Origin of the sequence: Olsenella profusa F0195, from assembly GCF_000468755.1 — a bacterium.
Classification (GTDB): domain Bacteria; phylum Actinomycetota; class Coriobacteriia; order Coriobacteriales; family Atopobiaceae; genus Olsenella_F; species Olsenella_F profusa.
In genome coordinates, this window is the sequence record NZ_AWEZ01000044.1 from 1 (window position 1) to 56170 (window position 56170).

A 56170-nucleotide genomic window follows, 5' to 3' on the forward strand; every position below is an offset into this window, starting at 1 on the left:
TGCGGATGTGACAACGGCCTCGTCGGCGCCGCGCATCGGGAGAGATGACGTGGCGCGGCCCCTTTGCTACCATACCCCCATGGAGACGACCGGCACATACCGCAACCCCTACGAGGGCGGAAGCCCCTCCGACGTCGGCAGGGCGCTCAGGCGCGCGGGCTTCAGGCAGGCGAACGCCCCCTGTCCCACATGAGCATGAACTACGTGGAGGGCCCCGACAACGGCGCGCCGCTCGTGCTCGTCCCCGCCCAGATGGGAATATGGCAGACCTACGAGAAGGTGCTCGCCCCGCTGTCCCGGTCGTTCCACGTGTTCGTGGTCGAGGTCCGCGGCCACGGACGAAGCAGCTGGACGCCGGGGGACTACACCTGGAGCTCGATGAGCGGCGACGTTGCGGAGTTCGTCGAGAGCGTCGTGCGTGAGCCAGCAATCGTCTCCGGCAACTCGTCGGGCGGCATCATAGGCCTGTGGTGCGCCAGCCGCGTCGGGCGCTGGGTGAGGGCGCTGGTTCTTGAGGACGCCCCAGTCTTCTGCGTCGAGATGCCGCGCTTCAAGGAGCGAGACAGGTTCACTTATAAGGGTCTCGAACACCTCGTGGAGGCCATCGGCGACGTCGGCGACCGCGACCTGGCCGACTACCTCAGGGGGCAGGTCATGCCGGTGTCCGATACGCGCGTCAAGGAGATGCCGGACTGGTTCGTGGCGTTCGTCTCGAGGAAGCTCAGGCAGACCGAGGGGCGCCGTCCCGGCAGCCCCGTGGCGCTCGACCAGTGGTACCTCCCGGAGGTTCTGAAGCGGCAGTTCCAGTCGCTCAAGACCTTCGACCCCGACTTCGCGCGGGCCTTCGTCGACAGGCGCGTCTACGAGGACTTCAGCCACGAGGCCGCCCTGCGGCAGGTGCGCGTCCCCCTGCTGGTGATGCACGCGGACTGGCGCCGCTACGAGAGATACGGCCTGGTGGGAGCCATGGACGACGACGATGCGCGCCGCATCATGGAGCTGGTGCCGCATGCGGACTACGTAAGGATACCTGCCAACCACGTCATCCACGCGTTCAAGCCACGCGCGTTCGTGCGAGCAATCGAGGGCTTCGCCGCCGAGCACGGTCTTTGCTGACGGCATGCTGGGCGCAGGTCGGGGCTTGAAGCAAGCAGCCTATCTCGTGCGCACAACGTACGAGATAGCGCTTGTCGGCACCGGGGGCCGCGCCCATCGCGCTGCCGCTTCGATGGCGCGTCGCCCCGCACGGATGCCGAGCGGTGGGAGCACGTGCGCGTGCGCACGCGATACGCTCCCTTGCGGGGGATGCCCCGCGCCCCTGGGAAGCCCGGACGGAGGTCCGGACAAGACGCGCCGCCTCACGACGCCTAGGGGGAACCATGGAGAGAATACGGTAGACGCCTGCACGTGCACGTTGGCGAGGCAGATGTCGAGCGCGCGGACGCGCTAGGCATCACCACGTCCGCGCTCGTGAGGCTGCTCCTGCAGCTGCCGGCGGAGGGCGTGGCGGCGCGGCGTCACGTGGTGCTCGACCTCGCCTGCGCCAACCGGCTCTACCGTGAGCTCAACCAATGGGGCTACCAGCGGAACCAGGCAGCCCACGCCCTGAACCGCATCGCCTACCACCTCAGGCGCGAGGCCATGGACGCATCCGACGTCCTGGAGGAGCTCGCCTCGGTGGGGCGGCAGCTGGAGCGCCTGCACGAGAGGACGGGCGAGCTCGCCGCACCCGTGCGCAAGGTGGCGGAGGCGCGCCTGCTCTTCCTGTAGGTGCTTCTCATGCCGCTGCTCAAGCCCATATCCGGCCACACGTCCTGCAGGGGCGTCTGGCGCTACCTCACCAAGGACGGACGCGCGCTCGCCTCCGACTACCTGAACCTCGACGTTCCCGAGCGCGAGGGCACCGCCTTCGACTGGGCGGCCACCATGGACGACACCCGCTCACGCTGGCGAAACGACACGCCCTGGGGAAGCAGGCCCTGCCGCACCTACAAGCACTACGTGCTCTCGCCAGACCCCAAGGATCATGTGGGCTTAGACGCGCTCCGCGAGCACTTCGGCGACTTCGAGGTAGCCATCGTCTACCACGACGACAACGCCGGGCATATACCTCATGCCCACGTGGTCGTGAACAACACCAACATCGTCACGGGACGGCGCCTCCAGGACCCCGACCCCAAGGAGCTCAAGCACTCCTTGCAGCGCTTGGCCGCCGATCGCGGGCTCTCGGACTTCGACAGCGTTGAGAAGAGGGCGTCCGTGCGCGGTCGCGTGCGACCCAGCACGCTGCAGGCAGAGCACGTGCGCCGTGCGGAGCGAGAAATCGCCAAGAGGGGCGGCTACTCATGAGTGGCGGACATCCGCGCACGCATCCGCGTGGCGCGCTCCGTCACGAGGAGCGAGGACGAGTTCAGGGGGCTCCTCAAGAGCCTGAGCGTGGAGGTCGAGGACAACTCCGCCAAGGCACGTCGCCGCGACTGGGTCTTCTCGCTCGCAGGGCACCCCACCTGGCGCGTCTCGGGCGAGAGCCTGGGGCTCGGCTACGGGCGCGAGTCGCTCATGCGCGGCTTCTCATTGGGGGCGGCGGGGCATCTCGCGGACGCGAGCGAGCGCAGGGTCGCGGAGCTCGCCCGCTCCGCCGTGGAGCTCGGCGACCTCTCGGAGCTCGAAAGGCTCTCCGAGGCGATCTCATGGCTCAAGGGCAACCGCATCCGCACGGCGGCGGACCTCGCCGCCAAAGGCGCGGGTAACCCCGAAATGGTCGCCTATGTGCAGGGCCTCGGCATCCTCAAGGAAGGCGCCACAGAGCGGAACCATACACCAAGACCAGCTAAGCCTTTCCCCCGTGCCCAAGGCGCAAGCGTACAGCGCAGCAACGCCATAGAGCACGCGAGCGAGCACCAGCACGCACGCCAGCGAGACAACGGAAGGGAAAGCCAGCGATGATCGTGAAGACCTACTACCAGGACGGGTGCACGGATACGTTCGACACCGCCAATCTCACCGACGCGAGCATGTATCGCGGAAACGTCATCACCAACTGGTCACTCGACCTCTCAGGCGCCATGCGCGAGGGCGGCATGCTGCTTCTCTCCATGCGCTGGTACCCAGCGCCGGGGCAGGACGCGCCCGCCGAGCCGGAGGGCCTCCCCATAGCCCACAGGCGCGACGGGCTCTGCGTCGTCGTGGCGAACAGCGAGGACGTGCCGCAGCTTTCCATGGTGACGGTGGACGGCGAGCTCGCGCTCCTGCGCGTGGGAGACGGCCTCGTGGACTGCAACCGCCTCGCCTGGGCATCGCGCATCGCCGACGGGCTGCCCACTCAGGCGGTCTCTGCGCATCGCACGCTCAGCGTGCTTGTGAGTGATGGTACGGATGGCATCGACGTGGAAGCCGAAGTATGCCGCCTGATGGGCTTCGATCCTGCAACGTATGCACTTGTGGAAGAAGTATCGGAGATTGCATATACCGATAGAGCGGATATTGATGACAGGCTCGGCGAGGATCCACCTACCTAGAAGTGCGTATAGCATGACATTACAAATGCAATAATTTCTCCTGAAGCAAAGTGCGTCCATCAGGAGTCACCATGCACGTTAACGATGAAGACAGGCCCGAAGTACAGTTTTCTTTCGAGAAATTGCAAGCGCTTCCACCTGGTACGACGGATGATTTAGGTGCCCAAGGGCAAGATGAGCCCATGCATGTCGAGTTCGACAAGAGCGTCGACAAAGCAGAGCGAGAAGACTACATCATCGCTGCGGCTATAGGTGCTTCGACAGGTGTACTCAATATTTTCTGGCAAAAGCAGTTCGATTTGTCCGAAGCCCACACATGGGGCAAGGAGAAAGTAGAGGACTTCGTCTTCAATATCGCGAAGGGCGCGGGGTTCAAGTCGGACGGGAAAGACCTGAAGGACGCGGTCCGTTTCCTTGAGGATACGTTTCCCCTTGCAAGCGACAAACTGACTCCCGAGTTCGGCGGTGGCCTCCAGCATCACCTGAGGGACTTCGCCCATCACCCCTCACCTGTCGGCCTTCTCATGTCGATACTTGCCCAGTTCACGGGCAAGGGCTATGGCACTGATACGAGCGGCGCTTTCGTGATATTCGACCTCCCAGCAGACGCCCTCATAGGGAAGACCTTCCCTGAGAAATTGTTCTACGGAACGATCATCTGGGCGGGGCACTTGGTGAGCGACATGGCTGGATCAAGCGGGACATTGGGCGAGGGCACTGGCATACCTGGCCCGATCCTTTCGTTCTTAAAGGAGCTCTCAGCGCTTCCCGTCTTCAAGAACGAGGGAGCAGACAACGCCTTCTCCAAATGGATCTCGAAGCTGTTCAACGGTACGTTGGTTCGCGATGCGGACGGCAAACCCATTCGCGTCGACTTCAGAACCGAGCTTGGAGTTGCCGATCAGGTGCTCTCGCAGGCGAAATCAGTTATAGCCAACGAGTGCCTCGTCAGGGGCTATTACTTCCTGAGTCGCCTGAAGGACGAGCTCTCGCGTAACGATGTGCGGTCATTAAAAGACCTCGAGAGCATAGATGTGAAGAGGATGATCCCGACCAATGAGCGCTCTCTTGTTCGCATGCTCACTATCTCTAGTTCTGTGTTTGTCCTTACCAACTTGGGAATTGCTGTATGTAAGGCCGCCGTAACGTCCAGGGGCGATGCCAAGAGGTTTGCAGGCGGGATACTTCTCAATCTGAATTTCATCGGAATTGGCCGAATGGCGGTAGCCATCGCAAGCGACTCTAAGTACATCGCCGAGGACTTGAAGGACTATCTCAATAAGCGCGCTGAGGAGATGAATACGTTTACGGAGGACTTCAAGCTGCTCAGGCTGAATGACCGAGAGACGCGCCTTCTGTTCTCTTACCAGGTAATCGCTGTCGAAAAAGATATCGAACTTACTAAGAACAGAGATCAAAGCGCTGCAAAGAGCGACTGGCTTGAAGAGTTCAAGACTGGGCAGGCGGGCCAGATGGGCCGCGATGCGGCAACATACTTCCTCGATGAGGAGAATGCGGCAGAAGAGATGCAGAAAGCTGCCGATGAGGACACCTCCTCGTGGACAACGCTGCTTGCCTTGGAGCTCTTGCTCTTCCAGCCGTACTATCCCTTCGATGACGACTGGAAAGAGCGCCTGAAAGGCGCCAAATACAAGAACGATTATGCGGAGAAGGATTTCCCCAATGCACAAGGCGTCATCGATAAGAAGAAAATCGATGAGGTAAAGAAAGCCTACAAGCGCTTTACGGGTTTGCTTACTGGCACAAGGACCAGGACGGCGATCATTGCAGGGGGCACAGTTGCGGTTGGTATTGCGACAGCGGGCACCGCGTATGTTCTCGCCCCATTCATTGCACCCGCAATTGCCGGAGAAGCGGTTGCAGGGCTATCTGGTGCGGCTCTCACCAGCGCGAGCCTTGCCGCCGTCGGCGGCGGATCGCTTGCCGCGGGCGGCCTGGGAATGGCGGGCGGCACGGCGATAATCACCGGTGGAGGCGCCTTGCTGGGCATGGCCACCACAGGCGGTGCTGCACTTATCAGCGGTCTTGGCGAGCATGCAGAGCAATATGCCCTGAACCAGTGCGCACAGCTCCTCACGGTCTGCCAACAGCTGCCTAGGGACGACAACTCGCCGAGCGCCTTTATACTCCATGTAAAAGACCATATCGAGCGAGTCCGCGACAAATGCCTTGAGAATATCGAAGCTGAGAAGGCGAAGGGCAAAGAGGGCAACAAGAAGTCAATCAAGTCAATGACCAAGGCAGCCAAGTACCTGGAGAGGTGCGCAAAGGAGCTGCAAAAACTAGCGGACAGTACTTCCGAGGCATAAAACAACTATGGATGCGTATATCGGAACTTTAATCGGCGGGTTAATCGGCTTCCTATCCAGCCTGGGCGTTCAAATTGTAATGAGGGCATTCGACCGCAAAGGGAAGCTGGGCTTTTACAACCGTAGAAACTCAGCGTTCTCGCAAGGATGGGGATTCTTCTCTGCAGACGGAAAGATAACACTCGTTGTCCCGCTGGAGCTTGAATGCCAAAACACCAGCAATGTCACCCGTGTCGTTCGAGACGTCTCGCTCTCTCTATGGCGGAACGGAGTCGAAGTGTCACGCATGAGACAGACGCAGGGCATCTATAACGAGCACAAGCGTAATGGAAAGGTTGAATCTAGGGACAGTTTTGCTCTAGGCGATGTGAACGGGTCTTATTCTCTAGTAGTGCCGCCCAGGTCCATAAAGAAGATGAACTGCTTTTTCACATGTAGGAAGGAACAGGACACTCAAGATACTATCTTCGATGAGATTCGAATATCCTGCTACGACGAGCGCGATCACCTGTATCGCTCACAACTAATGGAGTTTGACGGCAATTGGAAAGAACGCTCGATACCGATGGAAGATGCGTGGACAAAAATAAACTTTCAGCGGATACGGTAGCGGCGAATTTCTATACGGCTGCTAGATAGCATCACGGTACGTAACATCAAGGGCCTTCCTACTAAGGAAGGCCCTTGCTTAACGCTCCCGTTCCTCAGCCCGAGACGCTGCACCGGACGCCCTACAACAGGCGTAGGCGGCGAGCGCCGCGAAGCCGGAGAGGAGGCCGGCTATGTAGGCGACGATGCTAGGCCTCCTCTCCCTCGTCCTCCTCGCGGCGGTCTGAGCCGATGCTGCGCGCGATGCCGATGACTGTGGCGGCGCAACACGCAGCAGCCAGGGCGCAGATGCCCGCAATCGGCAGTTCGTCTCCCGTCTGGGGGAGCTTGCCGCCGGGAGTCGGCGCCTCGGGAGTCTCGGGTGGCACGAGCCTCACGGCCTGCCCCTCGTCGTTCACGTTGGCGTGCGACGCGACCTCCTGGCCTTCCAAGGTAAGCGACTCGAAGGCCACGACCGCGTGCCCTGAGAGCTCCGCACCATTGAAGGTGAAGGCGACCTCCTGCGTGCCGTCCGCCGCATCGGGCACGAAGGCCACGGTGGAGGTGACGGCCCTGCCGTCCGAGCGGACGGGCTCGCCGGTCTCCTTGTCCACGAGTGTGCCGGTGAGCGTGTACTCCCTGCCGGGCGTGAGCCCCGTGTAGGAGACGGTGTCCACGATGGTCACCGAGTCGTCGGCAACGGCCTCGTGGTCACCGTCGTCCGCATCGGTCGCCTCGGTGCGCACGCCAGGCGCGGGAGGCGTCTCCGTGGGCGGAGCGTCGTTGGTGAGCGTGCCCAGGTCCACGGTCACGCTGTCGCGGTAGACCGAGACGTCGAAGGCCGGAATGAGCGCACGGTCCGCATTGGCGTCGCAGCGCTGCTCCTCCACGGTGTAGGTGTCGTAGGGCAGGGCTCCTTCGCGTCGTCGGAGTCGGATGCGCCGAATCGCATGCCGGAACGTGCCATGCCGCCGTTGGTGTCCTGCGTGTACGGGTTCCAACTCGCCGCCGTGGAGGCCTGGCCGTTGCCGTCGGTCACGATCACATGGCTCTCGCCCGTGGTCTTGCTGGTCACCTTGAACGGCACGCCGGCGAGTCGCTGCTGGGTGCCGTCCGCCACCTTCACGAGCTCCAGGCCGCCGCGCAGCACCTGCTATATTCGCTAACGTAGGAAGTCGACGGAACGCTCAACAAGTTTTCGACAGTTCGCCCATGGGCATGCTGACCACCCGCGAGGGGCCCACCAGGGGCCCAGCCAACAGGACTACCAGAGGAACCAGGCCACCCATGCCGCAGGCCGCATCTCCCAATCACCTTGGTTGAGCGTGAGACGATGAGCGCCGCAGACGTCCCCAACGAGCCCGCCTCCACAGGAAGGCAGCCGGCGCATCTGCGCAACGCAACAACGACGCTCACGGCACCTGTGTGCAAGGCCGCCGGGTCGTGCAGCCTCTTGCTGCAGGAGCCGGCCGCCCCGCTCATCAAGCCCATATCCGGTCATATGTCCCGCTGCGCATGTAGGTAATTCACCAAGGCCACCGCGCGTTCGGCCGCGAAGCCCGGGCGGCCTTCCAAGGTGCTCAGACGCCAACGGCCCTACAATGACGTCAATGCAAATCAAAGCGTTACAGAATGGACGGTGACCATGGACCAGCCGGAGTCTACCCCACAACTGCGCCAGCCTCAGTCTCAGTATCCGCAACAGGACCAGGCACCCCATCAGCAGGGTCAGCTCGGCAAGACGTCATGTCGGGCGCCATACCAGCAGTCTGCCGGATGCGCTCCGTCACAACGGCCATTCCAACATCCAGTCACCCCGCCAGCGACCAAGTCCCAACGTGCCCCCATCCAATGGGGAATGCTGGCGCTGGGTATCGTCATGCTCGTCCTCGCATGCTGCAGCATCTACTTCTTCGTTGATACCTACAATACCGAGATGCGGCTCAACGGCATGCATGAGTCGGGGTCGTCCTACCTCGCCGTCAGCATAGGCTACATGTTCGGTCTGATGTTTGCTGCCTTCTCCTTTCCCGCCATCGGGTCTCTCACGTTGTTTCACCGCATCACACCAGTCCGCGTCATCGTCAACGCCGTGTTCGCCGCACCCATGCTGATGTTGGCCTTCTCCATGCTCGGCATAGCCGTTTCCGCCATCGCGTCGTCCAGCATCATGGGTCCCCTGCCAGTCCTGGAAAGCATTGAGTTCCTTGTCTTCGTTGTAATCCCTTTCGTTTACACCGTTTGCCTGGTGGCATGCGGGATGCGCCTGAGGCGTGAGCAAATGGCGAGGTGCCGCGCGCACGACCCCTCGCCCGCGGCGTAGGCGTGGGCATCTCGAGGCCCCGGGGAGCATTTGGGCCCCAAATGCATGGCGCACCTGCCGCCTCCGGGCCGTGGAGGGCCTATATGCCGCCAACTTCCTCGGCCGATGTGCCCGAGATTGAGCGGATGGCGCCCGAGTGGGCCAATTCTTCCACCAAAACCCCTCGGGTCGGCAGGGGCCGCCACGCACTTGGGGCCCAAACGCTCCCCGGGGCCGCCGGGATGGACGCAACGGCGCCCGCCGCCGCGTCGTCGCCGACGACACCGTCAGTCATGGCCATCCACGCAAAGGCCCAGGCCTCGAAAAAAATCCCTGGCCCGCACGGCAGGCCAGGGATCGCAAACGCATGGTCGCGGGGGCAGGATTTGAACCTACGACCTCCGGGTTATGAGCCCGGCGAGCTACCAGACTGCTCCACCCCGCACTGTCTGGGCGCATCATCTGCGCAAGGAGTAACTATACGCACCGAACCCCCCTCTGTCAAAGGCATGCGGTGGTACAACCGAGTCTCCATAAATCCCTCCCCCCTGTACGCGCACATGTGATAGCCCCTCAGGACATTTCATGGGCATCGCGGCCGCATCTGTGCGATAATGAGAACGATTTCATGTAGTTTCACCAGCAAATATAGGAATCTATTTAGCGCAGCCGATGAACGGGAGTATGGAACATGGACATCACCACGGTGGCAAAGCTCGCTGGCGTCTCCCGCGCCACCGTCTCGCGATATCTCAACAACGGCTATGTCTCCGCCGAGAAGCGCCGTGCCATCGCCCGCGTCATCAAGGAGACGGGCTACACCCCCTCCCGCCAGGCAAAGCAGTTGCGCACGGGCAAGTCCAACCTGGTGGGTGTCGTCATCCCCAAGATCAACTCCGCCTCGATCTCGCGCATCGTCGCCGGCATCACCGCGGTGCTCAACGACTCCCAGTACCAGATGCTCCTTGCCAACACCGACAACAACGAGCACCTCGAGGTGGACTACCTCAAGCTCTTTGCGGAGAAGAGCCATGTCGATGGCGTCATCCTGGTGGGGACCGTCATCACCCCCGCGCACGAGCGCGCCATGTCAGGCCTACAGGTGCCGCTCGTCGTCCTTGGCCAGGAGGTGGAGGGGCACTCGTGCGTCTTCCACGACGATTACGGCTCCCAGCGCAAGATCGTGGAGCTCGTGCTGCGGCACTCCCGGCGCCCCGCCTTCATCGGGGTGACCGAACGCGACATCGCCGCAGGCCACATGCGTCATACGGCCTTTCTGGACGCATGCCGTGAGCATGGCCTTGACGTGCCCGCCTGCGCGCAGGCCACCACCGGCTTCACCATCGAGTCCGGCTACCTCGCCTGCGAGCAGCTGCTAGACGCCTACCCCCAGGCGGACGCCATTGTCTGCGCCAGTGACACCATCGCATTCGGCGCCATGGCCTGCCTGCGCGAGTACGGCCGCGACATCCCCGAGGACGTGCAGGTGACCGGCGTCGGCGACTCCGAGTATGCCGTCGTGGTCACGCCCACGCTCACCACCATCCACCACCACTACAAGACCTCCGGCATGGAGGGGGCGCGCCTGCTGATGGATGCCATCCGGCATGAGGTCCGCGTGGTTCGCAAGGTACGCCTAGCCTCCGAGGTGCTTGCGCGCGGCACGGTGAGCTAGATCCGCTCCCCAAGTGGCAAGCCCTCAGCTGGGTGACCCGCAGCCTCATCCCCTCCCTTCCTCGCAGACCCGTGCAAGAACAGGGAGAAGATTTGTAGTGTGAGAACGATTACATAAGAGTATGATGGTCTCAAACGTGTCTGAGATGTGGCCGATCTCAGCGCATATGAGAACGTTTTCACACGTATGTACGAGCAAGGAGGGTCCAATGGCACTTGACTACTCACAAGCCGCGAAAGAGATCCTGGAGGCGGTGGGAGGCCCAGGCAACATCGTCTCGGCAGCTCACTGTGCCACCCGCCTGCGGCTCGTCATCGCCGATGACGAGAAGGTCGATCAGGCCAAGGTCGATGATGCCCTCGGCGCAAAGGGCAACTTCCAGGCATCCGGTCAGCTGCAGGTGATCTACGGAACCGGCACCGTCGACAAGGTGTACGAGGAGTTCTGCAAGCAGGGCAACATCTCCGCGGCAAGCAAGGCCGAGGCCAAGGAGGCCGCCGCCCAGCAGCAGAACGGCTTCATGCGCGCCATCAAGGTGCTCTCCGACGTGTTCGTGCCCATCATCCCCGCCATCGTTGCATCCGGCATGCTCATGGGCATCATGAGCGCCATCCAGTTCATGGGCACCCCCGCCCCTGATGGCGCCGGTCTCTTTGTGCTCGACACCACCAACGTGTGGTGGAAGATCGCTGGGCTCATCAATGCCTGCGCCCTTGCCAACCTGCAGATCCTGCTCGGCTTCTCAGCGGCGACCGTCTTCGGCGGCAACCCCTATCTCGGCGCGTCGCTCGGTGCCCTGCTCATCAGCTCCGACTTCATCAATGCCAACCAAGTCGCCAATATCCTGGCTGGCAAGGTTCCCGACATCACTTCCATTCCCGTGCTCGACGTCATCCCCGGCGTCTACAGCATCCAGTGGATCGGCTACCAGGGCCACGTCATCCCCATCCTCGTGGGCGTCTGGATCCTCTGCTTCTTCGAGAAGCGCCTGCACAAGGTCGTCCCCGAGATGTTCGACCTCTTCGTGACGCCGCTCGTCTCCGTGTCCCTGGCCGCCTACATCACCATCCTGTTCATCGGCCCCATCTTCGTGTGGCTCGAGAACAACATCCTCGGCCTTCTGCAGTTCCTGCTCAGCGTGCCCTTCGGCATCGGCGCCATCGTGATCGGCCTCATCTACAGCCCGTCGGTGGTCACCGGCCTGCACCAGATGTACACCGCCATCGACATCGGCATGCTCTCCAACCTGGGCGTCACCTACTGGCTGCCCATCGCATCGGCCGCTAACATCGCGCAGGGCGGCGCCTGCCTGGCCGTGGCGCTCAGGACGCGCTCCGAGAAGACCAAGGCCCTCGCCGTGCCCTCCGGCATCTCCTGCCTGCTGGGCATCACCGAGCCGGCCATCTTCGGCGTCAACCTGCCCAGGCTCAAGCCCTTCGTCTGTGGCATGATCGGTGCCGCCGTGGGCGCGTTCATCTGCTCCGTCACGCAGCTCGCCGCCACGGGCACCGGCGTCACGGGCATCTTTGGCCTGCTGCTCTGCATCGCCCAGCCCGTCCAGTACATCATCATGTTCGCTGCCGCCTTCGGCGTGGCCTTCGGCCTCACGAGCGCCATCTACAAGGATGACGCCGATCCCACCAAGCCCAAGCTGGAGCAGAAGCCCGACGTGGAGAAGAACATGGCCACCACCCAGGCAGCCGCCAAGCAGACCGCGGCCGTTGCCGAGCATGTCGCCGGCTCCAGCCAGGGCGTCGTTCCCGAGACCGCCGCTGGCGTCGTGGTCTCCCCCATGGCTGGCACGGCCGTCCCCATGACCTCCGTGAATGACCCCGTCTTCGCCTCCGAGGCGATGGGCAAGGGCGCCGCGGTCGAGCCCACCGAGGGCAAGGTCCTCTCGCCCGTCGATGGCCAGGTGACCATGGTTGCCGAGACCGGTCACGCCATCGGCCTGCTCTCAAGCGACAACGCCGAGGTGCTCATCCACATCGGCATCGACACCGTCAACCTCAAGGGTGCGCCGTTCACCGCACACTGCAAGGCCGGCGACACGGTCAAGAGGGGACAGCTCCTGATGGACGTCGACCTCGGCGCCATCGAGGCTGCCAACCTGCCCACGACCACCATGGTCATCATCACCAACACCGATGACTTCACGTCCATCGTTGGCAAGACGGGCGAGGTCAAGGCTGGCGACGAGCTCATCGACATTCAGAAGTAGCGCCTCGGTCCAGCATGTGTTCGTCAGGTTCTTCGAGGAACCTTCGGCGGGGGCGGCTGCAGGGCGGTCGTCCCCGCCTCGCGTGTGTGACCGTGCATGACAGTGACCTTGGCGGCACGACCGCCAGAAGGGAGTTCCCATGTTCTCCGTTACCGCCCTCGGCGAGCTGCTCATCGACTTCACCGATGCGGGCACATCCGCGGCAGGCCAGAAGCTCTTCGAACGCAATCCTGGCGGCGCGCCCGCCAACGTGCTCGTTGCCTTGGAGCGCCTGGGCATGTCGACCGCCTTCATCGGCAAGGTGGGCCAGGACATGCATGGCGAGTTCCTGAGGGCGACGCTCGTGGCCAACGACGTCAACTGTGATGGCCTGGTCATGGACCCCAACCACTTCACCACCCTCGCCTTCGTGGCCCTCACCGAGGACGGCGAGCGCACCTTCTCGTTTGCCCGCAAGCCCGGCGCAGACACGCAGCTCACGCCGGAGGAGCTCAACCGCGACGTCATCGAGGACAGCCGCGTGTTCCACGTGGGTTCCCTTTCGCTCACGGATGAGCCCGCACGCAGCGCCACCGTCGCCGCGCTCGACATGGCCAAGGCCGCCGGGGCCGTCATGTCCTATGATCCCAACTATCGCGACACCCTCTGGACGAGCCCCGCGGCTGCCTCGGAGCAGATGCGCTCCATCGTGCACTACATGGACCTCGTCAAGATCAGCACCGAGGAGTGCGAGCTGCTCACGGGCCGTGCGGACCCCGAGGGGGCCACCGCGGAGCTGCTGCGGCAGGGCGTGAGCGTGGCCTGCGTGACGCTGGACGCCGAGGGTGCCCTCGTTGCCACGCGCGAGGGCACGGCGACGGTCCCCAGCTTCAGGGTCGACGCCGTGGACACCACGGGTGCCGGTGACTCCTTCTGGGGTGGCTTCCTCTGCGCCTTCGTGGACGGCAAGCTGGAGCCCTCAGACGTCACGCTCGAGGACGCCAAGGACCTTGCGCGCTTCGGTAACGCCGTCGCGTCGCTCTGCGTTCGCCAGCGTGGCGCCATCCCCGCCATGCCCACGCTGGCAGAGGTGGAGAAGGTCCTGTCATAGCGCAGGGCGCAGATGCGCGTCGTGATTCCATCACATGCCAGAGGAGGCACCATGGCGGTCAGCCGTACCACAGATCCCAAGCACAATTGGCGCCTGAGATTCCACCTCCAGACCGAGACGGGTGACATCACCGATCCCAACGGTCTCTGCCAGTTGGACGGCACCTACCACTTCTTCCACCAGCATCGCAGGCTGTGGCCCGATGCGGCGCATGGCTGGGGGCACTGGACCACGCGCGACTTCCGTACCTGGGAATGGCTGGGTACCCCCATCATGCCCAGCTGTGACTTGGACAAGAACGGCTCCTATTCCGGCTCCTCCGTGGTATCCGACGGCATGATGTGGTGCTACTACACCGGCAATCAGCTGCTTGAGGGTGACCACGACCACGACTGGGCGGGTCGCCTTGCCAACGAGATCGTCGTGGTGGGCGACGGCAAGAGCTTTGGGCCCAAGCACCTCGTGCTGGGAAACGATGGCTATCCCTCCTACTGCAGCTGCCACGTGCGCGATCCCAAGGTGTGGAAGCAGGATGGCATATGGCACATGCTGCTGGGTGCCCGCGTGAGGGGCGACCGGGGCGCCGTCCTGCTCTACCGCAGCGCGGATGGCACCTCCTGGGAGATGGAGGGGTCGGCCACCAACCGTGGCGAGCATGCCTATGGCTACATGTGGGAGTGCCCCAACCTGGCCCGCCTGGACGGTCACGAGCTGCTGTTCGTGTGCCCCCAGGGCGTGCCCAAGCAGCCACTCGGCATGCAGAACATCCACAACAGCGGCTACTTCCCGCTGGAGGGCAGGCTCGTGGACCTGCTCTCCGGCGATCCTGGCCTCATGCAGGCGGAGACCCCCTACTCCTGCATCGACGAGCGCACCTTCGTCGAGCTGGACTATGGCTTCGACTTCTACGCACCCCAGCTCTTTGAGGACGAGCGGGGCCGCACCATCCTCGTGAGCTGGGCCAGCCTCCCTGACATCGAGACGCAGTACGACAACCCCACGCGCGAGTGGACCCACACGCTCACCCTCCCACGCGAGCTCACGCTCAACGCGGCCGGTCGCGTGTGCCAGTGGCCCGTCGCCGAAACGGACGCCCTTCGTGGCCAGGAGATCGTCCTCACCCAGGACGTCGCGGGCTTCACGGGCACGGTGGGCACGTCGCCCTACGACGTGTTCGACCTCGGCGGGGCCGTCGGCGCACGCTTCGCGGGCACGGCGGACGTCACGATTGACGCCATACAGCCCGGCGCCGCCACGCTACGCCTCAATGACGACCTCGAGTTCGTGGCCCTGGATGGCATGGCGGAGCTCGCCTTCACCAGCCCCGCGGGCTTTGGCCGCACCGTGCGCAGGCTGCCGCTCTCTGCGCTGTCCGCAGGACGCATCGAGAGCCTGCGCGTGCTCGTGGACACCTCCATCGTCGAGATCTACGTCAATGGCGGCGAAGTCACGCTCACCACGCGCTGGTACCCCGAGGACATCGACGATCTTCGTGTGACCTCCACCTTCCATGGCACGCACCACGCGTGGGAGATGGGCTCCTACGCCTTTGTCGTAAACTCATAGCCGCAGGGCTGCGCACGACGTGCCCACGACCCCAGCGCCACCCGCATGCGGGGACGGCGACTTTCCCGTACCCGCCAAGACGGCCAGGTCTATCCATTCACACGCAGATGGGACACCATGGAAACCAGTACCTTGATCACGGTCGTGGGGTCACTTGCCCTCGGCTACGCGTGTGGGAACTTCCTGACGGCAGATCTCGTGGCGCGCGGATACGCCCACAGGCCCGTCTGCGAGCTGGGCGATGGCAACCCCGGCATGGCAAACGTAGGGCACGAGCTGGGAATGCGCGCCGCCGCACTCGTGCTGGCGGGGGACATCCTCAAGACCGTCGTGGCATGGGCAACTGCACGCGCCCTCCTTTCCGAAACGCCCGGGCTTGCGGGCGTCATCGCTGGCTTGGGCGTCACGCTTGGGCACAATTACCCCTGCTGGCGGCGCTTCCGTGGCGGCAAGGGAGTGACCACCACCTGCTCTGCCATCATACTCGCCACCCCCCTGGCGGGCATGGTCGCGAGCCTCGTCGGGCTGGCCGTGGTGCTTTTCTCGGGCTACCTGTGTCTGGGGGCCGTTGCCATCACCTGGGCCTACTGGATACTCACCGCCCTCCTACGGGGCCCCGTCAGCATAGAGTCCGTCGTGGCGCTCGTTCTGACGCTGCTGATGATGCGTGCGCACTGGCCCGCTCTCGCGGGCATCCGCGCGGGCACCACGCACAAGGCGCGTCTCGCCCGCGCGCTGCGCTCCAGGCTGGGCATCAGGGGTCACACGCGTCGCTAGCCGTTCTCCAGCGCGTCAAAGCGGTCGATGCCAATGAGGATCTGCTCCACGTCGAGTGTGCCCCACAGCGTCACGTGGCGACCGCTTGCGAGGTGGATGCGCAGGTTCTGATAGCCCATGGGGAGGTTGGCACGCGCCCAGCGGATGGATGCGATGTCGCGGTAGCGGATGGTGCGCATGGGGCCGATGATGGGCGTCACACACATGCGATCGTCATAGGTGACAACCTGATAGCGGCGACAGAGTAGCCAGATGAGGAAGCTCACGACGATGTAGGTGGAGAAGAACCCCACGAGCACGGAGGAACTCGCAGAGAACACATTGATCACGCAGAGCCAGTCGAGCAGGATGCCCAGCACGCCCATGAGGATCATGGCGATGACCAGGGAGTGCGTAAGGGTGTTGGAGACGCGGTACGTGTCGTGATGGCTATGATGGCGTTCGGATATGCCGCTCGTCCACACCCACTCGAACAGCGAAGAGACCGCTGGCAGGAGGGCCATGCCCACCAGAAGGGATGCCATGCTCATGGGAGGACGCCCACCTTCTCGACCAGAGAGGAACCCTCACGCAGAGCCATCGTCATTCACCCTTCTCGCATCGTTGTGAGCCTGCATGGGGCAGGCCACTGACATCTCAGCCGCTGGTACCACTGCCCTCATCGTAGGACGCGCTCCCGCAGGGGGGTGGACGCCGGCGCCGTACGGAGGTACTTTGCCCGTACGCGGCACGGTCTTGGGGCCAGGAGGTTGGTTTGGCGCCGCGAGCGTGGCACCGTGCACGGACCCCTGGGCACGAGGCTACTCCAGCAGGTGCGTGCGCACGGCCTCGACATACCGCTTTGCAACACCACAGGCGGCAAGGTAGCGCTCGAAGGTGCCATAGCGCCGCAGCACGCAATCGACCACAAGACCCATGCCCTCTGCCAGGCTACCCAGGTCAAAGAGGGACGTGGGGATGTCCCCGAGCGCATCCGCGCCCTCATGTCGACCGTCGAGTAGGGCGTCCACCCGCTCCCCCGATGCAAACGAGAGCAGGTAGTCGCGCAGGATCTGGCGTCGACTCGCGCCGCAGGTGCCCAGGATCAGCATCGCAAGCACGCCCGTGCGATCCATGCCCGCGGCGCAGTGAAAGAGGAGGCAGTCACGCTCACGCGCCTTGGCCATGAAGGCGAACGCCGTACGCACCCCCACGGCGTTATGCAGCATGGAGAGGTATCCGCTGGCAAAGAAGTTGTCCGTGTCCAGAGAGAGGTCGATGCCACCATCGTTCTCGCGTGCCTCACCCGTAGCGCGCGCGTCCTTGTCACGGAGGTTGTAGGCATGGAGGGGGACACGGGCGGACCGGATGCCCCACCGGTGCGCAAGGCGGTCGGGCGCTATGCGTGCCTCCTCGTTGCTGCGCAGGTCAAGCACCATGCTCACACCGTAGTCCGCGAGCGTGCGTACGTCATGGCGCGAGAGCTCCGACGTGCTTCCCGATCGCACGAAGCGCCGGTCGCGCGTCATGCCCCCCGGGGTCTGGATGCCCCCCAGGTCACGCGCGTTGATATCATCCTTGAGGCCCTGGAGCCCCAGCTGAGAGGGCAAGTATACATGCGCCATCTGCCAGACTCCTCTCCGGGCACCGCCGCGCCCCTGCGACGGCGCCCCTCATGGCTGATGCCATCCGCCTACCTCACGCCAGCCTTCTGCTTGGCACGCTCGATGGTGGCCAGCTGCTCGGGCGAGAGGCGGATGCCATGCACGTGGGCGCCGGCCTCGCGCTCGTTGACCTCGGTGTCACCAAAGGTGCCGTGACGGCGCGTCTCATCCACGTAGGGTGCGACCACGTGCGTGGTGGGATCGTCGGGGTTCTCGATCGTGAAGGCACCACCCTCGCGGTAGTTCTCCTTGGCCACCGAGATCATGAGCTTGATGCGGTTGAGCTGGTTGACCTCGGAGGCGCCGGGGTCGTAGTCCACAGCCACGATGTTGCTCTCGGGGTGCATCTGGCGCAGGCGCTTGATCACCGACTTGCCCACCACGTGGTTGGGCAGGCAGGCGAACGGCGAGGCGCACACGATGTTGGGTGTGCCGTGCTCGATGAGGTCCACCATCTCGGCCGTGAGCAGCCAGCCCTCGCCCATGGTGTTGCAGAGCGAGAGGATCCGCTTGGCCTTGTCGGCCAGCTCGAAGATGTCCTCGTAGGGCTGGAAGCGCTTGGACTTGGCCAGCATCCTGTCGAGCGGGCTGCGCAGGGCGTTGATCATCTGGATGCCTGCGTTGTGCGTGAGGCGGCTCGTCGCCTTGGTGCCCAGCTCGCCCGCGGTGTTGATGGCGTTGGACATGCCAAAGAGGAAGAAGTCCACCAGGCCCGGCACGTCGGCCTCGCAGCCCTCGCCCTCGATGACCTCGACCACCTGGTTGTTGGCGGTGGGGTGAAACTTGACCAGGATCTCGCCGACCACGCCCACACGCGGCTTGCTGCGGTCGTTCGTGAGCGGCAGGGCGTCAAAGCGCTCGATGGTGTCCTGGCAGAGCTGGTAGAAGCTCTTGCGGTCAGTGCGCGGGATGAGCGTCTTGGCACGGCTCATGAGCGAGCGGTACAGGCGGTTTGCGGAGCCCCGCTCGGTCTCGTACGGGCGCGTACGGTACAGCAGCTGCATGATGAGGTCGCCATAGAGCAGCGCATACACGGCCCTCACGATGAGGCTGGGCTTGAACAGGTTGAAGCCGGGAGCCTTCTCATCCAGGCCGCTGGCAGCCGTGAGGGAGATCACGGGGATGTCCGGATGACCGGAGTCCTTGAGCGCCTTGCGGATGAGGGCGATGTAGTTGGTGGCCCGGCAGCCACCGCCGGTCTGCGTGATCATGACGGCCGTGCGGCTGAGGTCATACCTGCCGGAGAGCACCGCCTCCATGATCTGGCCCGTGACCAGGATGGACGGGTAGCAGATGTCGTTGTTGACATACTTGAGGCCCGTGTCCACAGCCTTGTGGTCCACGGAGGGCAGGAGCACCACGTTGTAGCCCTCGGCATGCAGCAGCTCCTCCACGATCTCGAAGTGGATGGGCGCCATCTGCGGCGCAAGGATGGTGTAGCCCTGGGCCTGCATGTCCTTGGTGTAGTTGTGCTTCTCGAAGGCGGCGCTCTTGGCCTCGCGGTACACCGGGGTATGGCGCGAGAGGTCGGTCTGGCGGGCATGCTCGAGCGAGCCATCGGCCATGTGTACGCCCACGGGCGCCACCTCACTGACGATGCCGGCCGCCGTCTCGCGTTCCAGCTCGGCCTGCCGCTCCTTGAGGGCAGCCATGAGCGAGCGCACGCGGATGCGGGCGGCGCCTAGGTTGGACACCTCGTCGATCTTGAGCACGGTGTAGATCTTGCCGGAGGCCTCGAGGATCTCCTGCACCTGGTCGGTCGTGAGGGCGTCGAGCCCGCAGCCAAAGCTCTGCAGCTGGATGAGGTCGAGGTCGTTGCGGGTGGCCACGAAGCGGGCGGCGCGATACAGGCGGCTGTGGTACATCCACTGGTCCACGACGCGGATGGGACGCTCGGGCAGCATCTTGTGCGCCACGGAGTCCTCCGTGAGCACGGCGAGGCCAAAGCCGTGGAGCATCTCGGGGATGGCGTGGTTGATCTCGCCGTCATTGTGGTAGGGACGCCCCGCCAGCACGATGCCGTGGGCACCGTTGTCCTCGATCCACTCGAGGGTCTCGTCGCCCTTGCGGTGCATGGCATCCTTGAAGGCGAGGTCCTCCTCCCAGGCGGCGTTGACGGCCTCGTCGATCTCCCTGCGCGTGATGGGCTTGCCGCGGAAACGGCCCCTGCCCGCCTTGGCGTCCTCGGCGCGCTGCACGGCCACGACCTCGTACAGGCGACGCTTGAGCTGCCTCTTGTTGTCGTAGGGGATGAACGGGTCGAGGTACTCCACGTCGGGTGCCGAGAGCTCGTCCACGTTGAGCTCGAGCGACTGTGGGTAGCTCATCACGATGGGGCAGTTGTAGTGGTTGGTGGCCGAGTCATCCTCCTGGCGCTCCCAGCGGATGCAAGGCATCCAGATGAAGTCCGGGTCCTTCTCGAGCAGGTTCATGATGTGCCCATGGCTGAGCTTGGCCGGGTAGCACACCGACTCGGACGGCATGGACTCGATGCCCGCCTCGTACGTCGCCTTGGTGGTGCGGTCGGACAGGATGACCGAGAAGCCCAGCTTGGTGAAGAACGTGTGCCAGAAGGGATAGTTCTCGTACATGTTGAGGGCGCGCGGGATGCCCACGGTGCCACGGGGCGCCTTGTCGGCAGGCAGGCTCTCGCGGTCGAAGAGCAGGCGGTTCTTGAACTCGAAGAGGTTGGGTGCCTTGGACTGCTCGCGCTTGGGCTTGCCGGAGCCCTTCTCGCAGCGGTTGCCCGTGATGAAGCGACGACCGTTGCCAAAGCTGTTGATGGTGAGCTGGCAGTTGTTGGCGCAGCGCCCGCAGTGCGACTGCGTGCGCCTGACCTTGAGGTTGTCGATCTCCTCGCGGGAGAGCAGCTCGGAGGTGCCTGAGGCGCCCGCACGGTCGCGGGCGAGCAGGGCCGCGCCATAGGCGCCCATGACGCCGGCGATGTCCGGACGGATGACGTCGCGGCCGGTCAAGAGCTCGAAGGCGCGCAGCGTGGCGTCGCTCATGAACGTGCCTCCCTGCACGACGACATACGTGCCGATCTGGTCGTAGTCGCGCAGCTTGATGACCTTGAACAGCGCGTTCTTGATGACGGAATACGAGAGGCCCGCGGCTACGTCGCCGATGGTCGCCCCCTCCTTCTGGGCCTGCTTGACGCGGGAGTTCATGAACACGGTGCAGCGGCTGCCCAGGTCGATGGGACTCTCGCCACGCACGGCCGCCTGCGCGAACTCCTGTACGGTCATGCCCATTGAGTCGGCGAAGTTGGCGATGAAGGAGCCGCAGCCGGCGGAGCAGGCCTCGTTGAGCATGATGTGCTCGATGACACCGCCCCTCACCTGCAGGCACTTCATGTCCTGTCCACCGATGTCCAGGATGAACTCCACGTCGGGCACGAAGGCCTTGGCACCCCGCAGGTGGGCCACGGTCTCGATCTCGCCGGAGTCGGCGCGCAGGGCCTCGATGAGGATGCCCTCGCCGTAGCCGGTGGTGGTCACGTGGCCGATGGTGCAGCCCTCGGGCAGGTGGTCGTAGATGTCGTCCATGATCCTGCGCGCGGTGCCCAGGATGTCGCCGTTGTTGTTGTCGTACCAGGTGTAGAGGAGCTGCCCCGACTTCCCCACCACGGCGGCCTTCATCGTGGTGGAGCCAGCGTCGATGCCGATGAACACGCGGCCGTGGTAGGCCTCGAGCTGCCCCTTGGGAACCACCTGCCGATCGTGGCGACGCTTGAACTCCTGATAGTCCTCCTCGGTGGCAAAGAGCGCGTCGAGACGCGCGACCTCGGAGCCCTGGGTGTCCTTGAGGTTGGAGAGCGCATCGATGACCTGCTGGAACGTGACGTGCCTGTCGGACTCGCCGGCAAGGGCGGCCCCGGTGGCCACGAAGAGGTGGGCGTTCTCGGGGATCACGCGATGCTCCTCGTCGAGCTTGAGCGTCTCGTAGAAGCGGTGGCGCAGCTCGGAGAGGTACTGGAGCGGGCCACCGAGGAAGGCCACGTAGCCACGGATGGGATGGCCGCAGGCAAGGCCGGAGACCGTCTGGTTGGCCACGGCCTGGAAGATGGAGGCCGCCACGTCTGCGGGGGCGGCACCCTCGTTGAGCAAGGGCTGCACGTCCGACTTGGCGAACACGCCACAGCGTGACGCGATGGGATAGATGTGCGTGGCCTCCTTTGCCAGTTCGTTGAGGCCGGAGGCGTCCGTCTTCATGAGGGAGGCCATCTGGTCGATGAAGGCGCCCGTGCCGCCGGCACAGGTGCCGTTCATGCGCTGCTCGATGCCACGGTCGAAGTAGATGATCTTGGCGTCCTCGCCACCCAGCTCGATGGCGCAGTCCGTCTGGGGGATGAGCGTCTCCACGGCGCGCTTGGAGGCGATGACCTCCTGCACGAACTCGAGGTCGAGCCACTTGGCAAGCAGCATGCCGCCCGAGCCCGTGATGGAGACGCGCATGGACGGGTCGCCGATGACCGACTGGGCACGGCGGAAGAGCTCGCAGGCCGTGGCCTTGACATCGGTGTGGTGGCGCTCGTAGCTGGCATACACGAGGTGGTTGCCCTCATCGATGACGGCAAGCTTGACGGTGGTGGAGCCCACGTCGATGCCCAGGCGCAGCCGGGCGTGGGAGAGGTCCACCGTATGGGCCGGGTAGAGCTCCGCGCCAATCTGCCTGAGCTCGATGGGACGGCCCACTGCGGCCTGTGCCCGGTTGGACGATGCGTGGTTAGTCATCGGTGCTCTCCCCCTTGGTCGCATGCGTGGCGGGCTCGAGCAGCCCAAGCGCGATGCTCGGAATGTCAAAGTGCATGGTGCGGCCATACAGGTCGCCAGGGCGCACGAACATGAGCGATGTCATGATGCGCGCCATCATGGAGACCGACTCGTGCATGCCGCTGGTGAGCCAGCGCACCAGCACGCTGACCTCGGCGCCAATGGCAAACGTCAGGTAGTAGTCGAAGATGGGACCCAAAAGGTCCAGATTGAGGCCCTCCGCCGCGCGCGTGGCCACCACGTCGCGCACCATACGCTCGATGCGGCCCACGAACGCCGGGTCGCCCCCCTCGCCCAGAAGCGCGGAGAGATAGTCGCCATGTCTCTTGAAGTACGCGAGCAGCTCCTTGGAGCCGGGGCAGGGCGCAAAGTCATCCAGCGCCTCCTGGAGCACGTCCAGGTTGACGACGGTGATGTTGCCCACGAGCCCCTTGAGGTCGCGGATGGTGTCCTCCTCGATCTGGTTCACGAGATCGGCGATGTCGCGGAAGTGCGAATAGAACGTGCGGCGCGTCACGCCGGCACGGTCCGTGACGGCCGTGACGGTCACCTGCGAGAGGTCACCCGTCTCCTTGATCTCGGCCGCAAGGGCGTCGCGCAGGGCACGACGCGTGCGCAGGGTGCGCCGGTCGGTGGTGGCACGCGTCCCGCCCGGAGGCGTAGGCTTTTCCATAAGAGCAGGTCGCATATGATGGTGCTCCCATTTCTTCTCACTGTGTGCAGTACGTTACAGCATGAGTAGTATTGCACAATGTGCGCAAGAACACATGCCACATGCCTCCCCGCACGGAAGCGACACAGTTGCACACCGGACGACCGGCATGCATGCCTAGGTGTGCGTGGGCAGCTCACCGGCCCTCATCAGCGGCGACGACCCCTACGCACCGTCTCGGACATGAGCGCGTGGCAGGGGGCACGGGAGAGACCATGACCATCCTCCATGCGTTCACCGACGTCGCGCCGGGGCAGACCATACGTCTCATCACCATGGTAGACCCCAGCCCGGCAATCCATCAAGCTCACCGTGGGGCTCACCGCTCCCGAACAGGGCACCATGCCTATCGAGGACGTCTTCACAGGCAGCTTGCAGGGGATGCGCGCCTTCTCGCTGGACTGCTGGGCGCTGGATGACTGCGATCTCACCTGTGTCCTCGCCCAACAAGATCCGTCGACAGCGCCACGACCTCAAGCACGTGCTTGCGACCATCGACGCCTACGAGCGAGCGGGGGGCCACGAGGCGGTGCGTCGTTTCGTGGAGGAGCAGACCGCCAGTCAGACGCAGACGAGACGCTCAGGATGGCCGCCGACGCGCGACAGGTGATGCCCGGCGTCACCCTCAAGTTTCCCGAGGGCACCAGGCACATCCACGTGCGGCGCGGTGACATCGCCCACGTGTACCGCCTATGGCAGCAGTGGGGCTTCCAACTTGCTAAGGCGTGCGGCTAGCGTGACCGCGCCCTTGCGTCGTCGAGTCGTTCGCAAATTATCAGGCTTCGCTCATGTCTGTAGATGCATCAACGATATATCTACCTGCAGGTCTATAAAACCGCTACGCTAAAAAATGCGAACGACTAGGGGGCACACTGCCGCGATCGTCATGGCCGGGAGATGACTCGATGCCGAGCCGCTCGTGTCACCCATGGCATGACCTCAGGGCATGGCGATACTCCTCATCAGCCTGGTCACGCTGACGCTCGAGATCCCTCCGCTCGCGCGCAAGCTCGCCATGGCATTCGCCAAGCCGCATGGTCGCCTCGCCCTGCGCGCACGCGAGCTCCTCTGCGGCAAAGGCAGCCTGACGCGCGACGCACGGCACCGTACCGAGCATGTCATCGACCATGGCACGGCAGCGGCCAACATCCCATAGGAACCCCTCTTCCACCTGATCGAGACGTCGCTCGCGCACCCTCAGCGCATCCTCACGGCACTCGAGGCTCTCACACTGCCTGTGATAACGGCGCACCGCCTCGTCTTCCAGACGCCACAGCCCATACATGGAACCCCCAGCAAATCTAACCGCTTTCTCTGAAGATTGTTTATATAATACGGTAAAGAAGAGCAAGCCCTTACGTCAAAGAGGGTCCCATGGCAGGCGTAGAGATTCGTTCCAACCTCGCGGCGGTGGGCGAGCAGGCGTCAACGCTTGAGGCCACCGTCTCTGCCTGCAGCGAGATCTCCTTCCAGCAGCTGGCAGGGGCGACGAGCGGCATCGCCGGCAGCGACGCTCACGACCAGGTCGCATCATCCTTCGCGGCCAACCTGAGGGCATGGAATGGGCTCGTCCGTACCGACGCCGCGGCGATTCGCTTGGCGGGATCGTCCCTCGCGAGTGCTGACGACGGGGCCGCTCGCGCGCTGTCTGCACACGAGAGAGGGGGTGTACATGAGGGTTGAGAAGGCTCGGCTGCTTGAGCTGCTTCACGCCGAGAACGAGCAAATCGAGGGTGCGCTGCCCGCCTACCAACGACAGGCCACGGCCCTGCAGGCAACGCTCGACGATGCCTCGCTGAACGGCAAGTCGTACGATACGCTACGCGAGCGTATCCAGGAGACGCATGCGCCGCGCGCGAGGGCGCAGCTCGCCTCCCTCAAGGCGCTCGCGGATGGCAATGGGCGCAATGCGGACGCGGTATCCACACTCCCCGAGACCTCACCCGGCGTCGCCGACACCGCCGAGGCACAACAACGGATCGACGAGCTCGAGCGCATGAACGCGGATCTCCAGAGCCAGCTCGAGGCGGCGCAGGGAACGGACGCCGAGAATGTGATTGCCAGCCCCTGTCAGCGGGCCATGGGCGCGAATGCCTCCATGATCGCAGCCCTGCACGACGCCATTGCGCAGATAGAGGCATACGCCGCCGCTTCAGCTGGCTTCTACCAGGACGCCCAGGATGAGGTTGAGGGGCTCTCCCAGGTGGGCATAGGTACGTATCATATGGCCGAGCAGTCCGAGATGCTTGTCGATGACGCGTACGTAGAGCAGAGGCTCGGCGTATCGAAGCAGGACTTCGTCAAGATGCAGATGGAGCAGTACGGTTTCGACGAGGAGACGGCCGAGACCATGTGGGAGATATACAAGGCCCTCTACAGGAAGTACCCCAAGGCAAGCCAGGAGCAGATCGACTGGATGTGGCTGAGGATCATGTCGCAGCCAGACTACAATGGCTTTTCGTGGCGCAACGTCTGCGGAAACCCCATCGGTGCAGACGGGCAGAGGTTCTATGAGGACTACAACGCGGACGACAACGAGTACGTAATCAAGTACCTGGGCATCGATGCAGAGGCGTGGGCCAAGCTCAAGTTCGCAATCGCAATGCAGCACTTTGTCTCCAGTAACTATGGAAAGAAGAAACTAACTGATCTCGATGACCCCGACAGGAAACGCATCGAGCAGCTCTACAAAGAGGCCTATGGGAAGGATGATTTCGAAAATCGCTTTGGCGACTATATACAACGGTATGGCGACGATGCCAATAACGGCCATGCTTATGCCGATTTCTCCCACCAGTGTGTCACCGCAGCAACTATGTACAGGGACGACATGCAGGCTGACATGGGCTTCTCAGAAGGCGCCGACGAGCGCAAGGCCTTTGCGGGATGGATGGGCGACTGCGTGCTAGTGAGCGAAAAGGGCCACACCACCCTCGGCCCCGATGACTACAAGGCAGACCTCGATGCCGATAGCATATCTCGCAGGGCCCGCGGGGAGGGAAAATCCTATCAACAGGCAGCCAAGGAATACTACGGCGACATAGCCTCGGGAGCCACGAACCGCGCCGACGAATTCACGGGCAATCACGGCGGCTACGACAACGTGGTCAACCAGGTATTCATGACCCTGGCCTACCCCGACGATCTCGCAACCCTCTTCAAGGAGCAGGTCGTGCTGCGAGTCGAAACTAACCCATATAGTGATTCATCACGCATGCAACAGCTCGAATCCCTCGGCACGGAGGAGAAAGAGCAGAAAATCGGTGAGGACTACCAAGTACGGGATACCAAGGTCTTCCTCGACGGGCTCAAGAATCACCAGAACGAGATTCCCCGGGAGCCCGAGCAGTGACCCGCCGCGGGCGCATCCTCGTCGCGCTGGCCGCCGTCGCCCTGGCGGCCTACGCGGCCCTGGGCGCGGCGGCGACCGTGCACCACGAGCGGTCGATACGCAACGTCTTCGACGAGATGGCGCTCGAGGGCCCCATGACGAAGCCGCAACTCCCGTTCCCCTGGATCCGGGGGACCATGGGCTTCCCGCCCGACTTCAGGTGGGAGCCCGGCACCGGGGACAAGTGGGTGCCCGAGCCCGAGGTGAGGTCGGAGACCTTCGCCTACGCGGGCGACCTCGGCAGGCCCTGGGACGGGATGGAGTGCCCCCATGCTACCTTTCCGGTCAGCGGCGCCTTCGTCAGCGTCAGGAGCGACGGCATCGTCACGGGGGGTTGCAACACGGAAGACGGCATGACGGAGGGTGGGCTGGCCTTCACGGCACGCTTCTACTGGTCCTATGACCCCGCAACCCGCACGCTCTCGTGGGAGCAGTACCTCACGACCTATGAGCCCGACAAGATAGACCGCAGCAAGAGCTCGGAGTACAACGGGCAGTTCTACCACAGCCTCGCCCGCGAGGAGTGGCTCGCCGCCACCGGCGTGGACGGCGCCAGGCTCGACGCGTGGGCCGACCGCGCCCTCGGGCTCGGCATCAGGGGCTGGCTCTCGCAGAACGCCGGGCGCACGCGCTTCTCCGCGGCCGACCTCGGCGACTTCAACCTCGCGGAGGACAACAGGGAGCGCCTGCAGGCCTTCCTCGACTCGCTGGGGGACGAGGGGCCCGAGCAGTGACCCGCCGACGTCGCGCCCTCCTCGCGGCGATCGCCGTCGCCCTGGCGGCCTACGCGGCCCTGGGGGCGGCGGCGACCGTGCGCCACGAGCGGTCGATACGCAACGTCTTCGACGAGATGGCGCTCGAGGGCCCCATGGCGAAGCCGCAACTCCCGTTCCCCTGGATCCGGGGGACCATGGGCTTCCCGGAGGAGCTCAGGTACACGCCCGACCCGAGCTACGACAAGTGGAGCGCGCCGCCCATCACCGACATGCATTACACCTACACGGGCGACCTCGGCGAGCCCTGGGACGGGATGGAGTACACCAGCGGCAGCATGGGCGGCGGGAACAGTTATGCGTCCATCGCCGTGTGGGACGACGGCAGGGTCGAGGCGGAGTGCGGCACGGGGGACAGCATGACTGAAGGTGGGCTGGCCTTCACGGCACGCTTCTACTGGTCCTACGATCCCGTGACCCGTACGCTCTCGTGGGGGCAGCACCTCACGACCTGGGAGCCCAACAAGGTCGATCGTCACTACGGCTGGGACTACAACAAGCAGTTCTACCACAGCCTCGCCCGCGAGGAGTGGCTGGCGGCCACCGGCGTGGACGGCGCCAGGCTCGACGCGTGGGTGGACCGCACCCTCGGCCTCGGCATACGCGGGTGGCTCGCCCAGAACGCCGGGCGCACGCGCTTCTCCGCGGCCGACCTGGGGGACCTCAACCTCGCGGGCGACGACGTCGGGCGCCTGCGGTCCCTCCTCGGCTCGCTGGGGGAGGCGCAGTGATCCGCCGCGGGCGCGCCCTCCTCGCGGCGATCGCCGTCGCCCTGGCGGCCTACGCGGCCCTGGGCGCGGCGGCGACCGTGCGCCACGAGCGGTCGATCCACAACGTCTTCGACGAGATGGCGCTCGAGGGCCCCATGGCGAAGCCGCAACTCCCGTTCCCCTGGATCCGGGGGACCATGTCCTTCCCGCCGGAGCTCAGGTACGCGCCCGACCCGAGCTACGACAAGTGGAGCGCGCCGCCCATCACCGACATGCAGTACACCTACACGGGCGACCTCGGCGAGCCCTGGGACGGGATGGAGCGCTCCAGCGGCGATCGCAGCTACGCGTCCATTGATATCATGGATGACGGCGTGACGGCGAGGTGCAGCACGAGAGACGGCGTGACGGCCGACGGCCTCGCCTTCTCGGCGGAGTTCAGCTGGTCCTACGACCCCGCGACCCACACGCTCTCATGGGAGCAGTACTTCGTCACCTGGGAGCCCGCCAAGGAGGATGACTCCCGTGGCTGGGACTACAACAGGCAGTTCTACCACAGCCTCGCCCGCGAGGAGTGGCTGGCGGCCACCGGCGTGGACGGCGCCAGGCTCGACGCGTGGGTGGACCGCACCCTCGGCCTCGGCATACGCGGGTGGCTCGCCCAGAACGCCGGGCGCACGCGCTTCTCCGCGGCCGACCTCGGCGACTTCAACCTCGCGGGCGACGACGTCGGGCGCCTGCGGTCCCTCCTCGGCTCGCTGGGAGAGACGATATAGCAGCCACCCCGCTCCCGAGCCATGCATGGTGAGCAACACGGCACCTACTCGGGAGACCCGTCTCCGGGGTGCCTCCGCCTCAGGCGAGCACGTCGGCGAACTCGGGATGCCTGGCAAACCACCGCTGAGCGTAGCTGCAGCTCAGCTGGGCGCGCAGCCCCCGTTCGCGCAGCCTGTTCGCCAGCTCGAGCGTCAGCCTGTCCGCGATGCCCTGCCCGCGCCCCGCAGGCTCGACAAAGGTGTGCGTCACGTCCACCACACCGGGCCTCATCTGTTCGAACTCAACATATCCCAACTGCGTCCCCTCGTCACCCACGCAGACGATCCGCCTGTCCGTCGTCTCAAACCTCATGCCCAGTTCCTCCTACCATCTCACTCGCCCAACAGCTCGATGAGGTCCTCGCGCCTGAGGCTGGCCAGGCTCAGGCCGCCGCCCTCGCCCACCACCTGGTTAGCGAGGCCACTCTTGGCCTCCTGCAGCGCCAGTATGCGCTCCTCGATCGTGTCATGGGCGATGACCTTGTACACCGTCACGTCGCGCACCTGACCGATGCGATGGGCGCGATCCATGTCCTGGTTCTGTGCGGCCACGTTCCACCATGTTCTCGGGCAGGTCGGCGAGCACGTCCGTCTTGAGGCGGCGAAGGATGAAGGGGCCCACCGCACTCCGCAGGTGCGTCGCCACGTCGTGGTCGCCCACCGCGATGGGCTGATCATAGCGCTCATGGAAGCGCTCGTAGCCACCCAGCAGTCCCGGCATCAGGAAGTCGAAGATGTTCCAGAGCTCGGAGAGGCGATTCTCGATGGACGTGCCCGTGAGCGCCAGACGGTGCCGGGCGTCCAACGCCTTCACGGCACGGGCGGCCAGCGTTTCGTGATTCTTGATGCACTGCACCTCGTCGAGCGCCACGAGCCACAACGGACGTCCCGCCCATCTGCGCACGTCATGCCTAAACAGGTCATACGAGGTCACATAGACCTCATGGCGCTCGCCGCGAACCTGCCGTCGCTGCGCGGTGGTGCCCGTCACCACGGCAACGTCCAGCTCGGGTGCGAACTTCCCAAACTCCGCCTGCCAGTTGTACACCAGCGAGGCGGGGCGCGCAGCTCGTCCTGTAGCAGGTCATCCGCCAAGATCGAGAGGTCGATGAGGCCGGCATGCAGCGAGACCCCCACCCGCATACGGAGCGTGGAGGCGTGCGACAGGCGCGCAAACGCGTCGGTGGCATACACCGTGCCCATGCGCGCGAACTCCGCCGTGCCCTCAAACACCAGCCGCGCGATCGCATCCGCATCACGCTGCGAGATCACGGCACGCCGCGTGGAGGACGTGCTCCTCGCCAACGGGGCATAGCGCTCCACCAGCCGGCGTGCCGCAGATTCGGCGCGTAGGTCACGCATGGGATCGATCGCCCCACACCTCGCGCGCAAGCACGTGCCACGACCACTCGCCGTAGGAGGCCACCTCGTCAATGGTGATGCGCGTCTGGTAGAAGTCCTCGTCCACTCGAGGAGTCCACATGGACAGAGAGACGTGTGAGGGATCCGTCGTAGGCGATGCGCCGACTCCAGATGCGTCCCTCGCGCCATGCGATGACCTGGCCACGACCCAGCACCGCCGGCCGCGTGGCGCGCTCGAGTGCCATCTCGCTGATCATGGGAGCTCGCCTCACCTTCGACGCCTTCGCTGGGCCTGCGCCGCTCGTTTCCGTAAGGGACAGTATATCGCGCCACTTGGGATGCAAGACACGCCGTGTGTGCCGTTCGCCCACTAGCACAAATATCGGCAAGTGGGCGCCCCCTAGCCTGCTAAGTGGCATAAAATGAGGGTTGCTGGTGGCATGAATCAGCAACACCGTAAACGCGCGCCCACGGAAAGGGACCTGGGTGCCAAGAACAGTGGTGGAGAGGAGAATCATGCAGTATTCCGCAGAAGTGGAGAAGATGTGCCCCGTCGCCAAGGGCGCATACCACGGACCTGCACCCATTCCCGAGGAGGGCAAGTGGGTCCAGGCGAAGGAGATCTCTGACATCTCCGGCTACACGCATGGCGTGGGCTGGTGCGCTCCCCAGCAGGGCGCCTGCAAGCTCAGCCTCAACGTCAAGCAGGGCGTGATCGAGGAGTGCCTCGTCGAGACCATCGGCTGCTCGGGCATGACCCACTCCGCCGCCATGGCCGCCGAGATCCTCCCCGGCAAGACCATCCTCGAGGCCCTCAACACCGACCTCGTGTGCGATGCCATCAACGTCGCCATGCGCGAGCTCTTCCTGCAGATCGTGTACGGCCGCACCCAGACCGCGTTCTCCGAGGACGGCCTGCCTGTGGGCACCGGCCTCGACGACCTCGGCAAGGGCCTGCGCTCCATGGTGGGCACCACCTATGGCACCAAGGCCAAGGGCGCCCGCTACCTCGAGCTCACGCAGGGCTACATCACCCACCTCGCCCTCAACGACAAGGACGAGATCATCGGCTTCGAGTTCCTCAACCTGGGCAAGTTCACCGACGCCATCAAGAAGGGCGTCGACCCCAAGGAGGCCCTCGGGGACGCCATGGGCAAGTATGGCCAGTGGGACAATCCCGCCAAGGTCATCGATCCCCGTACCGAGTAGAGAAAGGAGCTGATACGAGTGGCAGTTACGTTCGAAGGCTATGAGCGCCGCATCGACAAGATCAACAAGGCCTGTGAGCAGTACGGCATCGCCGATCTCGAGGATGCCCTCAAGATCTGCACCGATCTCGGCTTCAACCCGTACGACATCACCACGGGCATCCAGTCCATCGCGTTCGAGAACGCAAAGTGGGCCTACACCCTGGGCTGCGCCATCGCAGTGAAGAAGGGCTGCAAGACCGCATCCGAGGCCGCAGCCGCCATCGGCGAGGGCCTGCAGGCCTTCTGCGTCCCCGGCTCCGTCGCCGAGGACCGCAAGGTGGGTCTGGGCCACGGCAACCTGGGCGCCATGCTGCTGGGCGAGGACACCGAGTGCTTCGCGTTTTTGGCCGGCCACGAGTCCTTCGCCGCCGCAGAGGGCGCCATCGGCATCGCCAACAACGCCAACAAGGCCCGCAAGAAGCCCCTGCGCGTCATCCTGAACGGACTCGGCAAGGACGCCGCCCAGATCATCGCCCGCATCAACGGCTTCACCTATGTGAAGACGCAGTTCGACTACTTCACGAGCGAGCTCAAGGTCGTGGAGACCATCCCGTACTCCGACGGCCCGCGCGCCAAGGTCAACTGCTACGGCGCCGATGACGTCCGCGAGGGCGTGGCCATCATGTGGCACGAGAACGTGGACATCTCCATCACCGGCAACTCCACCAACCCCACGCGCTTCCAGCACCCCGTGGCGGGCACCTACTTCAAGGAGCGCGTCCTGGCTGGCAAGAAGTACTTTTCCGTGGCCTCCGGTGGTGGCACCGGCCGCACCCTGCACCCGGACAACATGGCCGCCGGCCCCGCCTCCTACGGCATGACCGACACCATGGGCCGCATGCACTCCAGCGCCCAGTTCGCAGGCTCCTCCTCCGTCCCCGCGCACGTGGACATGATGGGCCTCATCGGCATGGGCAACAACCCCATGGTCGGCTGCACCGTCGCATGCGCCGTCGCCGTGGAGGAGGCCCTGGACAGGTAGGCCTTCGTAGCCAAAGCACGCATGCACCGGGCCGTCACCCACAGGTGGCGGCCCGGTTTTGTCGTTCATAGCGGTGATGACTTACTAGCGCCCAAGAACCTGCTAAGTGGCTTTTCCACAGGGCACCTATCTGCAATCTGCTGATCAGCCACTCACCTCCAGTTTATTACCGTTTAAGATTACACTCTTTACATCATATTATTTATCTATAACTTTAAATTAAGGTTACTTTCTGATGAAAGAAGTCCATCATGTTGTCATTAAAAAGATTTCTGCGTAGCGCCTCGGTAGCTGCGGTCACGGGTGCCCTCTTAATGACACCGGTTTCTGCCTTTGCCGCAACGCCATCCACAGATCAAACAACTGTGCAAGAGCATGGCACCGTAGTGGACTTGGTAGTGCCAGGCAGGCATGTCCAATACCCCTCTGAAGGTGGCACATGGGAGTATGGGTTCTGGAATGCCATGTTCCGTTCGTACTACACAGTGGGACGCTGCCACGGTAGCACTGCCATCGCAAACGGCCGTACAATGAGGAGTATTGACACAGCGGCTGGACGCAGGTCAATTGCCGAGATACATGGGCTCAATGGTCCCATGACATCAGCTCAATACTACTATCGGGTCTGCTAGCAGCTCCACCCATCCTACCAGCACGAGGGCCAGGACAAAGACCCTGGCCCTCGTTAATGTGTCAGGAGAGCATCCATGCGTAAGCTATTCGTCCTCTCCGCATTCCTTGCAGCGGCGATTTCCACGTTCGTGGTATTTCAAACCATGCAGACCATCCAATATGACTATCCTCTTGGAACGGACGATAGCTTCGAACTGTTGGTCGGCGAATCGACCGTCCCAAAGGATCAGCTGATAGATGGTCTCATACAGGCTGTCAACAAACGTGGGGGGTGCCTCGTCAAGCCCTCCACCTCAGCAGAGACATATGGATCTCAGAGGGATCTCATCTATTTCTCATCAGTTCAGCCATCGAGTTCATCGCCCGTCATCGGAAGTGACGGCTCCATCAGCTGGCTGACACCCGGCATGGGCGGCAAGCTCCTGCCTGCCCACACCATGGGAGATTCACCTCTGGCGGGAACATACATGCTCAAGTCCGATCAATCCCTGCATGAGGCACTCGACCAATGGGCCAACGAAAATGGTGTGACGATAACCTGGTATGGGCAGAAGCCTCTACGAGACGAAGTGCTTTCCATCGTCGTTAGCGGGGGTATGATCATACCGTGGCTCAGCACGCAACTACTCGTACTGACGCTTGCGATGACGTGGATCACTTTGCGGTTGCACACACGGGCCATACAGCTGCTGGGTGGTGTAACCAGCGCCCAAATCCATCGGGAGACGCTTGGTATACTTGCCAGGTTGTTGGCCATAGGAGGAACCCTCGGGATAGCGCTGTCAGGAGTACTCGTCACTGTGGTACTGGGGCCTGCCAATGTCCTTCTTGTCTTGCCCCCCACGACAATCCTATGCCTGTTGAGCTTCGCATGTCTACTTGTGCTGACCTACCTCCTGTCGGTCATGGTAGGAACGGGCATGGAGTCCTTGCGGTTCCGTCGACCCGTAGTAGGCAAGATTCTCCCACTCTGTCGCACCATCTCGGCGGTTGCGCTTGTCCTGTCTATGCAAACGATCCCGCCTGCCATAAGTCTTGCGCAAAGAGCCTGGAAGAGCTATACGCAGAGCAGCATAGCCAGGTGCTTTGGTGACACTATCGCTGTCTCCCTGAACAACTTTGACTATCTGGATACCGAGGAAGGCGCGCAGGAGGCACAGCGCGTCATGCATGGTCTTTCCCAAAAGGGCTGCATCGTCACGTCGCTTGTCATCGATTCTGAATTCGAAATCAGTAATGATGAACGCGGTGGATACTCACAACTTGTCATTGTCGATCCAAGCTATCTGCACCTCATAGGCATCACGTTACCAACGGAGTCAGGAGAGTCCGTGCTTACAGAGGTTTCCTTCGATTCCTTGCCAAGCGCGACCAAGGACTTGCTGCAAGAAAGCCTTTCATTGTGGATGGGGGGAGAAATGGCTTTTAAGGAGACATTCTCCTTCTACGAGTATCACGGTGACGGTCTCATAGCGTTAGGACAAAACGCAAGCTACAACAGCGCCTTTACGACCTGCAAAAACCCACTGGTAATCGTCATGAACGTACCCGTCGATAAGATGAGCATGACCGGCTTTGTCGTGCCCTTCATCTCCACGGGCAACATTATGTTCACTGACCCCGAAAGCACAAAGGAGGCATTTGCTGCCTCGCCAATCTATCCATATATAGCATCCTTTGATCGTGTGGCCGATGTCACCCTCACGACTAGCCAAGACCTTCTGGCCAATGTCCTTCTATACCTTGCCATCACGTCCGTATCGCTACTGTCTATCTGTGCGTGCGCCCTGCAGTGCGCAAGTTCGTGGGCCATCGCACATGAGGAAGAGGTATTTCTCGCACACACAGCTGGACTTGGGTATCGAGGCATCTATGCACCCCGCATGAGAAGTGACCTTGCCTTTTCCATGATTCCGTTAGTGATAGGTGCAGGTATATGTATCTTCGTCTCGCCATACAGTACTCCTTTGGTCGTCATGCTTGGAGCCATCGTCGTTGAGACATGCTTCGCGCTTTTCTCCACGCTTACCTACACCATTGCCTGTCGCAAGACCTTTACGGCACATATACTAAGGGAGGGTTAAATGTCTACAGTCTCCTGTACGAATCTTGGAATAGAGTTGGCAAAGCGCACCATATTCCAAGGAGTGTCTCTTACCTGCGGGCCAGGGAGCGTCACCACCCTCACGGGACCCAGCGGCTGTGGAAAGAGCACGCTGCTCAATGCACTTGGCCTGCTCCTGGTACCCTCACAGGGTGATGTGCTCGTCGACGGAGAGAGCACCAAGCTCTGGGGTGATAAGAGGCGGGTGCAATACTGGCACGACCATGCAGCCTTCATCTACCAGAATTTTGGCACGGTCGAGGATGAGACGCTCTCATTCAATATCGTGTTAAACAAGGCCAAGCAGCGGACATACTCCCATCAGGTCAATGCAGCGCTCAAGCATGTCGGACTCGGTGGCCGAGCAAAGGAGTTAGCCTCTGTGCTGTCAGGTGGTGAGAAGCAACGGCTCGGCTTTGCACGTGCCATGTTCAAGCATGCCGATGTACTCTACGCCGACGAGCCGACAGCATCACTCGACAGGGCAAACAGACAGATGGTCATAGATCTCCTGCGGCAGAGGGCTAGCCAAGGCATGACAGTCATCGTCGCGACTCACGATGATGCCCTGGCCAGCATCGCAGATGCAAACTTCACGCTCCCCTACCGCCATGAGGGCCAACATTTCGCATGAGCGAGTGTGAGCCCCCTCAAGCTAGGCTCACAGAAGGGCAGATGGTTTTGAAACTTTCAACTCAGACAGTCTGTTTTTCCATTCATGGGATTCCAGTGGTGGGTAACCTGAAGACAGGTAGTGTCATCGGTCTCACGGCAGAGGGGCGGGATACGTGCGCGCTCATGGCGAAACGCAATGTACCCTATGAGGAGCTACCATTGAGCTGCAAAGAGCTTGCGGAGCACCTTAGGGATGGAGGATACCTTGAGGAAGGCGCCGCCACGGCCTCGGAGATTCCGCCCATCCAGTCGGCCTACCTCCATGTCACACAGCGCTGCAACCTCTCCTGCAGATTCTGTTACTCAAAGAGGTCGGACAGGAATGTCCTACCTGACCCTCCCTTGGAAGGGCTCTATGCCGCAATTGACTTTCTCGCCACACTCGGCGTGAGACACCTCGTCATCTCTGGCGGAGAACCCTTCCTTAGACCTGGTCTCCAAGAGATTGTCAGTCATGCGAAGTCATCAAATATTAAGAACGTCATCATCCTAACGAACGGGCTCTTGATCAACCCATCGGTTGTACGGCCACTGGCCAAGCTGGTTGATTGTATAGCTGTTGCCTTCGATGGCATCTCCGCAGAGTCAGAGGCATTCCTCCGGAACAGACAACACTTCTCATCCCTTGCCCAGGCGATACGAACAATCCAGCAGGAGGACATAGAGGCACGGATCCTGCCAACCATACATGGGAGAAACGTCGATGACATAGAGCACTACGAAAGGCTCGCTAAGGAGCTGGGGGCAACAGTAAGCTACAGCCTGCTCCTCGCCTCCCCTCAAGACGGCGGCGCATTCATGCTATCTGACGCCCAACTTGCCCGACTTGGAGAGCTCTCTTCACAAGGCGCATTTTCCTACAGCAGCGACGCATACACATCGGAAGCCGTAGCTCTCTCCGTCCGGCATTTCTGTGGCGCCGGCACGAGAACCCTAAGCATCGCTGCAGACGGCAGTATCTATCCCTGCCACATGCTGCATGACGAACGTTTCTGCATGGGCAATGCCTTCACCGATACACCGGAGAGCGTCATGGGGGGCAAGGTTGCACAAGACTTCCGCCAGCTTGATGTGCGGCACCTTGGCCGATGCAAAACATGTGAGACAAAATATCTCTGTGGCGGCGGTTGTCGTGCACGAGCGCTCCTGCACGAAAAGAGTATCATCGGGCATGACCCATACTGTAGGCTCTACCACACCTATTACCGATGTCTGGGAAGACAGTTGGCAAGCTATCTTGGAAAGGAAGACAAAGATGCTGTTTGAATCAATGAACTGTGCGTGCTGTCTCCACATAGGCAGGTTTCATATTGGCTATTAGGAGATGCATTGGCTACGGAAATCGAGAGAGAATATCATAGAGCACGGTGCGTAGTACATGTAAGTACGATTGTGATGTATGCTGTGGCGCTCCTTGAGCTTGTTATTCTCGTTCTTTTCTTATGCGCATTTCTAGAGGTGGGGGTATCCGAGCAGATGCCCCTAGCATGTTGGCTTGGTCATTTTGTCTACTCTATCGTTTCTATCATGATGGCATTCTGTCTCGTTGGTTTTCTACGCCATTTCTATCGAGACCCTCTCCCCTTTGGAGCACGTCAGTCACAGCGCTTGATTGTGGCAGGTTTCCTGCTCATTGTCACGATCGTGTTAGGAGGGCTTCTGCCAAATATAGGGGAGATTCCTGTTTCGAATAATGTCATTCCCATCTTCGTCTCAACAGAAAGGGGCGGCATTGAGCTGAATGCTGTCATCCTCGCTGTCTTCCTCTTTTGTCTCGCATACTTGGTACGGTATGGGAATGCCCTCAAAGAGGACTCTGACTCCATACTGTAATGGCAGTATCTTCTCATTCCAATCATGCGAGGGGGCGGGAGCGTGCCTATAGTCATGCGACTTGATCGAGTCATGGCAGAACGTAAGATTACATCGACAGAACTTGCCGAACGAATTGGTACTTCAACGGTCAACCTGTCCAACATCAAGAATGGGAAAATACGTGGCGTGCGTTTCTCCACACTCGAGGCCCTCTGCCAGGTGCTTAACTGCAAACCGGGCGATCTCATCGATTATCTCACCCCCGAGGAGGATGCTGCCGAACATGAACTAGGAGAGATTCGCGAATGGAACTACGGCAAGCGAACTAGTCGAGAGACATAGCTGCAAAGTTATCGACTCTCACACATACACATGAATCCAATCATCTGGCGTCATCTTTTTCTCGGATACTTTCCTCGGTGCCAATGCCGTATAGTGGACACAGCAATTTGCCCTCCCCCCTCACGGAGGAACACCATGGCCGACTACGTTCTCACCTGCTGCTCCACCTGTGACCTTACTCCTGTCCACCTCGATCGGCTGGGAATCAGGTACGTCTACTTCAACTATGAGCTCGACGGCGAGCAGTGTAAGGACGACTTCGGCCGTACCCACACCCAGCACGAGCTGTACCGGCGGATGCGTGCGGGGGCGACCGTACGCACGTCGCAGGTGAGTGCGGGCGAGTACCTGGACCTCTGGCGCTCCCTGCTCAAGGCAGGCAAGGACGTGCTGCATGTCGCCCTGTCCTCGGGCATCTCGGGAACGTACGGCTCGGCGTGCACGGCACGTGACGCCATCCGCCAGGAGTTTCCCGAACGCAGGATCGAGGTCATCGACTCGCTCTGCGCGTCATCGGGCCTGGGCCTGCTGCTGGACACGCTGGCTGGCCTGCGCAACGACGGTATGAGCATGGACAGGCTCGTTGCCTGGGCAGAGGCTCACAAGGCCGAGGTGAACCACTGGTTCTTCTCCAGCGACCTCACCTTCTTCGTGCGCGGCGGGCGCATCTCGCGTGCGGCGGGAGCCATGGGTGGGCTCCTCAGGATCTGCCCCGTCATGGAGATGGATGACGAGGGGGCCCTGCAAGTGCGCGAGAAGGTGCGTACCAAGCTGCGCGCCCAGCGGCGCATGGTCCGCAAGATGCATGAGCTTGCACAGGGTGGGGATGGGTATGCGCGCAAGGTCTTCATCAGCCATTCCGACTGCCTGAGAGACGCTCGGGGCGTCGGGGATCGCATCGAGCGGGAGTTTCCTCACCTGGACGGCCACGTGCACTACTTTGACATCGGCACCACCATCGGCTGTCACACCGGACCAGGCACCGTGGCCCTCTTCTTCTGGGGAACGCGGCGGTAGCCTAACCCCATCTCGAAGAACTGCTGGTAGCGGTCGAGGACACCGGGCTCATGGAGGCTCGAGCGGAACGCGACCGTGCCTGGGGCGTCGGATTCGTTGAGCATGCCGTCTTTGGCCAGAAGGCTTCCCACCCGGCGTGCGGTGCCGTCTCCCCCATCGAAGAACGGCACGTCACCAAGCACGTCCGCGATCTGGTGCCGCACGAAGGGATAGTGCGTGCATCCCAGCACGACGGAATCCACACCCCCACGATACCGGCCGACCAGGTTCTCGATCAGCTCGTGCAGGTCGGCCCCGTCAAGCTCGCCCTGCTCGATGCGCTGGGCCAAGCCCTCGCAGGGCGCCTCGATGATCTCCGAGTCGCTTCCGTACGTGTGGGCCAGATGCTGGAACTTGTCCATGCGCAGGGTGACGGGGGTGGCCATCACGAGGATGCGGCGATGCGGGTCGTGCTCCGTGGCCGGCTTGAGTGCCGGCTCCACGCCCACGATGGGGAGGCTGGGCAGCTCGTCCCTGAGCGCGGCGGCCGCAACGCTCGTCGCGGTGTTGCATGCGATCACGATGGCCTTGGCTCCCTCGTCCACCAGGTCACCAACGATCTGGCGCGCATAGCCCAGGATCTGCTCGGGGGTCTTCTCGCCATAGGGGTTGTGGGCGGAGTCGCCAAAGAAGACGAAGTCCTCGTGTGGAAGCTGACGCACGAGGTGATGCAGCACGCTGATGCCGCCCAGACCGGAGTCGAAGACCCCAATGAACCCGCCCTTGTCCGCCATCGCCTCTCCCTGGTCGTTGCCGCCATCCACTATACGGCGTTTCCCCGGCAGCCATTGTGAGTCGTATGCATTTCTGAGGGAGTCGTTCGCACTTTTCTGGAGTGGCATGTTGCGGTACCCCAGGTAGATAGCTTATTGTTATAGCAGCAAGCGCCCATTGCACCCGAAAAAGTGCGAACGACCCGAAACCGTTAGCTTACGCGACCGGCGTCCATGGAGAACGTCTGGTCCGCCACGGCCATGGTGCTCGCCCGGTGGCTCACGAGCAGCACGGTGCGCGCCCCTCGCTGCCCGTCCAGGCTCCGCAGGATGACGCCCTCGTTGAGCGAGTCCAGGCTGCTCGTGGGCTCGTCCAGGATGAGGAAGGGCGCATCGTGCAGGAACGCCCGTGCCAGGCCCAGCCGCTGCCTCTCGCCACCCGAGAGCGTGTCGCCCAGCTCCCCCACCTCGGTGTCATAGCCCTGGGGCAGGCCCATGATGAAGTCATGCACCGAGGCGGCATGACACGCCGCCTCGATCTGCCCCTGCGTGGCGTCCGGACGGGCGATCAGCAGGTTGTCCCTGATGGTGTCATGGAAGAGGTACGTGTCCTGCTCCACGAGCGCCTCGAGGTCGCGCAGGTTGCCCGTACGCACGGTGTCGATGCGCTGCCCGCTGATGGCGAGCTGCCCCTTGTCCACGTCCCAGAAGCGCATGAGCAGGCGGCAGAACGTGGACTTGCCCGAGCCGCTCCTGCCTGTGATGCCCACGATGCTCCCCTGCGGGATGTCCAGCGTCACGTCGTCCAGCACGCGCCCATCGTCGTATGAGAAGCCCACGCCGCGGGCGGTCGCACCGCCAAAGGCGATGTCCTCACCCTCCGTGACCTCCTCCACCACGGGCTCCTCGTCCAGGATGTCCAGCACGCGGCCCGCGGAGGCCAGCGTCCCCTGCAGCGTGGAGCCCAGGTTGGCCAGGGCGACCACCGGCCCAAACGAGCTGAGCGTAGCCACCGTGGACACCACCACGGCCGATGCGCCCACGGCGCCCCCACGCCACAGCAGCACGCCCACGACAAGCTCTGCCAGGGAGCAGGCCGTGATGGCCGCACCGGCGGCCATGGAGCCCGTCGTGGCGGCATCGCGGAGGTCGCGCTGCGTCTCCACAAGCTCCCGCGAGCGTGCGTCCAGCGTGCCCAACCGCGCCGCACCCGCATCAAACTGCAGCACCTCGGCAAGGCCTCGCAGACCGTCCAGCACGAACGTGGAGAGGCCCGCCGCCTGCTCGCGCGATGCCCTGCCGCCATCGCCCGAGAGCCACGAGACGAGCACGGGCACCACCACGCCCACCACGAGGTAGCCGACAAGCGCCACAAGCGCCAGCTGCCAGGAGATGGTCCCCAGGAGGGCCACCATGAGGGCACTCATGAGCACGGCGATGCAGATGGGCGAGATGGTGTGCGCAAAGAACACCTCGAGGAGCTCGATGTCCGCAGTGACCATCGAGACCAGGCTGCCGCGGTCGGCTCCCGCGAGCTTGGCGGGCGCAAGGCGCCTGAGACTGGCGAAGACCTCGCTGCGGATGTGGGCCAGCAGCTTGAAGGCGATGTAGTGGTTGCAGCTCTGCTCCACGTAGTGCAGGACGCCACGGGCGATGGCCAGTGCGCAGAGGATGCCCACGCAGGCGCCCACGGAGAGCAGCGGTGCGCCGCTCACGAGCGAGACGGCCTCCCCCGCCGCAAGCACGGGCAGGAAGGTCGCACAGGCAAAGCCCGCCACGCCACACGCCACGGAGATGACCATGAACCCCGCGAGCGGCTTGGTGAGACCCAGCATACGCCACATGATGCGCGCGTCATGCCTCTTCGTCATGGGTGCCCTCCTCGGAAGTCGACGCGATGACGAGCGTGTCGTCCGCATCCGGCGCCACGGGACGCGGAACGAAGTGCTCGAGCGCCTGCTGCGCCTCCCACAGGCCGCGGTAGACGTCGCAGTTGTCCAGCAGCTCCTCGTGCATGCCGGTACCCACCAGGCGGCCCCGATCCAGCACGTAGACCCTGTCGGCGTCCGTCACGTTGGCCAGGCGGTGGCTGATGAGGATGACGGCCTTGTAGCGCGCGATGGCGCGCACCGCCGCCATGATGGCCTCCTCGCTCTCCACATCGATGTTGCTCGTGGCCTCGTCCAGCACGTAGACGGGCGAGTCGTGCATGAGCGCGCGAGCCAGCGCCAAGCGCTGCCGCTGCCCACCGGAGAGGTTGGCGGCCCGCTCGTCCAGGCGCGTGCCAAGCCCCTCCTGCGTGCGCAGGAAGCCTGCCAGCGAGACGGCCTCCAGCACCTGCCACATCTGCTCGTCGCTCGCCATTGGATCACCCATGAGCAGGTTGTCGCGGACGGTGCCCGCGAAGAGGTAGCTTGCCGTGGGCACGATGGTCACGTAGTGGGCGAGGGCCGTGCGATCGAAGTCGGTGATGGGGCGCCCACCCAACAGGACCGCACCCTCAAAGCCATGGGCCAGGCCCGCGAGCAGCGATGCGATGGTGGACTTCCCCGAGCCCGACTTACCCACGAGGGCCGTGATCCCCACGAGCGGCACGTCCAGCGACACGTCGTGCAGCACCTCGCGGCTGTCGTCCCACGAGAAGCTCACATGCCGCATGAGCAGGTGGTCTCCGGCATGCGGCCGCGCCGTTCCCGAGGGCGCGGGCTCCTCGAGATCCAGCAGGGCAAAGATCCTGTCCGAGGCCGCCATGCCGTTCATGGCAACGTGGAAGTACGACCCCAGCGTACGCATGGGACGGAAGAAGTCCGCGGAGAGCAGCACCACCACGAGGGCGGCAAAGAGATCGATGGATCCGCCGGCGAGCAGGGCCAGGGCCACGCCGATGCCCACGGCCGCACCGCCCAGCGCCACGACGTCCATCACGATGATGGAGTTGAGCTGCATGCGCAGCACCTTCATGGTGACCACGCGGAAGCGCTCGGCCTCCTCGTCCATGGCCTCATGGCGCCGTGCGTCGGCCTGGTAGATCTTGAGCGTCGTGAGGCCCTGCAGGTTCTCGAGGAAGGAATCGCCCAACGTGGTGTACTCGTCCCAGTACGAGGAGAGGGTACGCTTGGCCACCTTCTGCACCGCCATGATGACGAGCGGGATGAGCGGCACGAACGCCAGCAGCACGAGCGCCGCGGGCCATGCCGCAGGCACGAGGGCCAGGATGGCCACGAACAGCGTCAGCGGGGCCACAAGCGCATGGAACAGCTGCGGCAGGTACTGGCCGAAGTAGGTCTCCAGCTGCTCGCACCCCTCCACGGAGAGCTGCACGACCTCGGCCGTGGCAACCTGCTTGGTGTAGTCGGGCCCCAGGCGCAGGAGCTTCTCGTAGATCCGGTGGCGCAGCTCGCGCTTGACGTCCGCCGATGCCGCGAAGCCCTCGCGCGAGGCGGCGCGCGTGGAGAGCACCTTTGCCACGAGGGCGATGGCGCCAACCACAAGCACGCGCACGAGGTTCACCGCATGGGTGGTGCTTATGTCACTTGCGCCCACAACGGCGAAAAGCGCCGAGGCCACCACCCACACCAGCAGGACGTCCGAGAGCAGGCCCACCCACTGCGCAGCCACCGTGAGCATCACGTGGCGCAGGGCGCCGGGCACCAGGTCAAACAGTCGTTTCCTCAGCATAGGGCCTCCAGCGGGGGAGCCGCGCCGCCAGGACGGATGGCCGTGCACGGCCTGCAGGCGAATCCCCCGTACGTGTTCGAACCCCTCAAGCATACCTAAAACGGCTTCGGCGCACCTGAATGAAGGAATGGGGCTTTCGCTGCTTTGCCGGCTTTGATGGGACGTGGACATGCGCATACTGGATACGTTGTCCTCTAGGGCATCGTCCCCCAGGGCATCGCGCACCCGCACAACCGACCATCAGAGGAGGCCCCATGGGCAACGAGGGCAAGAAGGTCAAGGTCCACTACACCGGCACGCTGGACGATGGCACCACGTTCGACTCGTCGCGGGACCGTGGCGAGCCGCTGGAGTTCACCTGCATGGCCGGCCAGATGATCAAGGGCTTTGACGCCGCCGTGCGCGACATGGCCGTGGGCGACAAGGTGACCGTGCACCTGGAGCCCAGCGAGGCCTATGGCGAGCGCCGCGGGGAGCTCGTGCAGGAGTTCCCCATGAGCCGCGTGCCGCAGGAGATGCGCGGCGTCACGGTCGGCGACAAGCTCATGCTGCGGTCCTCCCAGGGTCAGCCCGTGCCCGTGAGGGTGGCAAGGGTCACGCCCAAGGAGCTCTACCTGGACATGAACCACGAGATGGCCGGCAAGGCACTCAACTTCGAGATCGAGCTGCTCGAGGTGGAGGGGTAGCCAACGTGCTTTTGGAAGGGCAGGGTGGCATGGCGGTCTCGTCATACAAGGCGAAGCAGCTCATCGTCATGAGGCGCGACCTCAGGATGCGCAAGGGCAAGATCGCCGCCCAGGCGGGCCATGCCTGCGTGGAGGCCGTGCTCATGGCGCTGGTGCACGAGGGGCGCTGTGGCGAGCTGTGCGTGGACGCGGGTGGCCGGGTGTACCTGGACGATCCCCGCAAGCGCCACACGGCGCTCTACGACTGGTTCGACGCGGGCGTAGCCAAGGTGTGCGTGTACGTCGACTCGGAGGAGGAGCTGCTCGACATCGCGAACCAGGGTCGCGAGCGGGGCTTTCTCGTCTCGCTCGTCCGCGATGCTGGCCTCACGGAGTTCCATGGGGAGCCCACCTACACCTGCCTGGCCTTCGAGCCGCTGCGCGCCGAGGACATCGACCCCATCACCGGCGACCTCCCCCTGTACTAGGAACGCCAGAACCAAGAGAGCCCGGATGGACGAGTCGTTCGCAATCCTCTCCCCCACCACTGCGAGTCGTATGCAAATTATCGGGCTCTAACTGTACATATGAATCTATCAATAACTTATCTACCAGCACTTTTATAAAATCAGAGTCGTGCGTATTTGCATACGACTCCAAACGCGCGAGCGAGAAAATGCGAACGACTCAGGTGGGGCTCACATGGGGCCCAAGCTCAGGCGGAGAGGGACCCCACCAGACGGTTCAGCTCGTCCTCTTGGCCCATGCCCGTGAGGAACGCCACCCCATTGAAGGTGGGCACATCGTACTCCTCGTCGGGCTTGACCACGGAGACGAACGCGTCGGCGCCATCGAGCGCACCGGGCAGGCTCTCCAGCGCGACGGCATCCACCTGTGCGGACACGCCACGGTCATCCAGAAGCCTCTGGAGCTTGCTCGCCACGGCGTGCGAGGTTGCGATACCAGCGCCACACGCGACGACGACTCTCGCTGCCATACCACCCTCCATCCAGCGAACCACACGAACGTCTTGGAGTATACCCGGCCTCCCGACCAGGCCGACCACCTCGCACGGAATGGAAACAGGCCGTCAGGCGCCCGCACACGGCGGCGCCCGTCCCCTACGATGCCATGGCCTGGCCCGTGGGCGTGGAGCGCACCGCAAGGTCCGCCACCGCGTCCGGCGAGGTGGTCACCTTGTAGGTGATGGTGCGCGTCTCCTGGGGGTAGGTGTTCACCTGGCTCGACCACGCATCGAATCCGTAGAGCGAGGGCAGGTGCCACACCCCGAACGCCGGCGAGTCCACACGAACATCGCTGATGGTCCCGCCCGCGGGCGCCACCAGGATCAGCACGGAGACCATGTCGCCCGTGGAGCGCTTGTACTGCATGTTGCCCCCCGTGATATACGTGGGGGCGCTGGCGACGATCTGGTCGGTGATCGTGTTCTCCAGTGTGGTGGTCACCTCGTAGGTCGTGGAGCCGTCCGCGTTCCTGGTCGCCGTGCCAACCGTCGTACGCAGGTCGAGGTACCAGGCAAGCTTCGCCCATGTGACATCGTTCACGTAGACGCCCAGCACGGGCTTGGTGGCGTCGGTCGAGAGGCCGCCCGAGGCGCCCACCGCGACAAGGGCCTGCTCCTCGTCCTCGTTGGCCATCCACACCTGCAGGCGCCCGTCGGCGGCGGACTGGCCGAGGGTGTCCATGAGGTCGGTCGCCTTGGCGGCGCCCAGGTTGCTCATGATGGAGGTGAAGGCCGTTGCCGCGGCGTCGGCAAAGAGGGAGTCCTCCGTCGCGTTCTGGTTGCCATAGCGCAGGTAGACGTTGTTCTCCAGCTCCCGCGCCGCATTGTCGCCCGTAAGGGTCGTGCCGTCCGCCACCGTCACGGGACCGGTCAGGGCCAGCAGGCGCTGCAGGAAGACGGGGTCGATCCCTATCACGCCATCGACGGCCTGGTGATGCATCTGCTGCCAGGCGGTGGCAAGCAGCGTGGCCGTACGAGGAAAGTTGGGCGTGAGCGTGGCGGCATCGGCACGCGAGCCGATGGAGGAGCCAAAGGTGCCGATCTCCTCATCGGTGGCACCCAGCGAGAGGCCCTCCTTGCCCGCCAGGGACGCGAAGTCCCCCAACCTCATGACACCATCGCTCACCGTCAGCGTGCCCACCGACCCAGGGAAGCCACCCGACGCACGCAGCTCCGCGTTGTTCTGGGCCACCACGAGATAGGTGCGCGTCTGCCCGTTGGCACCGAGCATCTGCGGGAGGTAGGGCAGGATGGCCTGGACGGAGTCCAGGCGAGCCTTGGCGGCGTCAACCTTGGTACGCAGCTTGGCAATCGCGGCGTCAAGCTGCGAGAGATGCGCCGGGGGCAGGGCGTCGATGGTGCTGGTGGCGCGGTCCAGCACGGGCGACGCATCCGCCATCACCGTACCGAGGCCCTGCAGGGCATCCACGTTGATGGCGCCGTTTGAGAAGAGGCTCTTGAGGTCGAGCGCATCCGCATGCTGGGAGAGCGGCATGATGGCATTGTCCGAGACGTCCACGAGCGTGTCGGCCAGAGCGCGCACGGAGCGAACGTCATCGCCATACCCCGGGATGGCAGCGGCCACGCTCCACGCGGGAGACTGCACCTCGCCTTGGATCTCGTGGGCGGCGGAGCCGATACGGGAGGCCAAGGGGGCGATCTGGTCCGTGTCGCCACTGGACGCGGCAGAGGCGAGGCCATCGACTGCGGTCAGGACGGCGTCGGCGTCCGTACGCACCTTCTGCGCGGAGCGCACGAGGGCAAACGCCTCAAGTCCCACGAGCGCCAGCAGCACGACCACGATGCCGGCGACGGTGATGGCGATGGTGCGCCGCCTGCGCGGGCCGTGGCCATGGCGACCCGACGAGGGGGACGCCGCGCCACGTCGGGGCATGTAGACGCGCCTGGAGTCTGGATGCCCCTCCTGCGAGGCAGGTGCCTCCCCCTGGTCCACCTTGAAGTGCGTGCTGCCTGACCGCGCCATGCCAAACTCCCGTCCTGTCCTGGACCACTGGAGGCCAATGCCACGGATAAGTCTCGCACACGACGGCTCGGCATGCCATCAGGAAGCTACGACCTACAGCCAAACTGTGTAGGGCCGCCCCCTACTGCCCCTGCTTGGCGTACTTGGCCTCGGTGGCCTCCTTGGCCGGGCGCCACCAGGACTCGTGCGTGCGGTACCACTCTATCGTCTGGCCCAACCCCTCAGGGAAGTCCGTGTGGACGGGCTGCCAGCCCAGCTCGCGCTCGAGCTTGGTGGGGTCGATGGCGTAGCGGCGATCGTGGCCGGGACGGTCGCGCACCCAGTCGAAGGCATCGGCGGGCTGGCCCATCACGTCGAGGATGGCCCGCAGCACGTCGATGTTGGAGCGCTCGCCGTTGGCGCCGATGAGATAGGTCTCGCCGAGGCGGCCCTTGGTGAGGATGTCCCACACGGCACGCGAGTGATCCTCGGTGTGGATCCAGTCGCGCACGTTCCTGCCGTCGCCGTAGAGCTTGGGGCGGATGCCGCAGAGCACGTTGGTCACCTGGCGCGGGATGAACTTCTCCACGTGCTGGTAGGGACCGTAGTTGTTGGAGCAGTTGGAGATCGTGGCACGCACGCCGTACGTGCGGTGCCATGCGCGCACGAGCAGGTCGCTCGAGGCCTTGGTGGAGCTGTACGGGGAGGACGGCCTGTAGGGGTCGTCCGGCTCAAAGCGCCGCGGCTCGTCGAGGGCGAGGTCGCCGTAGACCTCGTCGGTTGACACGTGGTGATAGCGCACGTCATGCCTTCGCGCCGCCTCGAGCAGGCGGTAGGTGCCCACCACGTTGGTCTGCACGAATGGGTCGGGGTTGGCGATGGAGTTGTCGTTGTGGCTCTCTGCCGCATAGTGCACGATGGCATCGTGACCCGGCACGAGGCGGTCGAGCAGCGCGGCGTCACAGATGTCGCCCACCACGAGCTCCACCTGGCCCTCGGGGAGCCCAGCGATGTTCTCGGGGTTGCCGGCATACGTGAGCTTGTCGAGGACCGTCACATGGACCTCGGGGTGGTTGGCTGCCACCCAGCGCACGAAGTTGCTGCCGATGAAGCCGCAGCCACCGGTGACGATGATGCTTGTGGGCTCGAAGCTGTCGGGCATGAGGTGGCCTCCAAGGTCCGGGTGGGGTATCTCGTCAAGCGGGCGTCAGCCCAGGTCGCGCGGCAGGCTGCGCACATAGTCGACCAGCTCGTCCTCCCAGTCGCGCGGCGAGAAGCCCGCCCGCGCCAGCTTGTCGAGCGAGAGGGCCGAGTGCGCGGGGCGCGGGGCTATGGGGCCCTCCGCACCGGCATAGTAGGCCGCCGTGGAGACCGGCACGACCGCGCTGCCGTTACCGTTGCGCAGCTCGAACACGCGCGCGGCGATCTCGTGCCAGCTCCTCACGGCACCGGTGCCCGTAAGGTCGTAGGTCCCATAGGGCACATGGGTGTCCAGCAGGTGGAGGATGCCCGCCGCAAGCTGGTCGGTGAAGGTGAGGCGGCCCAGCTGGTCGTCGACGACGGTCACCTGCGAGAGCTCGTCCGCCGGGTCAGCCACACGATCGGAGAGCTTAGCCATCGTCTTGGCAAAGTTGTGGCCCTCGCCGATGACCCAGCTCGACCGCACCACGTAGTGAGCGGGACAGCCCGCCACCGCAAGGTCGCCGGCGGCCTTCGACTGCCCGTAGACCGACAGCGGCGAGAGAAGCTCCCCCTCGTCGTGCTCCACGCGCGTGCCGTCGAACACGTAGTCGCTCGACACGTGCACGAGCGTGATGCCGTGCTCCGCGCAGCTGCGCGCCATGAGCGCGGGACCCGTGGCGTTGGCCGCCCAGCACGCGCGGCGGCCCCCGGTCGTCTCGGCCCTGTCCACCGCCGTGTAGGCTCCGCAGTTGATGACCGTGCCGTAGAGGCCCCAGTCGTACTGGGCGTAGTCCTCGGACTTGGAGAGGTCGAAGGTATCGATGTCGCAGAAGTCGAACGTGTCGGCGTCGCCGCGCTCTGCGACCAGCGCGCGCACGGCATGGCCCAGCTGGCCGTTGCAGCCGGTCACGAGCGTGCGCTTGGGTGCCACCGGCACGATGTCCCTCAACAGGGGGTGGTGCCTGTCCGCCTCAGACAGCTCGCAGCGATCCAGCGGGATGGGCCACTCGATGGCGAGCGCGGGATCGGCCAGGCTCACGAAGGTGTAGGTCCTCTTGAGCTTGGCCGACCAGTGGGCGTCCACCAGGTAGGCGTAGGTCGTGTCGTCCTCAAGCGCCTGGAAGGAGTTGCCCACACCCCGCGGCGCGAAGATGGCGCGCGAAGGGTCGAGCGTGCAGGTGAACACCTTGCCAAACGTGGCGCTCCCCTGGCGCAGGTCCACCCAGGCACCAAAGACGGACCCCGTGATCACCGAGATGAACTTGTTCCATGGCTCGGCGTGGATGCCGCGCGTCACGCCGCGCTTGGTGTTATAGGAGACGTTGTTCTGCACCACGCGCAGGTCAGGGATACCCAGGGCGACCATCTTGGCGCGCTGCCAGTTCTCCTTGAACCAGCCGCGGCTGTCACCGTGCACGGAGAGCTCGACCATCTTGAGCCCCTCGATGCCCGTCTCGGTGACGCGCAGGTCCTTCTCGAAATCCATCAGGCGCTATCCCCTCGTCCTAGTCATCGTAGTGGCGGTCGGGGGCTATCTTGCCCTCGGCGACCATCAGCAGATGCTTGCCGTAGTCGCTCTTGCCGTAGCGCTCGGCGCATGCCAGGAGCCGCTCGCGGCTGATCCAGCCGTTCTCGTAGGCAATCTCCTCGGGGACGGAGACGGGCAGATCCTGCGCCGTCTCCACGGTGCGCACGAACTCGGAGGCATCGGACAGCGATGCCATGGTGCCGGTATCCAGCCAGGCATAGCCACGGCCCAGCGTTATGACGTCGAGCAAGCCGTCCTCGAGGTACATGCGGTTGAGGTCCGTGATCTCGTACTCGCCACGCGCGGAGGGTCTTACCTGCGCAGCCAGGTCGCATACGCGCGCGTCGTAGAAGTAGAGGCCCGTAACGGCGTAGTTGCTCTTGGGATGGGCGGGCTTCTCCTCGATGGAGACGACGTTGTAGGCGTCGTCGAACTCGACGACGCCAAAGCGCTCCGGGTCATCCACGCGGTAGCCGAAGACAGTCGCGCGGCCCACCTGCGCGGAGGAGGCGGCGCGGCGCAGGTGACGCGTGAGGCCGTTGCCATAGAAGATGTTATCGCCGAGGACGAGCGCGCAGGGCTCTCTCCCCACGAACGCGCGGCCGATCACGAACGCCTGGGCGAGGCCGTTGGGCTCGGGCTGCTCCGCATACGAGAGGGCAATGCCAAAGTCGGAGCCGTCGCCCAGCAGGCGCTCGAAGTTGGGAAGGTCGCGTGGCGTGGAGATGACCAGGATGTCCCTGATGCCTGACAGCATGAGCGTGGAGAGCGGGTAGTAGATCATCGGCTTGTCGTAGATGGGCAGGAGCTGCTTTGAGGTAACCGAGGTCAGGGGCTGCAGACGCGTGCCCGAACCGCCGGCGAGGATGATGCCCTTCATGCGATAGCGCCCCCATATCGTGCGTCATGAATCCATGCCCATCCACTATAGCAACTGGCGTGCCATCGCGCCGAGGGAGTCGAGCAGGGCGGCGGAGGGCGTGAGGTTGGTCACCCGAGGGATGCGCGGAGGCACGAGACGAACGCGGATGCCCCAAGCAGGGTGAGATCCCATTGCCTTCACCTCAGTGGCAGAGTGGTCCCGTCCGCTCATCGTTTTTTGCTAGAGAACAGCCAGCCCCCGTCAGCATCGGACTTCAACGACTGACATACGATGTCTCCGACCGAAAGGCTAAGGGCCGGTATCGAGTTTGGCTCACTGCGCCGTTCCATACGGGTTGCCGGTGCGAGCGTTGTTGAACGCATGATACTTGCGAATCACATAGTTGATGGACCAGGTGGCAAAAATGATCGGTTGAAGAAACTCTCCCAGATTATTGGAAGTGGGATCCTCATAACAGAAGCCGTTCCTTGCGCATTCGCCCTTGCGAAGATTAATGAAGGGGACCCCTTGCAGGCTGTGATTGACGCCGTCAACATAGGGTACGACACAGACACCGTGGCAACCATCACAGGAGCCTTGGTTGGAGCCTTTGTCAATCTTGATGACGAGAGATTCAAGGAGCTATTTGTGAAGGTGCAGGACGTCAATGGCTTTGATCTGGTTGGGCTCGCGTCCTCCCTTGCTAGGGTTGCTCATCGGCGCCAATAGATTCAAACGGGCTGTATGGAGTCAGGCGCTGGCAAGCTTTCGGCTGCCAGCGCTCCTCACCGTTCCGATGGCATGGGCATACTTTACTGCGGTCGTTGAAGTGCCGGGCTGCCCACCGTCATTAAGGAGTATCGCGGGAATTCGTGCGATCAATGACCTGTCAAACGAGAGGGACAGGCAGGTCGAGACTGTCTTCTGGCTTGCGCCCGAGCCGTTCCCCGCAGAGCACGCCATCACAAAGTTCACTGTCATACAACACAGAATCCTGGAGACCCCCTGCAGACCTGTCTTGCTGTCGTTATCGGTCGATGCGCTTTTAAACCAGCTTGGATATGAATGACGGCCCCGATGGCGAGACCCTCCGCTACGATGGCCTCTGCCAGGAAGACCATCGGGGACGGAGGGTCCCATGAGGGAGATCGTACGACGGACGCTCGAGGGGATGGACGCTGGGGAGAGGGCCGAGGCGGCCGAGGAGCCGAGGCGGCTGATCGCCGCCGGCCGCGCCGAGGACGCGGCAGGCCGCGAGGCGGAACGCTGCCCGAGGTGCCCGCGCCCGTCGGCCGTGCGGCGCGGGCGCGACGGGCGCGGGCGCCAGAGGTGGCCGTGCCGGGGATGCGGCCGCTCGTTCACGGCCTCGACGCTCGGGCCGGTCTCGTGGTCGAGGCCGCGGCCCGAGGCGTGGGAGGAGTTCGCCCGCCGCATGGCCGGTGGCGTGCCCCCGCGCGTCGTCTGCGAGCGCTGCGGGGTGAGCGTGCCCACCGCCTGGCTCATGCGCGTGCGCGCCTGCGAGGCGATGGCGGCCGACCTTGGGCCCTTCCGCTGCGGCGAGGGGATGGAGGCGCAGGCGGGCGGCATGATGGTCCCCGAGTCGCTGTCGGGGGGCGGCGCCTTCGAGATGCCGAGGGAGCCCCGCCGCGCCGGCGGGCAGGCCGCGGGCGGCGTGTCCGACGAGCGGGTCTGCGTGCTCGCCGGCGAGAACTCGCTCGGCGACGTGTTCGCCGAGGTCTGCTGCCGCGGGCGCGCCACCAAGGCACGGGTCCGGGAGATGCCCGAGGGGCGCCTGGCCGACGGCTCGGTCCTCGTCACCGACGCCCACCGGGCCCACGCGGGAACAGGGGACGCTCTCGGCGTCGACGCGGAGCACCCCGCCTACCGCTCCGGTGGCGAGGCGAACGCGCGCCTCTCCGGCGCGAACGCCCTGCACTCTCGCCTCGCGGGCTTCCTGCTGCGCATGAGCGGCGTCCCGACCAGGCGCCTGCGCCACTGCCTCTCGTGGTTCTGCTGGCCCGGGCGGGCGCGGCGGCGCGGCGGCGACGCCAGCGCCGCGATCCGCGACCTCAACCTCTCGACCCCCTACCACACGTCCCGGCGGGCGCCCTTCAAGGGGCCCCGCTACGACATGGGGTATTGGGAGGCGCGCAATGCTGTCTGATTGCCATATCCAGGCTGGTTTAAAAGCGCATGCGCAGAAAAGTGGAACGCCGGGAAGCGAGAAGGAAAGAGCGACTGGACTGATGAAGAGGTGACGCAGTGGAGAAGGGACAACTGCTTCACCTGGCATGAGTGTGCCGACATGAAGACGATGAACCTCGTCTCGCGAGACATCCATGAATACTTCAGGCACTCGGGCGGAGTGGCAGAATGCCAGAAGCGAGAAGGAATCGGCGGAAACGAGGAGTTCGATGGGTAGCATAACCAAGGAAATCTGAGGCAGGGAGCTCAAGCTCGAGATTTATCCCGAGGGCGGCAAAGCCCCCACGGACGCACAATCGTTAGCTCTAGAGCGCATCCTTGCGACATGGGATGCGGTAGAGTGTGCCGCCCCAGCACTAAGGGAGTATTGCGCCAAGAACGACGATGACAAAGACGCGGGCAGGATCTTCCACTATGTCATGCCCCGCTACCTCTTCCTACCAAGGATGCAGAAGGAGCGCACGGTGGCGTTGATGTGCGACTGCCGATTTGAACCAGAGCACGGCCTTGCACTTGTCTTCGAAAACGAGAAGCTAAAAGAGGTTGGCACGCAGGACATAATCTTGTGAGAGACATATCGATGTGCAGCCCGGACATCCTTATGAACCGACATGCCAAAACAACAGGGTGACCCTCGCCGTGAGCCTCATTCATGCATCATAAACGTGCCGAGCGTGCACGTTCCACTTTATGCTCTGAAGATCGTATCGGAAGAGTTAGTGTAAACGCAGAATTGCCCATCTGACAAGCAGAGTCGGTCATCGAAATCTGAATCTATCCCGACTCCATTGGCTACCGTCACGCCGCCTCCGGGCGGCCTCCTCGAACTCGGCCGAGCTTAGGTATACTCTAACAGACACCGGGCCCACAAGGAGACCAACCATGGCAGACACGAATACTCAACCCGCCAAGCCGAGCAATCGTACGGACCTCATTCGAGAGCAGCTCTGCAACACCCGCATCAACCTTGCGCCTCTCGACGAACCCGTGGACCTCGCCCATGCCAGAAAGGTTCCTCTTGGCCAGATTGCCTCCCTCGGCGCCGTATTCGCATCCATACCCAAGGCGTTCCGCACGGCCACACAGACAATTGCGTCCCCAGACAACGGCATGTACATGCGGGCGTTCGACGCCATGGGCAAGCCACTCAGCATCTCACAGCTCCAGCAGTTCAAGGGAGCAGGCGCCGGTGCGCTCGGCTCCACGCGCGTGAATGGCTCCTTCGCCCAAGCACATTTCTATCCAGCAGGGCCGCAGACAATCAAGTCATCGATAACCATGCCAGTCAACCCCGCGATGCTCGCCATGGGCATCGCCCTGTGGCAAGTCAACCAGAAGCTCGACAGAATCCAAAAGACCGTTGATGAGATGTTTGACTACATGAGGCAGCACGACAGGTCTGAGATGCGTGGGAATCTCCAGACGCTCACGGACGTGCTCAACGGCTACAGCCTCAACTGGGACAACCAGCGTTACATGAACAACGCGCACATGAAGGTGCTCGACATAAAGCAGGACGCTTCCCAGAAAATGGATCTCTACCATAGCCAGCTGGAGAAGAAGCTTGCCGACAAAGCCCCCATCGAACTGCGTAGCAAGGTGCGGAACCGTTTGGATGGCGTACTCGACTTGCTGAAGGACTACCAGCTCGCAACCTACATCTATGTGTTCGCATCATTCCTCGACCCCATGATTGCGGAGAACTTCAGGCAGGACAAGCTCTCCGACGTGCAGGGCAGGATCGAGAGCGCATCCGTGAGCTATCGCAAGGTCTATGCACAATGCTACGACGCCATCAAGCACAGCGCAAAGCACGCCATCGATGCAGTCGCCCTGGGAGGGCTTGCGGCTGCGGGAAGGTTCGTCGGTGGGGCAGTCGCCGCCACGCCCGTGGGTGACGCCACACCTATCGACGAGGCACTCAAGGAGGGCGGCGATGCCGTGGGGAAGTTCAACGACAGCATAAGCTCCCACCTACTGCAGAGGCTCAGCGAGACCAAGCCCCTCGATGTTTTGCCCTTCCAAGAGAACATCGAGCTCATCAACACCCTTTACAACGAGCCGAGTGAACTCCTCACGGATGGCGAGAACCTGTATCTGCTTCCCACGGACACGGGCGCGTAGCTTCCGCCATAAAGAGCCGTCACACGAATCTGGGCCCGTCCCCGGCACGTCCAGGCTAGCCCCCGCCACCGACGTAGTCCCAGAGGCGGGACGACCCGGCGTGCAGCACAGCGGCCAGGCCGTTCTGGGCGAAGCAGGACGCCCACGCCCTGTGGAACCTCGGCGTCACCCGTCACAAACCCCCTCGTCGGCGATGCCCCACCGTGTGTTCCGTCAAGTAAAACTGAGCCAAGGGGGTGATAACGAAAAGTGAGCCGCCGGGCCCTGCTCGACCGTCTGGCGGCAGAGCGCGGGTTCACAGGCTCGATCTCAGCCATGGAGCGCGTCGTTCGCGGATGGCATGAGCCCCAGCTCGTACGTCCTGCTGGCCACATGAGAACAGGCCATACAGCCATCGATGAGGAGTGATATATTTAGAAGTCTAACTTCTATATTTGAATACACTGTCATCCCGTGGGAGAATAGCCTCCAGAGACGGGAGGTCATGCTCATGTACATCAAACGAGAAGTCGAAGCCACAATCGATAGGATGCTCAAACAGGGCAAGGTAGTCCTTGTGACAGGGGCGCGCCAGGTTGGCAAAACCACCGTCCTCAAGAAGCACCTGGGCGACTCCTTCGACTACGTCTCCATGGAGAACCCCCAGGACTACCTGCTTGCCAGGCAGGACGCAATGCTCTTCTTCGAGACCAGGCACCTGCCGCTCATCATAGACGAGGTCCAACGCGTGCCTGAGCTCTTCTCCCCGGTCAAGTGGGTGGTCGACCAGTCTGACGAGAAGGGGCGCATCATACTCACCGGCTCGCAGACCTACCAACTCATGAAGGGCGTAAGCGAGTCGCTGGCGGGAAGGATCCGCATCCTCGAGATGCCGGCACTTAACCTGCGGGAGCTCGTAGGTGACGCAGGTAGACCACATCCCTATATCCCCGCCCCGGCCAAGCCGCTCGACAAGCCTCTGGATAAGAGCATCTGGGAGATCATTCACAGGGGATCGATGCCGGAGCTGCAGGACAGCTCGGTCGACTGGGACTCGTTCTACTCCGGCTACGTGTCCGCCTACCTCGAGCGGGACGTGCGCGACCTCATCAACGTCAAGGACGAGGCGAGGTTCTACAGCT

57 protein-coding genes and 1 tRNA gene (1 of these 58 cut by a window edge) are annotated in these 56170 nt (G+C 63.5%); 39 read left to right on the forward strand and 19 right to left on the reverse strand.

What is annotated here, in order from left to right; all coding sequences use genetic code 11:
• The 8 genes from HMPREF1316_RS14705 to HMPREF1316_RS05455 form a co-directional block, all read left to right on the forward strand.
• The coding region (locus HMPREF1316_RS14705) for a hypothetical protein (protein ID WP_232204446.1) at positions 1-193 on the forward strand (193 nt) is incomplete at its 5' end.
• 2 nt (positions 194-195) lie between these two features.
• A complete protein-coding gene (locus HMPREF1316_RS05430; protein WP_198009597.1) occupies positions 196-1116 on the forward strand; it encodes an alpha/beta fold hydrolase in 921 nt (306 codons plus the stop codon).
• A 291-nt stretch (positions 1117-1407) separates the two neighbouring features.
• Positions 1408-1770 carry a hypothetical protein gene (locus HMPREF1316_RS05435; protein ID WP_021725951.1) on the forward strand — a complete coding sequence of 121 codons (363 nt, stop codon included), beginning with the start codon at positions 1408-1410 and terminating at the stop codon, positions 1768-1770.
• Positions 1771-1779: 9 nt separating this feature from the next.
• The gene (locus HMPREF1316_RS14410) at positions 1780-2349 is read left to right on the forward strand and encodes a relaxase/mobilization nuclease domain-containing protein (protein ID WP_021725955.1); all 570 of its coding nucleotides are present in this window, start codon (positions 1780-1782) and stop codon (positions 2347-2349) included.
• On the forward strand, positions 2350-2946 hold the full coding sequence (locus tag HMPREF1316_RS14415) for a hypothetical protein (RefSeq protein ID WP_021725960.1): 597 nt from the start codon (positions 2350-2352) through the stop codon (positions 2944-2946).
• Positions 2943-3518 (forward strand): hypothetical protein, encoded by a 576-nt coding sequence (locus HMPREF1316_RS14420; protein WP_021725963.1) that lies wholly within the window; start codon positions 2943-2945, stop codon positions 3516-3518. The genes HMPREF1316_RS14415 and HMPREF1316_RS14420 overlap by 4 nt, the downstream gene beginning before the upstream one ends.
• 182 nt (positions 3519-3700) lie before the next feature.
• Entirely contained in the window at positions 3701-5848 is a 2148-nt protein-coding gene (locus tag HMPREF1316_RS05450; RefSeq protein WP_021725998.1) for a hypothetical protein, read from the forward strand.
• A gap of 7 nt (positions 5849-5855) precedes the next feature.
• Positions 5856-6458 (forward strand): hypothetical protein, encoded by a 603-nt coding sequence (locus HMPREF1316_RS05455; protein WP_040651550.1) that lies wholly within the window; start codon positions 5856-5858, stop codon positions 6456-6458.
• Between the two features lie 187 nt (positions 6459-6645).
• Here the strand turns inward: HMPREF1316_RS05455 and HMPREF1316_RS05460 are convergent, their stop codons facing one another.
• Complete coding sequence (locus HMPREF1316_RS05460; RefSeq protein WP_040651552.1) at positions 6646-7326, reverse strand: VaFE repeat-containing surface-anchored protein; 681 nt, start codon at positions 7324-7326, stop codon at positions 6646-6648.
• Between the two features lie 968 nt (positions 7327-8294).
• Between HMPREF1316_RS05460 and HMPREF1316_RS05470 the strand changes: the two genes are divergently transcribed.
• Positions 8295-8759, forward strand: coding sequence for a hypothetical protein (locus HMPREF1316_RS05470; RefSeq protein ID WP_021725945.1), 465 nt, complete (start codon positions 8295-8297; stop codon positions 8757-8759).
• Positions 8760-9106: 347 nt separating this feature from the next.
• Here HMPREF1316_RS05470 and HMPREF1316_RS05480 read toward each other — a convergent pair.
• Positions 9107-9183 (reverse strand) — tRNA-Met (locus tag HMPREF1316_RS05480).
• A gap of 246 nt (positions 9184-9429) precedes the next feature.
• Between HMPREF1316_RS05480 and HMPREF1316_RS05485 the strand changes: the two genes are divergently transcribed.
• From HMPREF1316_RS05485 to HMPREF1316_RS05505, 5 genes are all read left to right on the forward strand, one after another.
• On the forward strand, positions 9430-10413 hold the full coding sequence (locus HMPREF1316_RS05485) for a LacI family DNA-binding transcriptional regulator (protein ID WP_021725952.1): 984 nt from the start codon (positions 9430-9432) through the stop codon (positions 10411-10413).
• Positions 10414-10621: 208 nt separating this feature from the next.
• Complete coding sequence (locus HMPREF1316_RS05490; RefSeq protein ID WP_021725967.1) at positions 10622-12634, forward strand: PTS beta-glucoside transporter subunit IIBCA; 2013 nt, start codon at positions 10622-10624, stop codon at positions 12632-12634.
• Positions 12635-12773: 139 nt separating this feature from the next.
• The gene (locus HMPREF1316_RS05495; protein ID WP_021725976.1) at positions 12774-13724 is read left to right on the forward strand and encodes a PfkB family carbohydrate kinase; all 951 of its coding nucleotides are present in this window, start codon (positions 12774-12776) and stop codon (positions 13722-13724) included.
• Between the two features lie 51 nt (positions 13725-13775).
• Positions 13776-15290, forward strand: coding sequence for a glycoside hydrolase family 32 protein (locus HMPREF1316_RS05500; RefSeq protein ID WP_021725950.1), 1515 nt, complete (start codon positions 13776-13778; stop codon positions 15288-15290).
• Between the two features lie 117 nt (positions 15291-15407).
• Positions 15408-16067, forward strand: coding sequence for a glycerol-3-phosphate acyltransferase (locus HMPREF1316_RS05505; RefSeq protein ID WP_051332930.1), 660 nt, complete (start codon positions 15408-15410; stop codon positions 16065-16067).
• Here HMPREF1316_RS05505 and HMPREF1316_RS05510 read toward each other — a convergent pair.
• From HMPREF1316_RS05510 to HMPREF1316_RS05525, 4 genes are all read right to left on the reverse strand, one after another.
• A complete protein-coding gene (locus tag HMPREF1316_RS05510) occupies positions 16064-16597 on the reverse strand; it encodes a hypothetical protein (RefSeq protein WP_021725989.1) in 534 nt (177 codons plus the stop codon). The two genes, HMPREF1316_RS05505 and HMPREF1316_RS05510, sit on opposite strands and share 4 nt — an antisense overlap.
• 270 nt (positions 16598-16867) lie before the next feature.
• The gene (locus tag HMPREF1316_RS05515) at positions 16868-17671 is read right to left on the reverse strand and encodes a tyrosine-protein phosphatase (protein ID WP_021725974.1); all 804 of its coding nucleotides are present in this window, start codon (positions 17669-17671) and stop codon (positions 16868-16870) included.
• A 68-nt stretch (positions 17672-17739) separates the two neighbouring features.
• Entirely contained in the window at positions 17740-22446 is a 4707-nt protein-coding gene (locus tag HMPREF1316_RS05520) for a 2-hydroxyacyl-CoA dehydratase (protein WP_021726009.1), read from the reverse strand.
• Entirely contained in the window at positions 22439-23158 is a 720-nt protein-coding gene (locus tag HMPREF1316_RS05525; RefSeq protein WP_156901015.1) for a TetR/AcrR family transcriptional regulator, read from the reverse strand. Before HMPREF1316_RS05525 ends, HMPREF1316_RS05520 begins: the two co-directional genes overlap by 8 nt.
• Before the next feature lie 454 nt (positions 23159-23612).
• Between HMPREF1316_RS05525 and HMPREF1316_RS14425 the strand changes: the two genes are divergently transcribed.
• The 8 genes from HMPREF1316_RS14425 to HMPREF1316_RS05560 all read left to right on the forward strand — a co-directional run bounded on the left by HMPREF1316_RS14425 (position 23613) and on the right by HMPREF1316_RS05560 (position 28847).
• On the forward strand, positions 23613-23807 hold the full coding sequence (locus HMPREF1316_RS14425; RefSeq protein WP_198009598.1) for a hypothetical protein: 195 nt from the start codon (positions 23613-23615) through the stop codon (positions 23805-23807).
• Positions 23807-23932: a hypothetical protein gene (locus HMPREF1316_RS14865; RefSeq protein ID WP_269594311.1), complete on the forward strand. Its 126-nt coding sequence runs from the start codon at positions 23807-23809 to the stop codon at positions 23930-23932. Before HMPREF1316_RS14425 ends, HMPREF1316_RS14865 begins: the two co-directional genes overlap by 1 nt.
• A gap of 211 nt (positions 23933-24143) precedes the next feature.
• Complete coding sequence (locus tag HMPREF1316_RS14050; RefSeq protein ID WP_156901013.1) at positions 24144-24353, forward strand: hypothetical protein; 210 nt, start codon at positions 24144-24146, stop codon at positions 24351-24353.
• A 218-nt stretch (positions 24354-24571) separates the two neighbouring features.
• A complete protein-coding gene (locus HMPREF1316_RS05540; RefSeq protein ID WP_021725982.1) occupies positions 24572-24880 on the forward strand; it encodes a hypothetical protein in 309 nt (102 codons plus the stop codon).
• Complete coding sequence (locus HMPREF1316_RS05545; RefSeq protein WP_021725990.1) at positions 24870-26549, forward strand: hypothetical protein; 1680 nt, start codon at positions 24870-24872, stop codon at positions 26547-26549. Before HMPREF1316_RS05540 ends, HMPREF1316_RS05545 begins: the two co-directional genes overlap by 11 nt.
• Positions 26546-27322 (forward strand): hypothetical protein, encoded by a 777-nt coding sequence (locus HMPREF1316_RS05550; RefSeq protein WP_021725981.1) that lies wholly within the window; start codon positions 26546-26548, stop codon positions 27320-27322. Before HMPREF1316_RS05545 ends, HMPREF1316_RS05550 begins: the two co-directional genes overlap by 4 nt.
• Positions 27319-28092: a hypothetical protein gene (locus HMPREF1316_RS05555; RefSeq protein WP_021725985.1), complete on the forward strand. Its 774-nt coding sequence runs from the start codon at positions 27319-27321 to the stop codon at positions 28090-28092. Before HMPREF1316_RS05550 ends, HMPREF1316_RS05555 begins: the two co-directional genes overlap by 4 nt.
• The gene (locus HMPREF1316_RS05560) at positions 28089-28847 is read left to right on the forward strand and encodes a hypothetical protein (RefSeq protein WP_021725983.1); all 759 of its coding nucleotides are present in this window, start codon (positions 28089-28091) and stop codon (positions 28845-28847) included. Before HMPREF1316_RS05555 ends, HMPREF1316_RS05560 begins: the two co-directional genes overlap by 4 nt.
• Before the next feature lie 79 nt (positions 28848-28926).
• Here the strand turns inward: HMPREF1316_RS05560 and HMPREF1316_RS05565 are convergent, their stop codons facing one another.
• Genes HMPREF1316_RS05565 through HMPREF1316_RS14870 form a run of 5 tightly spaced genes read right to left on the reverse strand, consistent with a single transcriptional unit; the run spans position 28927 to position 30369 of the window.
• A complete protein-coding gene (locus HMPREF1316_RS05565) occupies positions 28927-29199 on the reverse strand; it encodes a GNAT family N-acetyltransferase (protein WP_021726007.1) in 273 nt (90 codons plus the stop codon).
• 20 nt (positions 29200-29219) lie between these two features.
• Positions 29220-29381: a hypothetical protein gene (locus tag HMPREF1316_RS14710; protein WP_232204447.1), complete on the reverse strand. Its 162-nt coding sequence runs from the start codon at positions 29379-29381 to the stop codon at positions 29220-29222.
• On the reverse strand, positions 29353-29934 hold the full coding sequence (locus HMPREF1316_RS14715; protein WP_021725949.1) for an SNF2-related protein: 582 nt from the start codon (positions 29932-29934) through the stop codon (positions 29353-29355). Before HMPREF1316_RS14715 ends, HMPREF1316_RS14710 begins: the two co-directional genes overlap by 29 nt.
• The gene (locus HMPREF1316_RS14720; protein WP_232204449.1) at positions 29874-30248 is read right to left on the reverse strand and encodes an SNF2 helicase associated domain-containing protein; all 375 of its coding nucleotides are present in this window, start codon (positions 30246-30248) and stop codon (positions 29874-29876) included. The genes HMPREF1316_RS14715 and HMPREF1316_RS14720 overlap by 61 nt, the downstream gene beginning before the upstream one ends.
• Positions 30241-30369 (reverse strand): hypothetical protein, encoded by a 129-nt coding sequence (locus HMPREF1316_RS14870; protein WP_269594316.1) that lies wholly within the window; start codon positions 30367-30369, stop codon positions 30241-30243. The genes HMPREF1316_RS14720 and HMPREF1316_RS14870 overlap by 8 nt, the downstream gene beginning before the upstream one ends.
• A 395-nt stretch (positions 30370-30764) precedes the next feature.
• Between HMPREF1316_RS14870 and HMPREF1316_RS05580 the strand changes: the two genes are divergently transcribed.
• The 9 genes from HMPREF1316_RS05580 to HMPREF1316_RS05610 all read left to right on the forward strand — a co-directional run bounded on the left by HMPREF1316_RS05580 (position 30765) and on the right by HMPREF1316_RS05610 (position 39066).
• Positions 30765-31457 (forward strand): iron-sulfur cluster assembly scaffold protein, encoded by a 693-nt coding sequence (locus tag HMPREF1316_RS05580; RefSeq protein WP_021725971.1) that lies wholly within the window; start codon positions 30765-30767, stop codon positions 31455-31457.
• An 18-nt stretch (positions 31458-31475) separates the two neighbouring features.
• Complete coding sequence (locus tag HMPREF1316_RS05585) at positions 31476-32480, forward strand: GGGtGRT protein (RefSeq protein WP_021725947.1); 1005 nt, start codon at positions 31476-31478, stop codon at positions 32478-32480.
• A 314-nt stretch (positions 32481-32794) separates the two neighbouring features.
• A complete protein-coding gene (locus tag HMPREF1316_RS15035; RefSeq protein WP_084620869.1) occupies positions 32795-33112 on the forward strand; it encodes a lactococcin 972 family bacteriocin in 318 nt (105 codons plus the stop codon).
• A 75-nt stretch (positions 33113-33187) separates the two neighbouring features.
• Positions 33188-35197 (forward strand): hypothetical protein, encoded by a 2010-nt coding sequence (locus HMPREF1316_RS05590; RefSeq protein ID WP_021725948.1) that lies wholly within the window; start codon positions 33188-33190, stop codon positions 35195-35197.
• Positions 35198-35851 (forward strand): ABC transporter ATP-binding protein, encoded by a 654-nt coding sequence (locus HMPREF1316_RS05595; protein ID WP_021726008.1) that lies wholly within the window; start codon positions 35198-35200, stop codon positions 35849-35851.
• Positions 35848-37158 carry a radical SAM/SPASM domain-containing protein gene (locus HMPREF1316_RS05600; RefSeq protein WP_084620864.1) on the forward strand — a complete coding sequence of 437 codons (1311 nt, stop codon included), beginning with the start codon at positions 35848-35850 and terminating at the stop codon, positions 37156-37158. Before HMPREF1316_RS05595 ends, HMPREF1316_RS05600 begins: the two co-directional genes overlap by 4 nt.
• A gap of 63 nt (positions 37159-37221) precedes the next feature.
• Entirely contained in the window at positions 37222-37725 is a 504-nt protein-coding gene (locus HMPREF1316_RS05605) for a hypothetical protein (RefSeq protein ID WP_156901014.1), read from the forward strand.
• 54 nt (positions 37726-37779) lie between these two features.
• Positions 37780-38049 (forward strand): helix-turn-helix domain-containing protein, encoded by a 270-nt coding sequence (locus HMPREF1316_RS13685; RefSeq protein WP_269594335.1) that lies wholly within the window; start codon positions 37780-37782, stop codon positions 38047-38049.
• 135 nt (positions 38050-38184) lie between these two features.
• Positions 38185-39066 carry a DegV family protein gene (locus HMPREF1316_RS05610; protein WP_021725968.1) on the forward strand — a complete coding sequence of 294 codons (882 nt, stop codon included), beginning with the start codon at positions 38185-38187 and terminating at the stop codon, positions 39064-39066.
• On the opposite strand, the gene murI is transcribed toward HMPREF1316_RS05610, so the two are convergent.
• From murI to HMPREF1316_RS05625, 3 genes are all read right to left on the reverse strand, one after another.
• The gene (murI, locus tag HMPREF1316_RS05615; protein WP_051332932.1) at positions 39015-39839 is read right to left on the reverse strand and encodes a glutamate racemase; all 825 of its coding nucleotides are present in this window, start codon (positions 39837-39839) and stop codon (positions 39015-39017) included. The two genes, HMPREF1316_RS05610 and murI, sit on opposite strands and share 52 nt — an antisense overlap.
• A gap of 191 nt (positions 39840-40030) precedes the next feature.
• Positions 40031-41689 (reverse strand): amino acid ABC transporter ATP-binding/permease protein, encoded by a 1659-nt coding sequence (locus tag HMPREF1316_RS05620; protein ID WP_021725962.1) that lies wholly within the window; start codon positions 41687-41689, stop codon positions 40031-40033.
• On the reverse strand, positions 41673-43496 hold the full coding sequence (locus HMPREF1316_RS05625) for an ABC transporter ATP-binding protein/permease (RefSeq protein ID WP_021725970.1): 1824 nt from the start codon (positions 43494-43496) through the stop codon (positions 41673-41675). Before HMPREF1316_RS05625 ends, HMPREF1316_RS05620 begins: the two co-directional genes overlap by 17 nt.
• Positions 43497-43750: 254 nt before the next feature.
• Between HMPREF1316_RS05625 and HMPREF1316_RS05630 the strand changes: the two genes are divergently transcribed.
• Both HMPREF1316_RS05630 and pth2 read left to right on the forward strand, forming a co-directional pair.
• Positions 43751-44182: an FKBP-type peptidyl-prolyl cis-trans isomerase gene (locus HMPREF1316_RS05630; RefSeq protein WP_021725994.1), complete on the forward strand. Its 432-nt coding sequence runs from the start codon at positions 43751-43753 to the stop codon at positions 44180-44182.
• 29 nt (positions 44183-44211) lie between these two features.
• Positions 44212-44649, forward strand: coding sequence for an aminoacyl-tRNA hydrolase (gene pth2, locus HMPREF1316_RS05635; RefSeq protein WP_040651565.1), 438 nt, complete (start codon positions 44212-44214; stop codon positions 44647-44649).
• 227 nt (positions 44650-44876) lie between these two features.
• Here pth2 and HMPREF1316_RS05640 read toward each other — a convergent pair whose 3' ends face one another.
• The 5 genes from HMPREF1316_RS05640 to rfbA all read right to left on the reverse strand — a co-directional run bounded on the left by HMPREF1316_RS05640 (position 44877) and on the right by rfbA (position 50738).
• Positions 44877-45158 carry a PTS sugar transporter subunit IIB gene (locus HMPREF1316_RS05640; protein ID WP_040651567.1) on the reverse strand — a complete coding sequence of 94 codons (282 nt, stop codon included), beginning with the start codon at positions 45156-45158 and terminating at the stop codon, positions 44877-44879.
• 124 nt (positions 45159-45282) lie between these two features.
• Positions 45283-47169, reverse strand: coding sequence for a DUF4012 domain-containing protein (locus HMPREF1316_RS05645; RefSeq protein WP_021726006.1), 1887 nt, complete (start codon positions 47167-47169; stop codon positions 45283-45285).
• 121 nt (positions 47170-47290) lie between these two features.
• Positions 47291-48310 (reverse strand): dTDP-glucose 4,6-dehydratase, encoded by a 1020-nt coding sequence (gene rfbB, locus HMPREF1316_RS05650; RefSeq protein ID WP_021725995.1) that lies wholly within the window; start codon positions 48308-48310, stop codon positions 47291-47293.
• A gap of 45 nt (positions 48311-48355) precedes the next feature.
• The gene (locus HMPREF1316_RS05655; protein WP_021725975.1) at positions 48356-49816 is read right to left on the reverse strand and encodes a sugar nucleotide-binding protein; all 1461 of its coding nucleotides are present in this window, start codon (positions 49814-49816) and stop codon (positions 48356-48358) included.
• A gap of 19 nt (positions 49817-49835) precedes the next feature.
• Positions 49836-50738, reverse strand: coding sequence for a glucose-1-phosphate thymidylyltransferase RfbA (rfbA, locus tag HMPREF1316_RS05660; RefSeq protein ID WP_021725966.1), 903 nt, complete (start codon positions 50736-50738; stop codon positions 49836-49838).
• A gap of 363 nt (positions 50739-51101) precedes the next feature.
• On the opposite strand from rfbA, the gene HMPREF1316_RS05665 reads away from it, so the two are divergent.
• From HMPREF1316_RS05665 to HMPREF1316_RS05680, 6 genes are all read left to right on the forward strand, one after another.
• A complete protein-coding gene (locus HMPREF1316_RS05665; protein ID WP_198009599.1) occupies positions 51102-51449 on the forward strand; it encodes an ADP-ribosylglycohydrolase family protein in 348 nt (115 codons plus the stop codon).
• A gap of 409 nt (positions 51450-51858) precedes the next feature.
• On the forward strand, positions 51859-52884 hold the full coding sequence (locus HMPREF1316_RS14055; protein WP_021725996.1) for an IS1/IS1595 family N-terminal zinc-binding domain-containing protein: 1026 nt from the start codon (positions 51859-51861) through the stop codon (positions 52882-52884).
• Positions 52885-53142 (forward strand): HNH endonuclease, encoded by a 258-nt coding sequence (locus HMPREF1316_RS14875; RefSeq protein WP_084620868.1) that lies wholly within the window; start codon positions 52885-52887, stop codon positions 53140-53142.
• A gap of 40 nt (positions 53143-53182) precedes the next feature.
• Positions 53183-53494 (forward strand): DUF6985 domain-containing protein, encoded by a 312-nt coding sequence (locus HMPREF1316_RS15040; protein WP_415752641.1) that lies wholly within the window; start codon positions 53183-53185, stop codon positions 53492-53494.
• Positions 53495-53807: 313 nt separating this feature from the next.
• Positions 53808-55049, forward strand: coding sequence for a hypothetical protein (locus HMPREF1316_RS05675; protein WP_021726003.1), 1242 nt, complete (start codon positions 53808-53810; stop codon positions 55047-55049).
• Positions 55050-55539: 490 nt separating this feature from the next.
• On the forward strand, positions 55540-56170 hold the 5' portion of the coding sequence (locus HMPREF1316_RS05680) for an ATP-binding protein (RefSeq protein ID WP_040651603.1). The gene runs 578 nt beyond the window's last position; only the first 631 of its 1209 coding nucleotides appear in the window; its start codon is at positions 55540-55542; its stop codon lies beyond the right edge, outside the window.

Coding starts and splice junctions, on each gene's coding strand:
- HMPREF1316_RS05430 (WP_198009597.1), top strand. CDS start 196: ATGAACTACGTGGAGGGCCCCGACAACGGCGCGCCGCTCGTGCTCGTC.
- HMPREF1316_RS14425 (WP_198009598.1), top strand. CDS start 23,613: ATGACTGCGATCTCACCTGTGTCCTCGCCCAACAAGATCCGTCGACAG.
- HMPREF1316_RS14720 (WP_232204449.1), bottom strand. CDS start 30,248: ATGCGTGACCTACGCGCCGAATCTGCGGCACGCCGGCTGGTGGAGCGC.
- HMPREF1316_RS05640 (WP_040651567.1), bottom strand. CDS start 45,158: ATGGCAGCGAGAGTCGTCGTCGCGTGTGGCGCTGGTATCGCAACCTCG.
- HMPREF1316_RS05665 (WP_198009599.1), top strand. CDS start 51,102: ATGATACTTGCGAATCACATAGTTGATGGACCAGGTGGCAAAAATGAT.
- HMPREF1316_RS05610 (WP_021725968.1), top strand. CDS start 38,185: ATGGCCGACTACGTTCTCACCTGCTGCTCCACCTGTGACCTTACTCCT.
- HMPREF1316_RS05520 (WP_021726009.1), bottom strand. CDS start 22,446: ATGACTAACCACGCATCGTCCAACCGGGCACAGGCCGCAGTGGGCCGT.
- HMPREF1316_RS05490 (WP_021725967.1), top strand. CDS start 10,622: ATGGCACTTGACTACTCACAAGCCGCGAAAGAGATCCTGGAGGCGGTG.
- HMPREF1316_RS05500 (WP_021725950.1), top strand. CDS start 13,776: ATGGCGGTCAGCCGTACCACAGATCCCAAGCACAATTGGCGCCTGAGA.
- HMPREF1316_RS05485 (WP_021725952.1), top strand. CDS start 9,430: ATGGACATCACCACGGTGGCAAAGCTCGCTGGCGTCTCCCGCGCCACC.
- HMPREF1316_RS14410 (WP_021725955.1), top strand. CDS start 1,780: ATGCCGCTGCTCAAGCCCATATCCGGCCACACGTCCTGCAGGGGCGTC.
- HMPREF1316_RS05470 (WP_021725945.1), top strand. CDS start 8,295: ATGCTGGCGCTGGGTATCGTCATGCTCGTCCTCGCATGCTGCAGCATC.
- HMPREF1316_RS14870 (WP_269594316.1), bottom strand. CDS start 30,369: ATGTGGACTCCTCGAGTGGACGAGGACTTCTACCAGACGCGCATCACC.
- HMPREF1316_RS05515 (WP_021725974.1), bottom strand. CDS start 17,671: ATGGCGCATGTATACTTGCCCTCTCAGCTGGGGCTCCAGGGCCTCAAG.
- HMPREF1316_RS05675 (WP_021726003.1), top strand. CDS start 53,808: ATGGCAGACACGAATACTCAACCCGCCAAGCCGAGCAATCGTACGGAC.
- HMPREF1316_RS05525 (WP_156901015.1), bottom strand. CDS start 23,158: ATGGAAAAGCCTACGCCTCCGGGCGGGACGCGTGCCACCACCGACCGG.
- HMPREF1316_RS05580 (WP_021725971.1), top strand. CDS start 30,765: ATGCAGTATTCCGCAGAAGTGGAGAAGATGTGCCCCGTCGCCAAGGGC.
- HMPREF1316_RS14865 (WP_269594311.1), top strand. CDS start 23,807: ATGCCCGGCGTCACCCTCAAGTTTCCCGAGGGCACCAGGCACATCCAC.
- HMPREF1316_RS05545 (WP_021725990.1), top strand. CDS start 24,870: ATGAGGGTTGAGAAGGCTCGGCTGCTTGAGCTGCTTCACGCCGAGAAC.
- HMPREF1316_RS14050 (WP_156901013.1), top strand. CDS start 24,144: ATGGCGATACTCCTCATCAGCCTGGTCACGCTGACGCTCGAGATCCCT.
- HMPREF1316_RS05565 (WP_021726007.1), bottom strand. CDS start 29,199: ATGAGGTTTGAGACGACGGACAGGCGGATCGTCTGCGTGGGTGACGAG.
- HMPREF1316_RS05495 (WP_021725976.1), top strand. CDS start 12,774: ATGTTCTCCGTTACCGCCCTCGGCGAGCTGCTCATCGACTTCACCGAT.
- HMPREF1316_RS05600 (WP_084620864.1), top strand. CDS start 35,848: ATGAGCGAGTGTGAGCCCCCTCAAGCTAGGCTCACAGAAGGGCAGATG.
- murI (WP_051332932.1), bottom strand. CDS start 39,839: ATGGCGGACAAGGGCGGGTTCATTGGGGTCTTCGACTCCGGTCTGGGC.
- HMPREF1316_RS15035 (WP_084620869.1), top strand. CDS start 32,795: ATGACACCGGTTTCTGCCTTTGCCGCAACGCCATCCACAGATCAAACA.
- HMPREF1316_RS05595 (WP_021726008.1), top strand. CDS start 35,198: ATGTCTACAGTCTCCTGTACGAATCTTGGAATAGAGTTGGCAAAGCGC.
- HMPREF1316_RS05620 (WP_021725962.1), bottom strand. CDS start 41,689: ATGACGAAGAGGCATGACGCGCGCATCATGTGGCGTATGCTGGGTCTC.
- HMPREF1316_RS05590 (WP_021725948.1), top strand. CDS start 33,188: ATGCGTAAGCTATTCGTCCTCTCCGCATTCCTTGCAGCGGCGATTTCC.
- HMPREF1316_RS14055 (WP_021725996.1), top strand. CDS start 51,859: ATGAGGGAGATCGTACGACGGACGCTCGAGGGGATGGACGCTGGGGAG.
- HMPREF1316_RS05625 (WP_021725970.1), bottom strand. CDS start 43,496: ATGCTGAGGAAACGACTGTTTGACCTGGTGCCCGGCGCCCTGCGCCAC.
- HMPREF1316_RS05645 (WP_021726006.1), bottom strand. CDS start 47,169: ATGGCGCGGTCAGGCAGCACGCACTTCAAGGTGGACCAGGGGGAGGCA.
- HMPREF1316_RS05510 (WP_021725989.1), bottom strand. CDS start 16,597: ATGAGCATGGCATCCCTTCTGGTGGGCATGGCCCTCCTGCCAGCGGTC.
- rfbB (WP_021725995.1), bottom strand. CDS start 48,310: ATGCCCGACAGCTTCGAGCCCACAAGCATCATCGTCACCGGTGGCTGC.
- HMPREF1316_RS13685 (WP_269594335.1), top strand. CDS start 37,780: ATGCGACTTGATCGAGTCATGGCAGAACGTAAGATTACATCGACAGAA.
- HMPREF1316_RS05630 (WP_021725994.1), top strand. CDS start 43,751: ATGGGCAACGAGGGCAAGAAGGTCAAGGTCCACTACACCGGCACGCTG.
- HMPREF1316_RS05455 (WP_040651550.1), top strand. CDS start 5,856: ATGGATGCGTATATCGGAACTTTAATCGGCGGGTTAATCGGCTTCCTA.
- HMPREF1316_RS05655 (WP_021725975.1), bottom strand. CDS start 49,816: ATGGATTTCGAGAAGGACCTGCGCGTCACCGAGACGGGCATCGAGGGG.
- pth2 (WP_040651565.1), top strand. CDS start 44,212: ATGGCGGTCTCGTCATACAAGGCGAAGCAGCTCATCGTCATGAGGCGC.
- rfbA (WP_021725966.1), bottom strand. CDS start 50,738: ATGAAGGGCATCATCCTCGCCGGCGGTTCGGGCACGCGTCTGCAGCCC.
- HMPREF1316_RS14420 (WP_021725963.1), top strand. CDS start 2,943: ATGATCGTGAAGACCTACTACCAGGACGGGTGCACGGATACGTTCGAC.
- HMPREF1316_RS05540 (WP_021725982.1), top strand. CDS start 24,572: ATGGCAGGCGTAGAGATTCGTTCCAACCTCGCGGCGGTGGGCGAGCAG.
- HMPREF1316_RS05505 (WP_051332930.1), top strand. CDS start 15,408: ATGGAAACCAGTACCTTGATCACGGTCGTGGGGTCACTTGCCCTCGGC.
- HMPREF1316_RS05450 (WP_021725998.1), top strand. CDS start 3,701: ATGCATGTCGAGTTCGACAAGAGCGTCGACAAAGCAGAGCGAGAAGAC.